At 51.2% G+C, this 57,671-nt stretch carries 41 protein-coding genes; 15 read left to right on the top strand and 26 right to left on the bottom strand.

Annotated features, from left to right (window positions below; translation table 11 throughout):
• Positions 1–81: 81 nt before the first annotated feature.
• The gene (locus tag H4684_RS15870; protein ID WP_192624511.1) at positions 82–483 is read right to left on the bottom strand and encodes a MucR family transcriptional regulator; all 402 of its coding nucleotides are present in this window, start codon (positions 481–483) and stop codon (positions 82–84) included.
• Positions 484–1,506: 1,023 nt separating this feature from the next.
• On the opposite strand from H4684_RS15870, the gene H4684_RS15865 reads away from it, so the two are divergent.
• The 7 genes from H4684_RS15865 to H4684_RS21165 all read left to right on the top strand — a co-directional run bounded on the left by H4684_RS15865 (position 1,507) and on the right by H4684_RS21165 (position 10,468).
• Positions 1,507–1,899: a plasmid mobilization protein gene (locus tag H4684_RS15865; protein WP_192624510.1), complete on the top strand. Its 393-nt coding sequence runs from the start codon at positions 1,507–1,509 to the stop codon at positions 1,897–1,899.
• Entirely contained in the window at positions 1,892–3,394 is a 1,503-nt protein-coding gene (locus H4684_RS15860) for a relaxase/mobilization nuclease domain-containing protein (RefSeq protein ID WP_192624509.1), read from the top strand. The genes H4684_RS15865 and H4684_RS15860 overlap by 8 nt, the downstream gene beginning before the upstream one ends.
• A gap of 47 nt (positions 3,395–3,441) precedes the next feature.
• On the top strand, positions 3,442–3,636 hold the full coding sequence (locus tag H4684_RS21285; protein WP_192624508.1) for a helix-turn-helix domain-containing protein: 195 nt from the start codon (positions 3,442–3,444) through the stop codon (positions 3,634–3,636).
• A gap of 179 nt (positions 3,637–3,815) precedes the next feature.
• Positions 3,816–5,123 (top strand): hypothetical protein, encoded by a 1,308-nt coding sequence (locus tag H4684_RS15850; RefSeq protein ID WP_192624507.1) that lies wholly within the window; start codon positions 3,816–3,818, stop codon positions 5,121–5,123.
• Positions 5,116–5,859: a condensin complex protein MksE gene (locus H4684_RS15845; protein WP_192624506.1), complete on the top strand. Its 744-nt coding sequence runs from the start codon at positions 5,116–5,118 to the stop codon at positions 5,857–5,859. The genes H4684_RS15850 and H4684_RS15845 overlap by 8 nt, the downstream gene beginning before the upstream one ends.
• Positions 5,856–9,479, top strand: coding sequence for an ATP-binding protein (locus H4684_RS15840; RefSeq protein ID WP_192624505.1), 3,624 nt, complete (start codon positions 5,856–5,858; stop codon positions 9,477–9,479). The genes H4684_RS15845 and H4684_RS15840 overlap by 4 nt, the downstream gene beginning before the upstream one ends.
• The gene (locus H4684_RS21165; protein WP_192624504.1) at positions 9,476–10,468 is read left to right on the top strand and encodes a Wadjet anti-phage system protein JetD domain-containing protein; all 993 of its coding nucleotides are present in this window, start codon (positions 9,476–9,478) and stop codon (positions 10,466–10,468) included. Before H4684_RS15840 ends, H4684_RS21165 begins: the two co-directional genes overlap by 4 nt.
• Before the next feature lie 67 nt (positions 10,469–10,535).
• Here H4684_RS21165 and H4684_RS15830 read toward each other — a convergent pair whose 3' ends face one another.
• Positions 10,536–11,774 (bottom strand): hypothetical protein, encoded by a 1,239-nt coding sequence (locus H4684_RS15830; protein ID WP_192624503.1) that lies wholly within the window; start codon positions 11,772–11,774, stop codon positions 10,536–10,538.
• A gap of 191 nt (positions 11,775–11,965) precedes the next feature.
• Between H4684_RS15830 and H4684_RS15825 the strand changes: the two genes are divergently transcribed.
• The gene (locus H4684_RS15825; protein ID WP_192624502.1) at positions 11,966–12,352 is read left to right on the top strand and encodes a helix-turn-helix domain-containing protein; all 387 of its coding nucleotides are present in this window, start codon (positions 11,966–11,968) and stop codon (positions 12,350–12,352) included.
• A 487-nt stretch (positions 12,353–12,839) separates the two neighbouring features.
• Here H4684_RS15825 and H4684_RS15820 read toward each other — a convergent pair whose 3' ends face one another.
• On the bottom strand, positions 12,840–13,814 hold the full coding sequence (locus H4684_RS15820) for a helix-turn-helix transcriptional regulator (RefSeq protein WP_192624501.1): 975 nt from the start codon (positions 13,812–13,814) through the stop codon (positions 12,840–12,842).
• A 222-nt stretch (positions 13,815–14,036) separates the two neighbouring features.
• Here H4684_RS15820 and H4684_RS15815 point away from each other — a divergent pair, with 222 nt between their 5' ends.
• From H4684_RS15815 to H4684_RS15805, 3 genes are read left to right on the top strand one after another with little or no spacing between them, the layout of a single operon-like run.
• Positions 14,037–16,679 (top strand): PD-(D/E)XK nuclease family protein, encoded by a 2,643-nt coding sequence (locus tag H4684_RS15815; protein WP_192624500.1) that lies wholly within the window; start codon positions 14,037–14,039, stop codon positions 16,677–16,679.
• Positions 16,676–19,825 (top strand): UvrD-helicase domain-containing protein, encoded by a 3,150-nt coding sequence (locus tag H4684_RS15810; RefSeq protein ID WP_192624499.1) that lies wholly within the window; start codon positions 16,676–16,678, stop codon positions 19,823–19,825. The genes H4684_RS15815 and H4684_RS15810 overlap by 4 nt, the downstream gene beginning before the upstream one ends.
• A 27-nt stretch (positions 19,826–19,852) precedes the next feature.
• Positions 19,853–20,089: a hypothetical protein gene (locus tag H4684_RS15805; protein WP_092194009.1), complete on the top strand. Its 237-nt coding sequence runs from the start codon at positions 19,853–19,855 to the stop codon at positions 20,087–20,089.
• Between the two features lie 148 nt (positions 20,090–20,237).
• Here the strand turns inward: H4684_RS15805 and H4684_RS15800 are convergent, their stop codons facing one another.
• The 5 genes from H4684_RS15800 to H4684_RS15780 form a co-directional block, all read right to left on the bottom strand.
• The gene (locus H4684_RS15800; RefSeq protein WP_192624498.1) at positions 20,238–20,780 is read right to left on the bottom strand and encodes a YqiA/YcfP family alpha/beta fold hydrolase; all 543 of its coding nucleotides are present in this window, start codon (positions 20,778–20,780) and stop codon (positions 20,238–20,240) included.
• 24 nt (positions 20,781–20,804) lie between these two features.
• A complete protein-coding gene (locus tag H4684_RS15795) occupies positions 20,805–21,548 on the bottom strand; it encodes an LEM-3-like GIY-YIG domain-containing protein (RefSeq protein WP_192624497.1) in 744 nt (247 codons plus the stop codon).
• A 114-nt stretch (positions 21,549–21,662) separates the two neighbouring features.
• Positions 21,663–22,793 carry an ADP-ribosylglycohydrolase family protein gene (locus tag H4684_RS15790; protein ID WP_192624496.1) on the bottom strand — a complete coding sequence of 377 codons (1,131 nt, stop codon included), beginning with the start codon at positions 22,791–22,793 and terminating at the stop codon, positions 21,663–21,665.
• A gap of 399 nt (positions 22,794–23,192) precedes the next feature.
• Complete coding sequence (locus H4684_RS15785) at positions 23,193–24,095, bottom strand: nucleotidyl transferase AbiEii/AbiGii toxin family protein (protein WP_192624495.1); 903 nt, start codon at positions 24,093–24,095, stop codon at positions 23,193–23,195.
• The gene (locus tag H4684_RS15780) at positions 24,092–24,685 is read right to left on the bottom strand and encodes a type IV toxin-antitoxin system AbiEi family antitoxin domain-containing protein (protein ID WP_192624494.1); all 594 of its coding nucleotides are present in this window, start codon (positions 24,683–24,685) and stop codon (positions 24,092–24,094) included. Before H4684_RS15780 ends, H4684_RS15785 begins: the two co-directional genes overlap by 4 nt.
• A 358-nt stretch (positions 24,686–25,043) precedes the next feature.
• Between H4684_RS15780 and H4684_RS15775 the strand changes: the two genes are divergently transcribed.
• Together H4684_RS15775 and H4684_RS15770 are read left to right on the top strand one after the other, a co-directional pair.
• Positions 25,044–27,242 (top strand): AAA family ATPase, encoded by a 2,199-nt coding sequence (locus tag H4684_RS15775; protein ID WP_192624493.1) that lies wholly within the window; start codon positions 25,044–25,046, stop codon positions 27,240–27,242.
• A 10-nt stretch (positions 27,243–27,252) separates the two neighbouring features.
• Complete coding sequence (locus H4684_RS15770; protein WP_192624492.1) at positions 27,253–28,422, top strand: PcfJ domain-containing protein; 1,170 nt, start codon at positions 27,253–27,255, stop codon at positions 28,420–28,422.
• 224 nt (positions 28,423–28,646) lie between these two features.
• Here the strand turns inward: H4684_RS15770 and H4684_RS15765 are convergent, their stop codons facing one another.
• The 12 genes from H4684_RS15765 to H4684_RS15710 all read right to left on the bottom strand — a co-directional run bounded on the left by H4684_RS15765 (position 28,647) and on the right by H4684_RS15710 (position 47,804).
• Positions 28,647–29,192: a hypothetical protein gene (locus H4684_RS15765; protein WP_192624491.1), complete on the bottom strand. Its 546-nt coding sequence runs from the start codon at positions 29,190–29,192 to the stop codon at positions 28,647–28,649.
• Positions 29,193–29,246: 54 nt separating this feature from the next.
• Positions 29,247–31,004 (bottom strand): DUF262 domain-containing protein, encoded by a 1,758-nt coding sequence (locus tag H4684_RS15760; protein ID WP_192624490.1) that lies wholly within the window; start codon positions 31,002–31,004, stop codon positions 29,247–29,249.
• 82 nt (positions 31,005–31,086) lie between these two features.
• Complete coding sequence (locus H4684_RS20690; RefSeq protein ID WP_225940487.1) at positions 31,087–31,323, bottom strand: MIT C-terminal domain-containing protein; 237 nt, start codon at positions 31,321–31,323, stop codon at positions 31,087–31,089.
• Between the two features lie 142 nt (positions 31,324–31,465).
• Entirely contained in the window at positions 31,466–33,439 is a 1,974-nt protein-coding gene (locus tag H4684_RS15750) for an ATP-binding protein (RefSeq protein WP_192624489.1), read from the bottom strand.
• A complete protein-coding gene (locus tag H4684_RS15745) occupies positions 33,436–35,280 on the bottom strand; it encodes an HsdM family class I SAM-dependent methyltransferase (protein WP_192624488.1) in 1,845 nt (614 codons plus the stop codon). The genes H4684_RS15750 and H4684_RS15745 overlap by 4 nt, the downstream gene beginning before the upstream one ends.
• A gap of 3 nt (positions 35,281–35,283) precedes the next feature.
• Positions 35,284–37,770 carry an alkaline phosphatase family protein gene (locus tag H4684_RS15740; RefSeq protein WP_192624487.1) on the bottom strand — a complete coding sequence of 829 codons (2,487 nt, stop codon included), beginning with the start codon at positions 37,768–37,770 and terminating at the stop codon, positions 35,284–35,286.
• Positions 37,767–39,281 carry a restriction endonuclease subunit S domain-containing protein gene (locus H4684_RS15735; RefSeq protein WP_192624486.1) on the bottom strand — a complete coding sequence of 505 codons (1,515 nt, stop codon included), beginning with the start codon at positions 39,279–39,281 and terminating at the stop codon, positions 37,767–37,769. The genes H4684_RS15740 and H4684_RS15735 overlap by 4 nt, the downstream gene beginning before the upstream one ends.
• A 4-nt stretch (positions 39,282–39,285) precedes the next feature.
• Positions 39,286–43,464, bottom strand: coding sequence for a hypothetical protein (locus H4684_RS15730; protein WP_192624485.1), 4,179 nt, complete (start codon positions 43,462–43,464; stop codon positions 39,286–39,288).
• Between the two features lies 1 nt (position 43,465).
• Positions 43,466–44,005, bottom strand: a complete 540-nt coding sequence (locus H4684_RS15725; RefSeq protein WP_192624484.1) for an ATP-binding protein — start codon at positions 44,003–44,005, stop codon at positions 43,466–43,468.
• Positions 43,992–44,696: a hypothetical protein gene (locus H4684_RS15720; RefSeq protein ID WP_192624483.1), complete on the bottom strand. Its 705-nt coding sequence runs from the start codon at positions 44,694–44,696 to the stop codon at positions 43,992–43,994. The genes H4684_RS15725 and H4684_RS15720 overlap by 14 nt, the downstream gene beginning before the upstream one ends.
• A gap of 142 nt (positions 44,697–44,838) precedes the next feature.
• A complete protein-coding gene (locus H4684_RS15715) occupies positions 44,839–46,458 on the bottom strand; it encodes a nuclease-related domain-containing protein (protein ID WP_192624482.1) in 1,620 nt (539 codons plus the stop codon).
• 173 nt (positions 46,459–46,631) lie between these two features.
• On the bottom strand, positions 46,632–47,804 hold the full coding sequence (locus tag H4684_RS15710; protein WP_225940489.1) for a DEAD/DEAH box helicase: 1,173 nt from the start codon (positions 47,802–47,804) through the stop codon (positions 46,632–46,634).
• Positions 47,805–47,928: 124 nt separating this feature from the next.
• On the opposite strand from H4684_RS15710, the gene H4684_RS15705 reads away from it, so the two are divergent.
• The gene (locus tag H4684_RS15705; RefSeq protein WP_092194713.1) at positions 47,929–49,245 is read left to right on the top strand and encodes an IS5 family transposase; all 1,317 of its coding nucleotides are present in this window, start codon (positions 47,929–47,931) and stop codon (positions 49,243–49,245) included.
• 30 nt (positions 49,246–49,275) lie between these two features.
• Here the strand turns inward: H4684_RS15705 and H4684_RS15700 are convergent, their stop codons facing one another.
• The 6 genes from H4684_RS15700 to H4684_RS15675 all read right to left on the bottom strand — a co-directional run bounded on the left by H4684_RS15700 (position 49,276) and on the right by H4684_RS15675 (position 57,388).
• Positions 49,276–51,096 carry an SNF2-related protein gene (locus tag H4684_RS15700; RefSeq protein ID WP_192624481.1) on the bottom strand — a complete coding sequence of 607 codons (1,821 nt, stop codon included), beginning with the start codon at positions 51,094–51,096 and terminating at the stop codon, positions 49,276–49,278.
• A gap of 1 nt (position 51,097) precedes the next feature.
• Positions 51,098–52,597 (bottom strand): EH signature domain-containing protein, encoded by a 1,500-nt coding sequence (locus H4684_RS15695; protein ID WP_192624480.1) that lies wholly within the window; start codon positions 52,595–52,597, stop codon positions 51,098–51,100.
• A 2-nt stretch (positions 52,598–52,599) separates the two neighbouring features.
• Entirely contained in the window at positions 52,600–53,328 is a 729-nt protein-coding gene (locus H4684_RS15690) for an OmpA/MotB family protein (protein WP_192624479.1), read from the bottom strand.
• A complete protein-coding gene (gene zorA / locus H4684_RS15685) occupies positions 53,325–55,664 on the bottom strand; it encodes an anti-phage ZorAB system protein ZorA (protein ID WP_192624478.1) in 2,340 nt (779 codons plus the stop codon). The genes H4684_RS15690 and zorA overlap by 4 nt, the downstream gene beginning before the upstream one ends.
• Positions 55,665–56,255: 591 nt before the next feature.
• Positions 56,256–56,513, bottom strand: a complete 258-nt coding sequence (locus H4684_RS15680) for a hypothetical protein (RefSeq protein WP_192624477.1) — start codon at positions 56,511–56,513, stop codon at positions 56,256–56,258.
• A 77-nt stretch (positions 56,514–56,590) separates the two neighbouring features.
• Positions 56,591–57,388, bottom strand: a complete 798-nt coding sequence (locus tag H4684_RS15675) for a metallophosphoesterase family protein (RefSeq protein WP_264080965.1) — start codon at positions 57,386–57,388, stop codon at positions 56,591–56,593.
• 71 nt (positions 57,389–57,459) lie between these two features.
• Between H4684_RS15675 and H4684_RS21030 the strand changes: the two genes are divergently transcribed.
• The gene (locus H4684_RS21030; protein WP_264080964.1) at positions 57,460–57,582 is read left to right on the top strand and encodes a hypothetical protein; all 123 of its coding nucleotides are present in this window, start codon (positions 57,460–57,462) and stop codon (positions 57,580–57,582) included.
• Positions 57,583–57,671 lie beyond the last annotated feature (89 nt).

Here is a 57,671-nt window from a genome sequence, read left to right as displayed (position 1 = left end):
AAGCCCGAATAGATATTCAAGAAAAGAATAATCAAGAGGCCGACCTCCATTGCAGATGTAAGGCCGGCCTGTATTTACTTGTCATTCGGCCTTGGGAGCCTTTTTACGCTTTTCCCACAACTTCATGTCCTGCATGGTTTTCCGGCGGCTCCGGGCCAGAGATTTTGCTACAAGAGAAGTACCCTTCTTGTAGCCATATTTTTCCTTGTACTGTTCGGGAGTGAGTCCGTGGGTTATCAGGTGGCGCTTTGTCAAAACTTTGAATGACTTTCCACACTCGCAGCAGATGACACTTTTCTCTCTGATGGCATTTTTGGGGTCGACAGCCGGTTCGGTTTCGACAACTGGTGCAACACCTTCAGCGACTCCACGAATGCTGCCAGCCAAGGCTTTGATCATGGATGTGATCTCGTCCTCGTTCATGTTGCGTACAGATGCTTGGGCTTTTACGATCTCGATTGCTTGCTTAAGAGAATCTTCCATGTTGTCTCCTTTAGGATATTTGGGGATTTGATTGTAGGCTATTGCACACATTGTGCCTATTATGAATTACACACACTATTGGACAATCTACACCCAAGTTACAGGAAGGTAAATATCGGCTGGATGCTGCGACTGATAAGTGAAGTTGATCTTGTTTATTGTGCTTCCCCGTAGATAGAGCGCAGGACGCTGGATGGGCTATATCCGAGTTGCCCTGCGATCTTCCGAAATGAGAAGCCTTGCTCTTGATATGCGCGAACATTTACGGTCCAAACTTTTATTCTGTCAGTCCTGCCATGATCCTATTCTCCGGCACCTGGGCTTTTCGAGTTCGTCACGCTGACAACTAGGTTGCTGACAGTTCTGCAGACAACGAAAATATAGGCTAACTCCATAATTCATTTGCTCCCGCCGGTAGTTGTGGTCGTGCACGGGGTGCCGTAACTCGTTTTCGCGATCGCTTCCTGGGCACTTGTAAGCGTTCTGTTTTGGAAGAAATTATTCTGTGAGTGGGTGACGGCAACTGGGCGAGTCAGAAAGAAAGTTCCAGATCGTGCTCTGCGGGGATTCTTATGAAGCCAGTTTTTTCTAAAGGGGCAAGATGCTCGCAAAAAAAAAGCTTTTCCGACAACTAGCTTTAATGAAGAGAGAAATTACACGACTAGGCTCCGTTTTTGGACATTTGAGTAGGCTGGATCGAAAATTTTGCTTGCATTTTTTTTCGAGCGGGCTATAGTGGGAATTTCTGTGATGTTGAACTTTTTCTTAAGAGTGAGGAAGCCTATGTAAATTTTCTCTTGTAAGAATTTATTTGTCTGTCATGATGTATATTATTCATATATATCATGTCTATATATGAATAATATCGAGTATTATATTTGATATGAGGGTTTTTATTGCCTTTTTTCGATCTATAAAATTAACAAAAGTATATTATTATTTAATTAATTTTTTATGTTTGAGCAAGCTAAAATTTTGTTGTGTTTTTGTAATTTTTTCAAGACAAAAGAGAGGAGAATAGTGATGACTGTACATGTTCCGACGCGGCGTAGAGATGAAAAGCGGACTGAAGAGATTTCCTTTAAGGTCAGCCGCGATGAAAAAGCTATGATTACAGCTGCTGCAAAATTAAAGAGTACGAACGTTGCGACTTTGATCAGAAAAGTTCTTTTTGAATATGGGGTTGAAGTGGAGGTTCCGGAGGAAGAACCCAAAGCTCCCGAACGGCCTGCTCCGCAAGTAAACCGTGAGTTGATGCTTGAAGTTGCCAAGATGAGTAACAGATTGAGCCAACTTGCCAATTGGGTGACCAAGTACAAAACAGAGGAAGATATTGTGCCCGTGGTGTTCACGCTCGTTGCATTCGACCAAACGCTTAGCGAGTTGGTTCACAGACTTGCAGCGTATAATGAGTAGAAAAACTATGCTTATAAAGTATTTGAATAAAGGCCGTGGGGATGCGCAGAAAGCAGCTGATTATCTTATGGGTGATTATGACTGGACTGGTGAGAAAAGAAAAGAGGTTTCTGTTTTGTACGGTTCGCCAAACCTTGTCGCCAAAGTTGCAAATTCGCTGACAAACACGAACGTTTACACAAGTGGCGTAGTCGCCTGGGCCGTAACTGACAAGCCGACGGAGCAACAAATACTTCAGGCAATGTGTCTGTGGCGGCTTATTGCGTTCGCAGGAATGGAAATAAACAGATTTTGCCACTGTGAAATTTTGCACCGTGACTTTGATGGAGGTGTTCACGTTCATATGCTTATCGCTCGCGTAGACTTGGAAACAGGGAAATGCTTCAACCCCGCTCCTCCTCGTTGGGAACGGACATTTGGGACTATGCAGGATTTCCTCAATCATAAGTATGGTTGGGCGGATCCTAATGATCCCATGCGGGCCAGACTTTTACAGCCAGGACCACGCGTTTATGTTAATAAGTCTCGGCAGCGAGAAGGTTTTGAATTTGAACCAGACCAGAGAGGCATAATTCACGACATAGTGATCAATGGTATTAAGGAAGGTGAAGTGACTAATCGGTCATCAATGGTCGGTTATGTCGAAAGTTTTGATTATGAAGTTGTGCGGACAGGAAAGAATTATATCAGTATTAAAAATCCAGATGGGGGTTATAATATTCGCCTCAAAGGATCTTTGTACTTAGAAAATCGAGTATTTGACAGAATAATTGAAGAAGAATGGCGTACTGATGCTGATTTAGTCCGCTATCCGGACGAAAGAGCCGCTAATGAAGCATTTGAAAGATTCGAGAGTGTTTGTGAAAAGCGTTCAAATTATAATATGAAACGATTTGCTGTAAAAAATAAAGATTATTCTAATTCAAAACAGGAAATTATTGACTCGGAGTGGATCGCAAACTGTTCCCGTAATTTTTTGTCAAAAAGATCTAAAGATTCTTATGTTGGTAGAGCTGATGCGTACCTTAATACACTATTTTATAAATATTTAGAAATTCATACAATTGTCAAAAAAATTAACAAAGAAGAAAAAAGGGTGAATCACAGGTCGCAAATTTCGAATTGCAGTAAGAACAATGATTTAAACAATTGTTGTCCAGATGGATTCTGTGGTGATGTTTTTGAAAAATATAAAGAAGATTACAAATATTTAGAATTGTATAATTGTGATTATTTGGAAGAATTTCGGGCAATAATGAGTAAAATTATATACTATATTTACGATATGAATATAAAAAATAAAATTTTATCCGATATAATATATGATTTTTATAATGTTAATAGTGAGTATTATATAAATTTTATAAATATTGACAATAAATATGTAAAAAATTTTGAAATGCCTATTTCAAATGAATATGATTTTAATTTATGCAATAATATTCAGGAACCTGAGGGCAAAAAAAATAGTTTTACGTTTTGTCCTAAAATGTAATTTATGGCATATTAAACAATTCGTTTAATCAATATGGAGTTGTAGTAATGTTCAATAATGAAGTAAAGTTGTTCTGTGAAAAAGAAGCTGCTGATTTTTTATCGATCAGTGTCAAAACTCTCCAGCAGTGGAGGTATCTGAAAAAGCCTCCTGTATATATAAAATTTGGGAGAAATGTTCGTTATAATTATCATGATTTGGTAAAATATATGGAAGCGTGTATCGTCGAACCAATACACTGAGGTTTTGAAAAAATATATCACTATTGTTGTTTGTAAATATTGCATTAATTTGAATTCATTGAGATAATTTAAAGTCTGTCATGCAGCGACAATAAAAAAATCTCAATTCTTGTAATATGGCCTCCATCAGGATGAGACGTTCTGGACCCTGAGCGGCAATCCGTATATCTCCTGTCGGCATGCAGCAGCAGGACATCATCTTTAAACTGAGTAGCCTCGCCAACCGCTTTCCGCGCGGCCTCGAGCTTTCCAAGCAGGACCTGCTTTTCGTCGGCTGGCTGTATTTTCGCGAGCTGGCCACGGAGGCGGCGAGAATTTCCGACCGTGAGCTGCGTCAGCAGCTTTCCCATGCCGCCGTTCAGCTTGGCATGGAGGATGACGTCTCCCAGCCGGCGCAGGTCATTGACCGGCTGGTGCGCTTCAGAATGGTGCGCACTTCAGTGACGGATTCGCGGGCGCAGGAGTACTGCCTGACCCGGCTTGGGCGCAGTCTTGCCCGGGACCTCTTGGAAGATGCCGACTTTGGTAGCGAGGATCTGTGCACACTCCTGAATCAGGCGCATTCTTCGCTGCGCCAGGAGATGACGCTGGGTGATCCGGCTGAACTTGCCAAGTGGCTGACCCATTTTTTTCATGGCACCATTCGAGAAAAGATCGAGTACAAGCTCCTGTCCATAGAAGAGGGGCTCCTTGATCAGGAGCAGACCGCCAAGCGCCTTGGCAGTGGGCAGGACGAACAGGCCTTCGCGGAGGCCCTGGCCGCGGTGCGTAAGGGGCGCGAGTATCTGGACGAGCTGCTTGACGCGGTCCAGGACGGCTCTGCCTACATGCCGCTCATGGCTGCGCTCTCGGAATGCCATGACCGTTTTTCCCAGCCCGAGCTACGCACCGCCATCGGACGGGCTCTGGATTTTCTGGAGGGGATGCGCCATCGCATCGAGCGCATGCTCGCAAACCTCATCCGGTTCGTCCGGCAGTGCGTCTCCTACCAGTCTTTCGTGGGTTCTCTGTCCCGCCGCGACGCTTTGGGTCGGCTGCAGCTCGACCTGCTGCGCTTGGCCCTGCGCGAGCCCCTGACCATGCCCGTGGTCGGACAAAACCGTCCGTGCGCCATTAGCCTCGAGTTTGGCGCTTCCCAGAACCAAGCCCCTGTCACCCTCGATCCGGCGGCGTTGGCGGCACTGTCCGCCTTCGTGCCCGAGCCGGTCAGGAACATCCAGGCGCCGTGGCGCGGCGAGTTTCTTGACGAGGCGCGCAGGCAATGGAGTTCCACCCCTTTCTCGCCCAGGCCCCTTGCCGCGTGGATTCGAAGCCTCCTGGCTCCGGACGAGGCCGATCCCGATGCCGAAATCCTGGCCCTGTGGTACCTCCTGAATGACATGCCGGTCTGGACGCCCTCCGTCCTGGTTCGTGCCGCCGATGCCCCGTGGGAAGCTCTCGGGCCCACTCTCATGCAACCCGTCATCCTGGACACGCCCCATGTCTGACGTCCCGATTCAAGATCTCATGCCCGACGAGGGCGACGGCAACGTTCTGTTCGCATCTCCGGCCCTGTCCCGGCGCATCATCCACAGCCTGCAGCGCGGAGAGCATATCGACCCCTTCATGGGGCCCGAGTTCCGCTTTTTGGACCGCAACCAGTCGGACTGGGAGGATTTCTTTGCTTTCCTGGGATACAGGCTGTGCCGCAGCGACCTGGGCGGGGAAAGTTTCTTCTATCTCAAGCCCGACTCGGGGATGGTCAAGGCCGAACGACTCAGCCGCGGGGCGACCTTCCTGGGCATCTTCTTGGCCTGGCATTTCGTGACCGAAGGGGTGGACGGCCAGGAGTCGGTCCCGGCCGCCGACCTGGCGGGGCGGATTCTCTCGAACTTCGATTTCAACATGCTGGTCCCGGTCTTTCTGCCCGTGCGCGGGCGCGGCCGGCAGCGGGTCGAGACGGAGCAGAACCGCGACAGGATGATCGACGCCATCCGCACCTTCCTGAACGAGCTGGCTCGCTACCGATTCGTGGAGCTCCGTCCGTCGGTGCGGGCGGAGTGGCGGGATCTTCTGGTCTACCGCCTGCCGGGCCTGCAGCGTTTTCTGGAAGTGAGCCGCAACGCCCTCCTGCATCAAGGCAGCGAGGCGACCGACCTGCTTGGCGTGGTCAAAACCCTGTGGGCCGGGTTCGAGACCGAACCGGAAAACGATGACAGCGACGACGCGGCGGAGGATGAATGAACCTGCCCTTTTTCAGCCCTGATCCGATCTGGGCCCGGGAGCTGCTCCTGGTTGGGTATCAGCTCTTCCCTTGCAGCTTGATTCCCCTGCACGGACGCCTGACAGTCTTGTCCGGCAATAACGGCGTGGGTAAGACCACGCTCCTCGACGCCATCCAGACCGTGATCCTCTGCCACCAGCAGTACATATCCATGAATGTGGCATCGGGCCAGAACGACCGCTCCATCATCGGCCAGCTGCGCCAGCGCGTGGCCTGGGCGGCCATCGGCATCGCCGGGCACGAGGAGGTCACGGCCATGGGTGTGCGTCTGGCCGTGCGTCCCAGCGGCGAGCAGCTCGAGCTTTCACCCTTTGTGCTGCGGCGCGTGCCGCTTCAAGAACGCCTGTTCCTCGACCCTGAGACCAGCGTTATCACTCCGGATTTCCAGGTCCTGTCGCGCAGGATTCTGCAGGCTAACCCCACAGCCGACTACCTGCCCTTCGAGCGAGTGGATGATTACCACTCCTTCCTGCACGAGCAGGGCATCCTGCCCATCCCGCTCATGCGGACCGGCAAGAAGAAGAGTTTTGCCGGACTGTGGCGTCAGATCACGCAACCGCGTCTGACGGACCTGCAGGCATTTCTGCAGGACATGCTCTGCCCGCCGCCATCGGGTATGAAGTTGACTTTCAGTGATGTGGAAAAGCTGATGCACGATCGTCGCGGCGTGGAGGAGCGGCTTAAGCGGCTGGTCCGGTTCCGGGAGACACGGCTCAAACTCGAGGAGCTGCGCCTTTCTCTGGATAGCGCGCGCCGGGAGAGTCTGGCCGCCGACCTGGTGGTCTCTTCGGGACGTGTCCAGACCCTGCGGCAGCAGGAGGGCAGGCTGCGGTCGGAACAGGAAAAGGCCCAGCAGGAACTCGCCGCGCAGCAGACGTCTCTGACCGGGCTGGAGGAACAGGAATCCGGGATTTCCGCCCAACGCGACCTGCTGCAGAAACAGCAGTCGTCCTTGGATGCCCAGCTGCGCAGGCACAAGGAATACGTGGCCGCAGGCAAGGATCTGGCCCTGGCAGACAAGCGTCTTCAGGCCATTCTCACCGAGCAGGCGGGCATCACGGAGAAATATCGCGTCGTCGTAGAGGAGGTCACTGCCGGCACTGCCAAGCGCACAGAGCTTTTGGTTGAACGGGAGAAGATGGCCGGGCAGGAAACCCAACTGGCCAAGGACGTGAAAGCCTGGCGGAGCTTCGAGGCCGACCTGACCAAGGCTGCTGAAATTTTGGGCCGCAAGGTCGCCTCGGCCTTCGATGTCGTCGAGGCCTGGAACGAGTGGGACGGGCCTTTTCAAGAGCTGCGTCTTCTGCCTACGTGGAAGGAGCAGTTGACAGAGCTACGCCGCCGCACAAAGCGCCATGAAGAAGCCTTGCTGCTATGGAATGGTCTGGTTGCCGCGAACGCCGTGACCGATCCTCCCAAGCGTGAGGACGTTGAGGCCAGGCTGCGCGCCACCAAGGATGACGTCATCCGCCTGAGTCTCAAGGAAGAGAAGCTTGTGGCCGAGCGCGCCCGCATTCAGGAACTGCGCGACACCTTGGCTCAGGGCCTTCCGCCCCTGCCACCCGAGGCGCAGCGTATGGTCGACCAGGGCTTGGCCGATCCCGTGGCCATGGACTTCGATCAGCTTGACGTTCAGGAGGCCGCAGCGTGGCAGACGCGTCTTGGCCCCTTTGCCCTGGCCATTCGCCCCAGGGAGGGCGCCAAGATTCTGGACAAGCTGGAAGGATCGGACAGGGTTTTCGTGGTCACCTCCGAGGCCGGGGAGGAGGACTGGGCGAGCCGCGCTCCCGCTGTCGGCGGGCGGGGCGCTCTGGCCTGGTACGAGCCGCAGGGCCCGGTCTGGCTATCCAGCCGCGCACGGGCGGAGCAGCTCATCGCCCTGGCCCGGGAACTGGATGAATGCGATGCCACCATGGCCCGCCTCAAGACCGACATGGCTTCCCAGCGGGCCCTGGAAGAGCGTTTGGCCGCGGTGCTCGGGGTTTGGGACGCTCTGTGCGACCGGGAGAGTGTGGTGCTTGAGGAGGCACTGGCCAAGCGGGTCCGTGTAGTGTCCGAAAGCCAGGCCCGGACCAAGGCCTGCCATGACTGCGTCGAGAAGCTTAAAAATCGCATTCAGGCCTTTGAGCTGGCGGAAAGCCCGGCGCAGCTCGACTCCGTGCGTGCCAGGATAGCGGAGCTTGAGCGGGACGTGAAAGCTTTGGAAGAGGGCTTGGTGCGGTTGCGCGCCAGTCAGGAAGAATTTCAGAAACGTCAGTCCGAACTTGAGCGGGAGCGGCGGGAGTCCGAGAATTCAAGGACCAAAGCCCAAGCCCAGCGCGAGAGCCTGGAAAAAGACGAGCCTCTCGATGTCCTGGAGGGCTGCGTCGATTTTACCCAGGCCGAACTCATGGCGCGGCGGGTGGCGGAGCTGACCAAGGAGCTGGCTTCCATCAAGGGGAAAATCCGCGCCGGAGCTGAGCAACTGGGCAAGTTGCGGGCCGATGTGCAGAACCGGTCTACCACCCTGAACGACATGTCCGGCAAGCTTCGCCATGCTATCCAGGAAATGGAGCAGGCCACTGTCCATTGGAGCCGGTACTATCCGGCCGAAGATCCCGCCGCCCTCCACGGAGACTGGACCGAGGCCAGGCGGGACAAGGCCCGGCAGGCCTGGGCCGAAGCCAGGGTGGCCCTGTCCGGACAACTGGAGCTTGTCTGCCGGGAATACGGCCAGGAGTTGGCCATGCCCCGGGACAGGGAACCCGATCAGCTGGTGGGCGATGTGCTGACCATGCTGCTACCTCCCGATGTGGAGCTTGATCGCGAGGAAGATAAGCTCAAGGCCTTACGCGACGAACTGGCGAAGATCGAAGGCAAGCTGCGCGGGTACGTGGAAGCGATCCGCAACAATGTGGACGCCGATATCCGCGCCCTGACCCGCAAGCTGCAGAGGATCAACGACATCCTCTCCAACCTGGGATTTGGCAAGGTGCGCAAGGTGTATCTCGAGAAAGTGCACGAGCCCGCCTATGAGGGGCTCAAACATCTGCGGGGCACTGGTCAGCTGTCGCTGTTTTCGTCTGGAACGGCGGTGGGCCTCCGTGAATTCCTGGATCAGATTCGGGAGATCATCGCTCGTCACGCCAAGGGCGCGCAGCTCGAAGACGACCAGATCACGGATTACCGCACCTATGTCCGCCTGCGCTGGGCCATCGAGGACGACGAAGGCCGCGAGCGCCGCAGCGGTTTTTCCAGTGGCGAGGGTCTGGGCATCAATTTGGCCATCTGCCTGAGCCTGCTTTTTTATGAAGGCTCGGACTCGGGCCAGCATCGCGGCAGCGGCATCCTGCTCATGGCCCTGGACGAGGCCGAGCGTCTTGACGAGCGGGCTATGAACACCGTGCGCGACCTGCTGGACAGAGTGGAGTGCCAGCTGGTGCTGGCCTTGCCCAGGATGCTCAATATCTCCGACTCGCTGACCCATATCCTCACATCGCTGCCCCAGGGCGTGACCCATGTGGGCGTCTACGTCCCGCAGGCGGCGGAAACGGTTGCCGCAGTAAGCGAAGATTCCGGACATGTTGGGGAGGTTGAGTGAAGGATCTTACTGCCCGGTGCCTTGCCTGGCGCGGTCTGCTGGAGCGGGGTAGAGCGGGCTGGAACGCCGAGTTCGCCATGCTGGAGCGTGCGGGGATCGTGCGGCGCGAGAAGAGCTCCGCCGTACTGGCCGATGCGGAAGAACTTGGCCGCTTGCTGGCTACGCCTGAGTTTTTGGACGTCATCGCCAAGCTGGACTCAGCCGAAACCTTGGCGGCGGCCATGGGACTGAGAGTTCGGATCGCCGATCGGGCGCCAGACTGCCTGCGATTGCTCATGGCCTTGGAAAAGACCGATCAGACCGTGGGCATGGTCTGGCGGCAGCAACTCAGCGCCGAACTCTTCGGGGATTCCAAGTACATCGGCTCCGTCTCCATCCTGTCCCGTATCTACGAGGACTGGCTCGCCCTTAAGCCCAGTCGGGGAGAGCTGCGTCTCAAGGCTTTTTCTGAACTCCCGCACACAGCAGGAGGCCCGGATCTTTACGACGTCACGAAATACCAGGGTCAGGCCGTCCTGATGTCCTCTCATGCTCGCCCCGAGCAGTATGATCTGTCGCATCTTCGCTTCATCATGACCTGCGAAAATCTCTCTCCGTTTCTGGAACTTGCCCTGCCTGCCGGACTGTTCATTTACACGGGTGGCTACGCCTCCAGAGGGGTGGCCGCCTGGCTCAAATCGGCTCCGGCCTCATGCCGCTGGATTCACTTCGGGGACTTCGATCCTGATGGGTTGGCTATATTCGACAGGCTGTCCGCCGTATCGGGGCGTGACGGGGAGTTCTTTCCTAATCAGGAAACATTGGAACTCCTGAAGTCCGATCTGCCTGCATGGCAGGGTGCCAGATCATTCAGGGTGGACTCGTTGCGCGGAGATCAGTTGAAGGCTCTGGCGAGGTGGGGTGCGGATCATAAACTGCAGGCTGAACAGGAGCAGGTGCTATACCAGCTCAGGAAACGCGGGGTAAACTTGGACGAAATGCTTTTCTGAAACGAAACTGCGCAGCTGCGTGCAGTTTTTATATACACGTAGCTGCGCAGTGCTGATTTTGAATTGATTAGAATCCTGCTGCGCTGTTCTTGCTGTCAGCAAAAAATTCATTCGTACTGTGGATTGTTTTTTTCACAGAATCAAGGATGCCGAATATTTCATTCAAAGCAGGGATTTCAAAAGGACTGATTCTGAAATCTCTTTCACTCTTCGGCAGCTTAACATTATCGATGTCTTTTTCCAGCACGACATCAATTTCTTCGGTCTTGAAGATTCTTTTGACATTTTCAAAGCTAACGCCGGTTCCGTCGTAGACGCCGATGACAAGAATGTATCTCACATTTTGTGAAGTTTTCTGCTTGATGTGTGCCTCATTCATTTCCCTGCGGTTCGAGATCTGGTTTAAAACCGTGTGATAATCATCGCCAATACTTGGCTTGAGCTCGACGTAATACATTTCACTGGTTTTTCTCGGGTTTGCATATCTCCATTCTGCAAGCAAGAAGTCCGGGTAATTGTGCTTTTCATTTTTGCCAGTGGAGTATCTGTGCAAAGCACGTTCGTAGAATTTCTCGACACGCGATGAGAATTTCGGGCTAATTTCTTCATGGTGTTTGATTTCAATGGTTACATCATTAAACTTTTTTTCGAAAGAAGTCTTGCAAGGGCTGATCTGCTTGAACTGTGACTCAGCCAAGTACGATCTGAATTCTTCAAAAAACGTATAGAACAATTCAAAATCCAGGATAGTGTTCCTGTAAATCTCTTCAGGATCGTTGACAATCAAGCTTACAGGATTTTTGAACACATATTCTTCCTGTTCTCTTCCATCCGTGTACTTTTTGAACGGAGAAACGGGGACTGCGAAGGTTTTTTGTCCATACAAATCCCAGTTTTTTGACATTGCATGTACTTCAGTCGCCATTTTTTTGATTTCAGAAATTCTGTTGCTCATGCGTTCACATACCGATTTGACGATAGACAACTTATCTGCAAAGTATTTGTCAACATGCTTTACATAGTATTCTTTGTCGTGATCGAAGATTTTCGGATTGACCATGTAGAACAATCTTAAGCTCACTTCTTCGGTCATATATTCAGCCTGCATTCTGTTGTGGCCTGGCGTTTTGAGGCCGGTTCCATGTTCTTTGAATGCAAGATCGCACAGTTCAGGATACTGCTCGCGGATGCTGGCCTGGCCAACCATCCAAACGCAGTACGACTTGTCGGCCAAAAGGACTTCGATGGGTTGTCCTTCGTACCTTCCAAACGGGACCAGGTTGTTGTCTTTTTTGTTCTTGTTCATCAGAAATCTCCTGTTTGTTTTTGGTTAAAAAAGTTGACTTATGAGATGGGTATATATAGCTCTAGGCTAGTTTTGTCAATATATATTTAAAAATAAGTGCGTTTAATCGAAATATTTATCATATTATCGTTAAATTATTTAGATTTTTCCTAAATTGATTTAGGAAAAAGATGAAAAATTTGGAGGACTAGATGAGTCGTGCGGGAATGGATTTGGAGTTCGAAGACGTTTTCAGGCGGATATCCGAGCAGACGGATCTCAAAACTTCGACGAACCTTGCAGAGTTTTTGGGGATATCGAGTGCTTCAGTGTCGAAGCAAAAAACCGGGAACACGTTTCCGGCAGCGTGGGCTATTTTGATTGCAAAACAATATAATCTGGATCTAAACTATATTGTTTTCGGGGAAAAATATGCGGATAAGATGAGGAAGGATGAAGAGGATATGAATATTTTAATTAAAAATTACATAGATAAAAAATATGATTTTGAATTAAAAGATGGTGGCTATTTTTTGAAAGCCCTTTCTGGAGAAATTGAGTTTATGATTGGTAGGTTTTTGGATCATGCTAAAAAGTAATACTTGTTTTTTGAAGCATATCCTCATGGCAGAAGTGGAGCCTCGAACAGCTTTTGAGTTCGATGTCGAGAGGGTGCCCGGTTTATTTCTAGCCACGACATTGATGATTCTTTTTATGATGGAATATGTCGAGTTATTCAGTCGCTTCCGCTAAGAATTTTCTAGCTGATTCCGACGCCTTTGAGACCGGAATCAGTGGTCAATTTGAGCCGCAATGAAGACTAAAAACAACATTTGATGCCTTTTTTTAAATTTTGTCCGACATACCTTAGTCACGATGCTTGTCCGACACGCCAATCTTGGGGAAGTCATCCTTGTAACATTCCAAATCCCCATATAGCCAGTCCTGCCAAAATCCTATGGTATTTCTGCATACGAACGTCCAAGAATAGCCACGGACTGGGAACGATAAAACTCGAGCATTTTTGGCCCCTCCAAAAGTTGGGTCACACGTAGCGCGATTGACCTGATATAAATGCTGCCCCTGTCATTGTTTCTTATACCGCTGCGCCATCTTCCTGATGGTCTTGATGGCCTCGTCCCTGAGCCACTGCGGCTCGATGATCTCGAAATTCCCTCCCCAGCGCAGGGCCCACCACAAGACCTCTTCCGGTTCCGCCACATCGACCTCAAATAAGAGGCTCCCGTCACTGTTTTCGGTGAGCTTTTGCGATGCGTGGCGGGACTCTTCGCGAATGAACGGTGCAATTTCCGCTGCGAACCAGACTTTGACGTGCTCGGGTTCCTGGTCCGAGGCGTAGATCCCGAAGACGTTGGTCCGCCTGCGGGCGAAGTCGTATTCGCGCAGATTCGAGAATGTCAGCCCAAGGTCGCGCACGCTGCGGATCCGGCACACCTTGAAACAGCGGATCTCCTTGCGCTCAATGCAGTAGCCGTCCAGGTACAGGAACCCATCGACCACGAACACCTGATAGGGCTCGACCTCGTAATCCTCGGCTGGCTGGCCCGGTTTGCAGTAGCTGATGCGGATGCGCCGGCGGTTGATGGTGGCGTTGAGCAGGTCGGGGACGATCCGCTCCTGCCGTGGATGCCCTTTATGGGCGAGATCCTGTTCGAGCAGTGCCTTGCAGACGTCGCAGAAGGATTTTTCTTGTCCGGCCATGAGTTTCGCCGCAGCTGCCCGGGCGTGCTTGGCCAGGAAGGACTCCTGCAATTCCCCTAACTGGCTCAACGCTAGGATGATGGCCAGGCGTTCGTCGAGGCTCAGGTCCGGAATTGGCAGGAACGCATCCTTTGTGAGGTCCTGCCGTTTTTTTGCCTTGTCATATTCGAAGCTGACCCCCAGCTTCTTCATGAATTCCCGATCACGGTTGTAAGTCGACTTGCCAATGCCCAGCTCCTTTTGAAGTGCCTTGGAGGACATTTCCGGTTTCGTCTTGACGAGTTGGTAGAGGAGCAGGATGCGCTGCAGTTGCTGGAGCTTCTGGGAATCTTTGTCCATGCTGATCTCGAATGGTTGGGGTTTGCCCTGAAAATGAGGGCTTTGAGCATCAATTTTATAATCGTCCCGAACGTACGGGACCATCTCCGCGATCAAGGGTAGCCTGCCCGGTGATCTTGCGCTAAGAAACAGCACGTTTGCAGATCGTATAGGAAACATGCTGAAATTCTTCGACTATGTTTGGTAGTAGCCGTAATCTAGATTCCTTTTGAGGGCAACATAATGCGCATTCGTTTTGGCCAGGACCTGGATGGAGAACACGGGACGCTCAGAGTCGACGAGCTTGATGCCAAGACCACCGGCCCTCTTGGACTGCTCGGCATTCTGGAAATGCAGCTTGGCTTGCCCCATAGGGAGGTTCCGGCCATCGAACGCGTCATGGCGTATCGGGAATGCCTCAAACGATGCGACCATCCCGATCGTTTTTATCATAAGACATTCGCGGTGGATGATCTGGAAACGGCAAGGACCCTTTTGGACTGGCGGGACCAATGGCACCTTCACGGATGGAGCGGCGTGTTTTCCAAAGAGGCCCCTGCGCGCCTGTCAGATATGCAGGACGTGGAGACCGAGGCCTCCGGACGCGTGCCCATGTCTGAAGGTCAGCGCTTGGCCCGCGTCGCTGCAAGGATGCGCAAGCGCAAACCTCGAATTTCCGTCCTGGAACTCTGCGAGCCGTTGGAATGGCATCCCTGGGCCTGGCAAGAGGTTCTGCGGCAATTGCCGCTCAGCATGCAGTCGCCTAGGCCTTCGGCATCGCCTGATTGCCTTCTCGGCAAGCTTCAAGCCGCCTTTGCCGCACAGGCGAGCGGTGATCTCCCCCCCAAGCTCCATTGGGTGGATGACGGCAGCCTTGCCATCGTAAGAGGCGAAACCCCTGTATCTGCTGGATACTGGCTGAGCACGCTTCTAAGCCGGTCGCCCAGGGAAACGCTTCTGGTTGTCCCCCAGCCAGATGCCCTCGCCGATACATTGCCGGTGTATGACCTGCCCCGTCCGAACTTTCAGGAACTCAGCGCCTTTCGTCCTGCGCTTCAGTTTTTGCCCCTTGTCCTTTCCCAGTTATGGACGCCAGTGGATATCCACGGCCTGATCAAGTTCATGGCCCATCCCTTGTGTTCCATTCCGCGTGAAATCAGTACAAAGCTCGCGGAAACCGTGGCCGCGTATCCAGGCATTGGGGGAGAGCCTTGGCAGGAAACCGTGAGCAAGCTCCAATCCCGTTGGAAAGAAAAAGGCCTCGAATGGGAGCGTGCGGACGAAAAGATCCGCTTTTGGTTGGAGCATGAGCGTTATCCTTTGGGCGAGACGGCTCCCATTACGTACGTCGCTGAACGCGTTGCAGCGGTCGCCGATCATTTCCGCGTCCGCCTGGGTGATCCGGACCCTGTGCGGCGAGCTGTTTTCCAGGGCGGGCACGCACAAGCTGTCGCATGCCAAACCGCTTTGCTGGCCCTGATCGAACAGGGAGAGACCGGGATCGGGATAAGCAAGCTCCAAGTGCTGGTGAACCAATGCACCTCCAAGGGCGCTGGGAATCCTTTCAGGTTTGCCGAGGCCGGCTCGTGCCGAAAGATCTCAAGTCCAGGGGCGGCGGTGGATCCCGCCGAGCGGGTGGTGTGGTGGCAACTGCAAGCCCCATCACTGCCAAAACCCTACCCTTGGTCGTCTGTCGAGCTTGCCTCGCTTCTTGCCGCAGGCGTGCGCATGCCCGGAGTGACCGAAGAACTGCGCAAAGAGGCATTGAACTGGCAAAAACCGATTCTGGCGGCGCAAGGCCAGGCCGTCCTGGTGCTGCCGCCGGCCGGTCAGGAAGTGCATCCTCTGTGGCTCATGATCGAGTCTCTCTTTGAAGACGATCACAAGCCGCAGGTTGCAGATCTGGAAACGATACTTGAACGCCCAGGCCCTGGTTGCCGTCAAATAGAGGCAAAACCGCTTCCCGCTCTGAAGCGCTGGTGGCGGATGCCGCAAGGCGCCACACTTAGCCCGCGAGACAAGGAGTCCTTCTCCAGCCTCGAAGCGTTTCTTTTCAATCCGTATCAATGGGTTTTGCGCTATCACGCCAAGCTGGAGCCCGGGAGGATCGTCGTAGCGGGGGACTCGTTTCTGCTCTTTGGCAATCTCTCCCATTCGCTGGTGGAGCGGTTCTTCAGGTGGCCCGAAGCACTCAGGTTCGATGACGAGGCGCTTCGGGCGTGGTTTGCACCGGCTTTTGACCGTCTTGTCGAAACCGAGGGCGCGCTGCTCCTCATGCCGGGCCGCAAGACGGAGTTGCAGAATTTTCGCGCGGAACTGCTCCGGGCCATGCTCGCCTTGCAGGCGCAGTTGCGAGCGGCAGGCGTCGTCAAGGTCGAGCCGGAAGTGGAACTTGCAGGCGTATTTGTCGGCGGGCATTTGACGGGTTATGCCGACCTGCTCGTGACTCGCGCGGATGGGCGGCGGGCCATCATCGACATGAAATGGGCCGGCGGGAAGAAGTATCCGGACAAGCTGGCCAAGAATCGGCATCTGCAGCTGACTCTCTATGGCGAACTGGTCAGGCAGCAGTATGGGGTTTGGCCGGACCTGAGCTACTTCATCATCAGCCAGGCCAAGCTCATCGCTCCGGATCAAGGCTTTTTCCCTAACGCGCAGCGCATCATGAGGGATGACGACGTCAAGGACGAGGGCGCCCTGGAGCTCTGGAGCCGCTTTCTGGTGACCTGGAATTGGCGGCGGGAGTTCCTTGATCAGGGCCTCATCGAGGTGGCGGTGGATGATTCGGAGGTGGCGGTTGCCCCCGCCGATGGCATGGCACTGGAAATCCTCAATCAGAATTACAACGAGTATCTGGCTCTGGCGGGATGGGAGGAAGAACTGTGAGCACGCTTCAATTTATCAGCGCCGGGGCAGGCAGCGGCAAGACATATACCCTGACCAAGATTCTTGGGGATGAATTGCAGAAGGGCAGTGTCCAGCCTGGCGGGGTCATCGCCACGACGTTCACGGTCAAGGCCGCGACGGAGCTCCGGGAGCGCGTGCGGCAGCATCTCCTGGGGAATGGTCTTTTTGATCTGGCCAACGCCATGGGCCAGGCTCGCATCGGGACCGTCAACGGGGTGTGCGGAGAGCTGCTGGAGCGGTTCGCCTTTGAAAACGGCCTTGCCCCGACGTTGCAGGTTGTCGATGAGAATCAGGCCAAGGTGTTGATGCAGAAGACCGTTGATGATGTTTTGTCCGGTGAAACCGTCGACGAGATGATTGGACTTTCGTGGCGGCTTGGCATCGAGGATTGGAGAGCCGACCTGCGCAAACTGGTCATGGAAGTTCGGGCGAACCGGATCGACCCATCCACGCTGCCCGCCATGGCGATTCGTAATGCCGAGTCGCTGCTTGATAAATTCGCAAAGCCCTATGCCGAGGACTTGTCGGCCCAGCTCATGGCTGCCATCGAGACTGCTCTTGAGGATTTGAAACCTTTTCTTGCCATGGAAAAGGTCACAAATAAGACTAAAAAATATTACCAGGATGTGCTCAATTTCCGACGTGCGCTGCGTAGTTCCAGGGCTCCCTGGTCCGAGTGGATCAAGTTTTCAAAGAACGATCCTGGGAAAAAAGCGATGACCCCGGCGATCGAAGATGCCGCAAATTTTGCGGGCATGTGTACGGCACATCCGATGCTACATGCTGACATTCGCAGTTATCTGAAGACTCTTTTCGAAACCTGTGCAGCCATAATCCAGAACTACCAGGCCAGGAAAAAAGAACTTGGCGTCGTGGATTTCACTGACCAGGAAGCCCTTTTTCTGGAGATGCTGGATAATCCTGATGTTGTGGCGGTTTTGTCTGACGAACTCGATCTGCTTCTGGTGGACGAATTCCAGGACACAAGCCCCATGCAATTGGCGCTTTTTCTCAAACTCTCCACGTTCGCGAAGCAGTGTTATTTCGTCGGTGACATCAAACAGGCCATTTACGGATTTCGAGGCAGTTCGCCGGAGCTCATGCAGCGGTTGCTTGCGGCCTTCCCGGAGATCGGTGGCGATGTGCGGATTCTCGATAAATCGTGGCGCTCAAGGCCGCCTTTGGTGCACCTGGTCAACGCAGTGTTCAAACATGCCTTTGAGGAATCCTTAAAGGAATCCGAGGTTGTTCTCACGCCTCAACGCAAAGAGGTGACTAAAAGCCCCGCGTTTGCAAACTGGGTCCTGGAAGGCGCCAATGTGGGTGAACGTTTTGAGGCCTTGGCTGGCGGCGTGCGGGCACTTGTCGATTCGGCAATGAGCGTGCCTGACAGCGGCTCCGCTGTTCGCCCTGTCCGTTACGGGGATATCGCCATCCTGACCCGCACCAATGACGGCGTTGACGCGGTGGCCAGTAGTCTGCGCGGTGCAGGCATTCCCGTGGCGACGGCCAGCGCCGGGCTCCTGAAGACGCCCGAGGCGGCATTGGCGCTGGCCTGTCTGCGCCGCGTCAGCGACAAGGGCGATACGCTTGCGACCGCCGAAATTATCTCTCTTTCCGAATGTGCGGAACCCGAAGAATGGCTGACGAATCGTCTGCACTATATTCAGCAGAAGCAGGAATCCAAGGCCTGGCTTGAAGAGGGCCCGGAAGCGCACCATCTTCTGGTTCGGATCGCGGCGCTTAGAGATCGACTTGAGGTACTTACCCCGCACGAAATGCTGCGTTTGCTGATCACGGAGTGCGACCTGCCGGCTTTGGTCATGCAATGGTGCGGCAACGCAGAGATGGCCCGGCTTCGTCTTGCCAACCTTGAGGCGCTGATCAATCTTGCCGAACAGTATCAGCTCACTTGCCGCTCATTGCGCGAGACAGTCACCATAGCCGGTTTTCTTGCCTGGCTGGATGAGGTGAAGGAGGCTGAAACCGATGCATTGGCTACTCCTGCGCTGGATGCGGTGACGGTCATGACCTGCCACAAAGCCAAGGGGTTGGAGTGGCCCGTGGTCATCTTGGCCGAACTTGAAAAAAACATCCGCAGCGGCGTGTGGTCGATCTCCACGTTTTCCGAAGGCGATTTTCGGGCCGACAATCCTCTTGCCGGGCGCAGCATCCATTACTGGCCCTGGCCATTCGGCAAGCAATCCACCGGCATTGACGTTCTGGAAACGATCGAGGCCTCGGAGGAAAACAAGAAGAGCCTGGCCGCAGCCATGGAGGAAGGCAAGCGCCTGCTCTATGTCGCAATGACCCGTCCCAGGGACATGCTGGTTCTGGCGCACAATCCCAAGGCCCGCTCAACAACTCCATGGCTCCGGACCCTTGGCGCGGACTGGATGACTCCCGGTGAGAAGCCGGAAACTCCGCTTGTTCTGCCAGATGGGACGAGCATTCCGTCCGAAGCGCGTCTTTTGGTCGCAGAGGAACCTGCGGAGCAAGAGGATGGCCAAAAAACGCTTTTCTGGTTCCAGCCTGCCAACGGTCGCAGCGAGTATCCGCCCCTTTTTGTCTCGCCTTCAGGCGTTGAAGGCCGTGAAACAACAATAGTCTGCCAGGAGAACATAGGGACCCCCATGCACGTTAAGCCCAGCCAACTTGATTGGAACGTGGCTGGAGACGCTTTGCACGCCTGTCTGGCCGCGAGTTTTACGGATGTCTCTGCCCCGCTGGAGCAAGAGGAGATTCAAGTTATTCTGGCCGGCTTCGGAGTTGGCGATGCGCTATCCGCCAGCGAGGTCAAAGCACAGACTGCCGCGTTACACGATTGGGTTAGATCGCGCTGGCCGCAGGGGATAGTACGTGCTGAGGTGCCTGTCTCGTGCGGCAATGGTGACGGGCAGATTTTACAGGGATGGATTGATCTTCTCGTTGAAACACCTGATGGATACGTCATCATTGACCACAAGTCCTCTATGGGGTCGGCAGGTCGGTTGCAGGAGATCGCCGAAGCATACTCAGGGCAACTGGATGCCTATGCCAGCGCTGTTAAGGTTGCTACGGGCAAAGGGGTAGCGGAGAAGTGGTTATTTTTGCCTGTTATTGGGATGACTGTTTGTATTGAGTGATGAATTTTTAATTTTTTGGAGTAATAAATGAAGTTTCCTGAATACTTAGATTTGTTTTCTCGTGGCGGAAGTGTTGAGGTTGAGGTAAAATTTAAAAGTAAAAAAAATATTTCTAAAGTTCGAATGAACCCGTGTGAGATATCCAAAATTTTATCTGAAGATGGTGAGTTCTTGAATAAAATGGAGTTTGATGGATATTGTTTAGAGATTTATAAATATGAGATTGATCCAATCAATAAAAAATTAATGATAAAGGCACAGTGATATTTTTGCGCTACAAGTTAGTTAGTGCTGTATTTTTCATGTCGTAATCAGTTAGATATAATGATAAAATGCCTAAATTTAGTTTTACAAGATTTTGAGTTGCCAAACATTCCTGTCTGTCAAATCAAAATCTATATTGGATGATCTTTCAATCGCCTTGGTCAAAGTTTTTTACGTTGCGAATTTTTTTCAATGCGGTCGCGACTTCCCTGACAATCGGGGTCTTGTCCTTGAACCTGTGTCCGCCTGTCTCGAAAGCCCTGATCGTCGCCGTACTTTGGAAGCGTTTGATCACTTCCTGCGGGTTGATGAGGTCGTCGTCGAGGTTGACGACGACGGTGATCGGGATGGTTTTCGGCGGCATTGGAACTTCGATCGCGGGATAGTTGTAAAAATACGGGTTGAGCAGGACGCAGGACAGGCCAAGGCTGGCTGGCAGGGTGTAGATCATGCGATAGGCCCAGTAGCCGCCCAGGGAAATGCCGACGATGAGCGCTCCTGGGTGAGGGGAGATGTACTCCTTCAAGTAGGCTTCAATTTCTCCGTGCGTGCGCTCCATGGGTTTGTAATCCGGGATGAGCACGTTGTACTCGTTGGAGAAATGTTCCCGGATTGCCTTGCCGCTGCCAGAGCCTTCCGGCGTGGACTGTTTGCCGTGTAGAAAAATGATGGTTTGTCTTTCATTATTCATATTAAGTTCCTTGATATATTTTGATTAGAAATTATATTTTATTGGATTTGATGCCCCTTTTTGTCTAAATTTTTCAGGTATTCTTTTACGCATATATAGTTGCTTTATGGAATCTTCAGCTTCTTTTCCAACGAACCCAAAACGTCCTTCTATGTCGACATTGAATTCTGGAAAATTAATTTTCTTTGCCTCCCTCCATTGCTCGATAACAAAAATTCCACAAATTACTCCTTGCTTGACTGCTAAAACATAATCAGCTTGTGCTGCTTTTTTAATATTTAATCTCCATGCAAATCGAACTGCGTCGTATATTTCGCTATTTATAATAGATTTATTAATTGTAATCATGAGAACATTATGTGCAATGTCGGCTTCCTCTGCTGCGTATTTGTTGATAATTTCTATGGAATTCATCGGCCCATAGTCATTGCTACTATGTCCACCTTGGATATTGGTTACGCCAGGGTAAGCGTCGATTAGGGCCGCCTCGACTTCTATTGACGTTTTTTCGTCCATGCCGTGTCTATGTATAACATGAATGACATGAAGGCCTGAATTTCGAATTTCTCTGATAGTTGATAATTTGTCACTTAAATCGTCTGATTCTTCTTTTTTAATTGCGCATTTCATGTGATTAAAAACTCTATTTCCCTTTCCTTTACCAATATAAAACGTTTCTCCATTTCTTGGATCGATTAGTCTATATACATAATATTTGATTTCATCAATCACCTCTGTTGGGAATTCGTCAATGTCGTATTGGTTCATTTTAGCTCCATATTTGTGATAAAATGTAAATCTTTCATATGAAAGGATAAGTTTGATTTGATAATGTGATATGTTGATGAAATCAAGACACACAATACATCTAATAGGGCGCGTTCAGAGAAAATTGTCACATGTCCAGGATTGTTTTCTCGCCTCTTCGATTAGTGAAAACACCTTTCCATCATCGCTTGCTGCCATCCGTCCGGTCAGACCAGCAACCCACCTTGCCGGAATCCCTCGCTTGCCGTGCAGCGCACCGACAGCGGCCCCGACGATGGACGCAATGGTGTCATTGTCCATCGTGTCGTTGACGGCCCGGACGATTGCTTCTTCCGGGTCATGGGCGTGGCGCATGAGGATGTAGAGGACGCTGGGCACGGTCTCCAGCAGATAGGCTCCGGAGTGCCAGATTTCGCAGGCCTCCATGACGCTCAGGTTTTCGCCGTATGCCCAGGCGAGCTTTTCGCTGACAAATTGATGCAACGGGCCATCGAATGAGTACTTCATGCATCCGCTTCTCGGGGAGTATCCGATGTTGCCTTGCAGATCGGTGGCCAGGGCTGCGTATCTTTTGGGCCACCAGGCAGGGTCGGGCGGCGTCTTCATGTCCAGCAGTTCCCAGAGCATGGCCGTGAAGGCCAGGCAGGAGGATGTGGACGCATGGTCATTGTGGGTCATCATGGCCGAGAGGGCAGTGTCCGTCCAGATGTCCGTGCCGCCGTGGCGCAGGTGCGGGATGAGTATGGGCGCGATTCGCATGAGCGCACCGTTGCCGGCTGAATGCGGCCCGCTTTCGTACCAGGGGCGGCCGGATTTGAATGCATCCAGAAAGCCCTTCACGGTTCGGCCGATACCGTAAATCCTGCCACTGTCCGCGAATTTCCGGGCCAGATGCTCCGGTATGAATTCCCCCTTGTCATCGATTAGTTGCTCCAGAGTCCAGAACGTCAACTGCGTGTCGTCGCTGGGATATCCCATTGCGTTGCCGGTCCGATCCCGGACCAGATAGTCGCGAATTTCACCGTGGAGTTGATGTCTGACCAGAGGAAGCTTTGATTCCGAGGTGTTCCCGAGAGAGTCGCCGATGGCAGCGCCCAGGAGCATGCCTTCTACGCGGTCAAAGTCGAAATCCGGCCCTTTGGGGGCAAGCTCATGGTCGAAGATTGTGCCGCGCTCCAGCCGTATGGCCTTGGTTTCAAATAGTTGGCGGAGTATGGCGGCGTTGAGCTGCCGTCTTTCGTTCATTCGTGATCTCCGGGACTTTCGGTTGCTGGATTCCTGGGTAGCGCAGGCATGGGTCGGATGGCTACAGCGCATAGCCGGGTGGTCAATATGGTCAGGGCTGGCTGGCGAAATCTCATTTGATTCAACCCAACACGCATGGGCGTCCATGGCGATGGAGTGGAGGATCTCTTCATAGGGGATAGGGGACTGTGCGTTCTGGTTCATCGTGCTCCTCGCTTGTTGCGACGAAGGTTTGGATGTGGTCGACGCATTCCTTGTGCAGTTTGCGACTCGACGCGGCAATCATGGCGGGCTGGATGGTCCCGCGATGCTGGGAGCATCCCGGCAAAGACATGGTGAGGGATGGTGAAAAGAAAAATGGACTTGTCTAGGGACGCGAAGGGGTGAAATGAGTGGGCTTCAGGACCATGGACCCGAGGCAGTCCATGTTTCGGGGGTTTCTGATTGTTCTGAGATCGAAGTAGCGATCGGCATTAGGAATATTGCAAGCGCTCTCGTGACTTCTTGAAACAAAACAGGGACATGCTCCTGCTCAAGTCTCTTGCGAAAGGCCATCCACTGGGTCTGTTTGACTTCGGCAAAGTCTCGGCTGAACGCTTCAATATCTCCAGGCAAGACAGTGTCCCGTTGTTTGAACGTCAACCTGATGGCCTCGGCCAGATTTTTCCCGATAAAGTCGAATTGTCTCGACAGTAGCCATATGTCGTAAAAGTCCTTCATTCGGCTATTCAGGGCGCCCAGAGACACCATGGCTTCAAATTTTTCGGCAATGGCGCTTTCTCGGCTGTAGCAAAGAAGTCGCGGGGCCGGGAAATCCAGCATTGTGGGCATTTCCGCCATCTCGGGGCCGGGATGGACGATATCGCCGAAGCCGATGTCAATTTGCATGTTGATGCGCGCCGTGCCCAGGCTCCCGAGAAATCGCACTCTGATTCCCTCATACTCGGCATCCTCGGTGATGCGCTCGGTCCGGAGCGAATCCGTGTCGAATGAAAGTCCGTCCATGCCCACATCCATCATCATGATATCCCGGACTTGACGGAGAATGAGCGCGTCCTCGCGGTTTGTCCTGCCAAGCATGTCGATATCCATGGTCGGCCTGAATTGGGGGGATCGCCAGACCCTGAGCATTAACGCCCCTTTGAGGACAAAGCGGTCCGCATGGGCAGAGCGGGAGAGGCGGTACAGAAAGCGCTCCATGGCATAGTACTGCAGGAGCTCATTGAAAGGCCTGTCGTCGTGGTGGGCACGGTTCAAGAGACGTTGTCTGACGGATGCCGAGATGTTCTTGCCGGATGTCACAGGGTTGCCTCCAGGTACGGCCGCATCACGTTCTGAACCCGACAGATTTTCGCATAGTCGAGCAGGGCTGCGAGCTTGAAGGGTTTCCGGGTTTTGTAGAGTTTCAGCGCCTCCAGCACCACGTCCATGCCGATCTTGTTTCGAAATTTGAAGCAGTCGGCGATGGTTTTTTCAGGGGAGTAGATGTTGACTGGCACTCCGTCGATCCGCTGCTCTTCGACGCCAGCCGTGTACGACGCACCAGAAAACCGGTGCACGAACAGCGGAGGATGGTTCAGCTCCGGCCGTCTTGCCTGAAGTGGAATGGCCACGGAGACTCCGTGCGGAATCTGTGTGGTCATCTCGTGGAAGGCGAGAGCGGAAATCAGGCAGATGACCGCGTTCGGGACGCGCAGTGCGACAGTCACCAGATCAGGGTTCCCGATGGGGGGCAGTTCCACGAGGCGGTACACCCCGCGGCTGAGCTGCTCGATCACGCCCCTGTCCCTGAGAGAGTAGAGCATGTAGCGGGAGATGCCGTGCGCGATGGCTTCGCTCATGCGCAGTTGGCCGCCGTTGGCTCGGAATATGTCTTCAGGGGTCTGCTTCATGGATTCTTTCAGACAAATTGTCGCTATTTGTTAATAAGTGTGGACAATATGTCTTGTCACGATTGGAAAATCAAGACCTTTCCGCGCATATGCGAAGTCATGCGTCTTCTCTGGGAGTAAATCTCGCAAATCGGCAAACTTGCAGCATCTTTTTGCGTGCAACACTTTGATATTTCTAATATTTTAGAATGTCTTCCCGGCGGGAAGTGAAAAAACGTGGGATCTTCCCAGCCTCGCGGGACGATCATCGTGTTCTCGATAGCCTGTGATCATGCGGGCTTGGTAATACTGATCTCAAGCGACCTGCTCCGGCAGGCCCAGGATTTCAGACCCAACCGCAGACCATTGGAGAGACGATATGAGAAGACGGCACAGAAAAAGAAGCGCTTCAGGTTCCATCGATTTTACGCCCGAGAGTCGCTATGCGCGGATCAGGACTGCGGGATGGCTCGTGCGTCTTTTTGACAAGCGGATCGTTCTGAATTCTGAACTGTTCGATTGTGCGGCGTGGTGCCTTGGAGGGCTTGATTTCTGCCTGCGGGGCCTCATCGAGGATGCCGAGAAGTATGTTCTTGTATCTAAGAGCGAAGACGATTTGCAGGTTATCAAAGAACTTAAGCGCGTCTCCCTCTACAATCTGACTAACGCATTAGAGGAGTTTTTGCAGGAACATCCTCGCCACCATAAATCCGTCAGAGCCCTGCTTCAGGATGAGTGCAGCCACGTGCACTCCACAAGAATGAAGCGTCCGCGCTCTTTCGCCATGGCTGCCAAGCGGTTGGAGGAGTTGTTCGGGCTTGACCGGGAGAGTGTTGAGCTGTGTGAATTCCTGTTTATAAACCGCGCCTTTAGTCCTGTGGAAAGCTATTTCGAAGACAACCTGCATGCCATGCGGTTTGGCGGCATTGATTTTCTGGCGCACATGCTCGGCATTCCGGGTTCCCGATGTCGGAATATTCTGCGGGAACTGGCCTACCTGGGTATTGCGGAGGTCGATCGACAGTTTGCTGTTCTGGCAGAACCAATCCGGGACCTTTGGACCGAGACCGATTCAAAACGCATGTCCGAGTCTTTTTGCCGTCCGCTGCAAGGGGATGTGCTGCCGCTCGATAATTTCAGCATTCCCGCCGAGCAGGTGGCTCATGTTCAGGCTCTGCTCCGCCAGTCAGGGGATCATCCCGTGCACGTCCTTTTGTACGGCCCTCCAGGCACCGGCAAAACCACCTTCGCCCGAAGTCTGGCTGCGGCTGAAGGTATTCCGGCCTGGTCTGTGAGCCCGCCCCAGGGCGCGGATAACGACCGCCGCGCCCAACTCACCGCCGGAGCACGCATCACCTCCCAGCACGACAAGGCGTTCCTGCTCGTGGATGAGGCGGAGCGCATCCTCGATTGCGACATGTTCTCTCGGGAAAAAAACGTGGATAAGGCCTGGCTCAATACCTTTCTGGAAAAGCCCGGCCAGCGGGTGGTGTGGATCACGAACCACGTGCATCACTTGGAAGGGGCGGTGCGGCGGCGCTTTCATTTCAGTATTCATTTCGAGCCGCTAGGGAGAAAGGAGCGGAGCGCCATGTGGCGGCAGATTCTGGAGCGGCGCGGCGTGCTGAATCGCGTGAATGACGCTGAGCTGGCAGACCTGTCCCGCACCTACGATGTTCCGGCTTCGGTCATGGAAATGTCTGTGACCCAGGCTGCGGCGCTGAGCGGGAGAAAACGGAGCGCCTTTGTCCCGGCGCTCAGGCGCGTGGTGGATTCTTATCAGACGATGCTGCGTGATGGAGGCAAGCAGCGCAAGAAGATCGCGGTTGCGCCGCACTACGACCCAAAAGGAGTCAGCCTGGAAGGCTCCGTTGATACCCTGGTGAACAAACTGACTCGGGTGGATCGCATGTTGCGAAGCGGCGGCGAGCTGAACGCAGGCGCGGCTACGATGCTCTTTTATGGCCCTCCCGGTACCGGCAAGACCGCCCTCGCCCGGTATCTGGCGGAGAGGCTGGACCGGGAGTGCAAGGTTGTTCGCGCCAGCGACCTGCTCGGGCCGTATGTCGGCATGACGGAAGCGAAGATCGCAGAAGCCTTTCGGGATGCGGAGCGCGACGATGCAGTCCTTGTCATCGACGAAGCCGACAGCTTCCTCTTTCCAAGGGAAAAAGCAGCGCATTCCTGGGAGACCACCCAAGTCAACGAGTTCCTGACCGCCCTTGAAGAATGCCGGGGTTTCTGCATCTGCACCAGCAACCGCCGGGAGAACATGGATCAAGCAGCCATGCGTCGGTTCAGTCACAAGATCGCATTCACATACTCCAAGCTGGAGCAGGTGCAGGCACTTTATGACGCACTTCTTGCCCCGCTGGTGTCAGAGCCGATGTCAAAAGAGCTGGAAACGGAACTCCTGGCTATGCGCCGCCTGACTCCGGGGGATTTTCATGCGGTTCGTTCACGAATGCTTTTTGATGGCGGAAAGGGCGTGAAACATCATGTGTTGCTTGAGGGGTTACGCCAAGAGCAGGAATTGAAGCTTGATATCGACCGGCGGGGAATGGGGTTTTTGAAATAGGGGGTGCGCCATGATCATTGATCCCGAGTATTGCGAATTTGATCCAGTCTCGCAGCGACTGACCGTTAGCTTGGGTCTGGCTCCTGAGGGAGGATTCCAGGTCCGGTTGCGTTCCTGGAGCGAGTGTGGGGGAGTGGAAATCAAGGAAGGGGGCCGCTGGACAAGAAACGACGACGCATTCGACTTCCCCATTGTTTCCGCCGATGTCTGCGACCTTGAACCAACGCACCCTGTGCGCGCATACCACGATGCTTTGCCCGCAGACGTGACCAAGGTGCTGCGCCAGTTTAGTTCGCAGCAATGCAGACTTCTACATGTGGTCGGTCAGTTTCCCGAAAGCGCGGAGATGGCTGGCTCCGCGCCAATCCTCTTTTGGCTGGCTTCAAACATGCTCGGCCCGGCTCCGTCCAAGGCCGATGTCAGGAGACTTTATACCCGTCGCCGCGTTTCGATCCTGGAATCGTTTTGCGCGGCTTCAAGCAGATCGCATCTGAAGTTTTTGTCGAAAATTTGTGAGTTCAGTTACTTGCGAAAAGATCTTGAGTTGTTGCGCCGCATTCTTAACGATGGGGAGTTTTTGAAAAAAGTGCGTCATTACCGGCAGATCAACTGGCCCGTGCTGAAGGTGTTTTACACGCAACGGTACGTGATGGATCTTGGATGCGCCAAGGATTGCCTGGCGGCTGACAGCTGCCGGGATGCGTTTCGTTATTTGTACAAGGTCTGTCGTGATATTCGCGATATCCGCATGATGTGCAAAATGCTTGAATGTGAAAATCCAGAGAGCAAGCTTTTCGCCATGAAAAGCGCATTTCAGATCCGAGATCTGCACGATAAAATCGCCAGGGATTTAAGCAAAAAGGAAAAAGAGACCATCATTGCCCACTATGGCGAAAACTTTCCGCCGTCGCCACTTAAAGAGACAAAGGATATCGAGTATATAAGCAACGTTGGTGACTTGCTTGAAGAAGGTCTGGTGATGAGGCATTGCGTTGGAGAATTTGTCTACCAGGCATTGCGAGGGGATGTTTTTATTTATCGCGTCTACGCGCCAGAGAGGGCGACTATGGCGGTGCAGAGGTCTGTTGATGGGGCGTTTCGGATTGAGCAGGTTAAGTTGTGTAGGAATGGGAAGGCTTCTGAAGAGACATGGGAAGTTTTGAGGGATCGGTTACTTTAATTTTTTTAAAATTTGATGCGATATCTATTTTTTGATAAATATTTTATGATATATGGTCTAGTATATTGTAATTCTAGTCAAAAGTCATCTCGTCACTTCGGTTAAGTTTTTTTTTGCGATATCAGTTTTTTATTTTTAAATTATACTGTCTGTGTTGATATTAAATTGAAATATTAATATGTAAAATTTTATTTAAATTTCTTTTTTTTGTAATAAAGATAGTTTTACTTGTATATTATAAAAGTATCTGTAGAGGAAATTTTGTATGGCTTTATTTTGTGTTTTTGAAAATCATCCCAAATTCTGCATTTCTTTATAGAAATTATTTTATTTTCATTGTGCGAGTCGTAAGTAAATAAAGACTTTTCAGTTGTTTTTTTAATTACTGTCCAGTGTGAACAATAATCTCCGTCATTAAATTTAGAATATTCATATCCAATGATTGCGGCAGATTGATTCTCATTTACCTCGTCAGCGAGTATTTTGTGAAAATCAGAAATGGATTTTGCTGAATTGTTCCAAAATGGCCTGTATATTTTAAGATCAAGCTGTAAAATTTTTATTGTATTTGTTAATATGTCATTAAGTTGATTTCTGCTGATCCCTTCAAATAAAATAATTTCAGCATTGCCATATTTTTTACAAAAGAAATTAAATAGTGTGTAAAATATTTCGTCAGTTTTTGTTCTTTTGCTTAATAATGATAATGCATTTCCTATAGAATAAAGTCCGCATGCCCCGTCAAAATGTCCCTGTTTAGCAGGTTTCATATTTTTCTCCGAGTGTCTTGCATATAAAATCATTTTGATATTATGTTAACGTGACTATTTTAATATATTCCAAAGTTTTTCTTTGAGTAAATTTTTTCTTGCATTGGCAAAAATAGCAAAATCTTTGAGTTCCAGACTTGTGTCTGCTGGGATTAGATAGTGATTTTGTAGTGTGTATTTGTCTCGTGTCTTTGTTTCTAATTCAAACCAAGTTGACAATGATTTGTCTTGCTTTGACATGTTTTCATTTGAGTCCAGTAGTTGAAGATTTATAATGCTGTTGTTCCATTCTTTTGATAAAAAAATACATTTATCGTCAGGTGATAAATTCAGTATTTTCGCATTATTTTGAGTAAAAGAAGATGCTGAGTGTAGATGATCTTTATGAAAGTCATTATTTCTGTAGTCAAGATTAGGGTATAGAAGGGCTAATATTGAAAATGCATAACGATCATCCTTTTGTGTTTTGATGATTTCTTCAATAAATTCATCGCCTATGCTGATGTCTCGTTTTACTTGTGAATTAATTTCGTTGGCAGGAAAGTGTGAAATTTGTGAGTATATTTTTGTGACCCCGTTGATGTCATTGGTAAACGCTTTTCTGATTTGGGCTAATGTTCCGTCAGATTGACCGCCAAAAATTCTTTTTATAGTCATGACATGTAGCCATTTTTTTATAATTTCTCGATCTTCTTTGAAATTAGTGCTGGTGCAAAAATTGTATGATATGTTTTTGTGGTATATATAGTAGATTATAGGTATCGTTGCATTTTTTGATGTTAGAGTGAAATCTGTGTATCCAAATCCTTTGATTAAATCAAATGCTGCTGATATTGCATCTCTTATTTTATCCCAATAATTTTCAAAATTATGAGCATTGTTGCTAGAAAAATTAGTTACTTTAAATCTGATATCTTTGCTGAATAAATAAAGATATGTTTTAAATATTAAGTCTTTTGAAATTGAAAATCCTTTTTCTTGTATTCTATCTACTAGATTGTGTATCTCTTTTCTAGCGTCTTTTGTATTCCAATTTGCTATTGCTATTGACATGATTAGGTCGGAAAAATTCAGTGGTAATCCACCGCTGTTTATTCTTATAAAAATATTAAGTGCTTTGTGAAGGTCTTGGTCTTTTTCCAAAAAAAAGTTTATGATGCGATCAGAAAATATAACTTCTTGAAGACGCGCCAGAATGTCTGCTGCTGTGTCGCTAATATTGTTTTCACGTACGTATCTATTGAAAGATGAAATGTTTTGAAGGTCAAGTATCTTTCCTACGCGAAACCATGTTTCATTATAGATGTCGATTTTGTTAGTATCACTTTCTTTTAAGAAAGAGAACTCGTAGACTCGTCCATCTTCTTCAGCTTGGTCGTCGAGTTTTTTTGTAATATTTAAATATAAGTGCCTTGTAGGAATGCTCCATTCGTCATTGTTCCAGTGCTTATGCTTTTCTCTGTACGCATAGCTCCCTTTTAGTCCGATATATAGTGACGTAAGCCTTTGTTGCCCATCCAAAACAGCAATAAAATTTCCCGTACCAGTTGTATCAATGTCAATATTGTGTGTGTTAAATCGTTCACGAAAAGATTTTAAAAAGTGATAAAATTTGTATTCAGATACAGATTTTCCTTCAACATTCCAAAAAAGAAAAGAGCTCACTGGGTAGCTACGCATCAGGGAGTCAAAAAGCCATTCAATTTTGTATGAAGGCCATACGAATTCTCTTTGAATGGCGGGTAGTACATATTTAGCAGTAGATATATTTTCTATGGCTTCAGATATTGTGATTGGTGTTTGGAATGACATAGTTTTCCTTAAATTTAGATGCAGTAATTGACAGTGTGTTAATTTGTGTGAAGCAATCTATCATTAATAAAGTTATTACTTGTTAGTTTAGCCGATAAATATCGACCTTCGTCTCCAAACACTTTCTCAAACTCAAATCAGTGGCACCAAGCTCATACCACCCCCCGGGCTTTTGGTAGAAATCTAGGCCCCGACCAATTTTAATTACCCATCCGTTAGACTTCTTGGCTGCTTGTTCAGCAATTACAAGGGCATTAATGAGTTTTTCTTCCCGGAATTCATTTCCGTTACAAAGAGCTTGATTCTCACTATATGGCATGAACGCGCCTCCTATTGACCCACAGCCGTTTTGGCGCTGCCCGCCATGCTGGTTGATGCAAGACAGCACTGGTAGCTATACCCGAGCAAAGATGCTGCCGCTGAATATTGTGATCTGTCTTGCATGTCAGCCTCCATTTTTTCTACAGCTTGAAGCTCTTCGAGAGAACTTTGCCTTCGATAGAAAATTTCAGTTCGCCATCTTCCTCAATGAAAGCCACAGATTTGCCAGCGTATCTCCGGTAAAGCTGGAACGTTCGTCCCTTGTAGTTAACGCTGCCATCATCCTGCACAAGTACGCTATCGCCCAGTGGCTGTGCAGAAGCAGGACTCGTCACCATCCGTGTATCGTTTAACGACGGGCCTTGGTTCGCGCTCTTCTTTTCAGAGAGCAACGTCATCAGGGCGCTGGGTTCTTGGCCGTTGCTACCCTTGGGTAGGGGAGCCGCTTCGGCATACTCGGTAAGCTGCCTTTGGGCTTCCTGAAGGCGGCGATTGAATCCATCCGGGTCACGCAGGATGGATATCCAAAGTCGTGCTTTCTCGGAAGTGATGTCGTGATCGAGAATCTTTTCGAGCAGGTTGCAGGCTTGCCCGATAGCGTCCTTGGCATCATTCCAAAGCGATTGGATTTCTTCCTGACCGTCGGACTTGATGGTCTCCTCGAAATCCTCGAAGGCAATGTCTGTGTTCAGTGAGCCTTCATAGGGGGTCAACCCCTTGGCTTTATAGCGGCGAAGTTGCTCTGGGCTCAGCGTGCAATGATAGGTCAGGAGCCAGCGTTCCTTAATGAAATGGACGTCGCCTTCCTTGTTCAGGAGCATGAACTCGCCGGTCTTGGGGCGAGCTATTTTCTTGGCAAGATCGGAAGGTGAAAATTCCGCGTCGGTCAAACCCTCACGAACCTTGTCCCGATCTCTTTTTGTCTGCAGTTTGCCAACGATCCAGGTGGCGCAGTTCGAAAGGCCTTTATAGTCAATGTCCCCGGGGTTTTGCGTCGCGAGGATGCAACCGACACCAAAGGCACGTCCTTGCTTGACCAGAATATTCAATGCGGGTTTGCAGGTGGATGTATAGGGGTAGGTGGGATAGAAAGCGGTCTTTCCACCGCCACCGCCGATCTCATCCAGGAAGAACAACAGGCGCGGTCTGTTTCCACCGGGAGCGCTACCTAGCTTACGCATCCAGGCGTTGATTGCAAAGGCAACTTGGGCAACAACGAAGCTCTGATCCTCAAAGTCGGTGATGTGAGCTAGGCTGATAACGCTGATTTGGGTCTTGCCGTCGACACGGTTGGCTCCCACCAGCTTCTCGATGCTCATCTCTTCGCCCCGAACCCAGTTGGCGGCCGCGCCGACGAGCTGTCCGTTTACCGCCTGTGCAAGCTTTTGACGCCGGTTCTCGGGAATATGGTCATCGATTCCCAGCACACCAATGGTGGCAAAGGGCGGTTCCAGAATCATGGAGACCAATTCCCCAAGACCTGCCTCGCCAGTCAGATCAACGCCCGTGCGCCAGGCGTGCTCGATGAGAGCGGTAACAAAATCCGTTTCCCGGTCCCGCTGTCCCGAGGGAATCACCCGGCGCACCAGCGCTTCCGCCATGCTGGTCACCATGACCGAAGCCGTATCCGGGTCCTCGTCAAATAGCTTATTGATGTCCGGCGGCGGGGAAGAAATGAGCGGAATGGATACCCGGCGGCCGAGTTCGCTGCGGGGGGTGAAAATTTCAACGGCTACCTGGTTGGAAAACTCCCGCACGTTGGTTTCGGCAAGCCCCCAATCCCATAACCGTTTCCGGAAGGTGTTGGCTTCAGCCAAGGCGGCGCGACCAAGCGTAGATTTGTCTTCAACCTCGACCCATGGCGCAACGGCCGGGGCTGCCAGTTCTCCGAAAGCAAGCGCCAAGGAAGACAAGTCGCCCTTGAGATCCACGATAATCGAGGGGACCCCTTTGAGGGCTGCTTCCTCAATGATGGCTTTGCCCATTACCGTTTTACCGGAGCCTGAGCCCCCACAAATAAAGGTGTGAGTGATCAGGTCACTCAGCTTATGGCGGTACAGCTCTCCCGGCATCCCATTGGGATCGAGATGTTTTCCGATATAAAGCTCGCTCACGCGTTATCCTCCTCCGGGAGTTCAAGCGTTCCTGTTTGCCATTCACGGAATTTTTCAAGGATGAACGGGAGGTCGTTTTCCTTGAGCGGGTCGCCATTGGCCCGGCGGCCGACGTAATCAGCCCGTGCCATGAAGATATCGCCCTGAACATCTCCCGGACGCTTCTTCTGCAGATACACCACATTGGTCGGAATGGAGGTTCCGGTTGATGCAAAGGTTTCGCTTGGCAGAGAAATCACAGTTTTGATGATGGCATGCTCACGCATATGATCCCGAACGGGTTTCGCGGTGGCGTTAGACAACACACCGTCGGGAAGAACAATGAGCAGCTTGCCGCCCGGCTTCAACACCCGAAGATAGTGCTCAATGAAGAGGACCTCGCTGTCCTGACTGTTTTTCGGTCGCTTCTCCGGTGGACGGCCCTTGGACTTGAAGACCTTGACCTCATGCCCGAATTGATAATCCAGCAGAATACCCTCGGTCTTGACGGACTTGCCGAATGGCGGATTGGTCAGCACGAGGTCGATGCTGTCTGGTCCTATGCGGCGCTTCTTCTTGCCGTCGCCGAAGTCGACCTCGTATTCAATTGACGGTTTCAAGCCACCGTATTCCTCGTTGTAGAGGTAGTTCTGGTGAAGCCACTGAGCGTTCTGCGCGTTGACGGCGTGAACGATCATGTTCAGTTTTCCAAGGCGAGCCGCCTTCTCTTCAATCTCGCACGCGAAGAAGGTTTCCTGGCCGAGGCGCTTTAGGAGCTGATCTTTCTTGCGTGGCTCCACGCCGCCCCCGAGTGCGTGCTTGTACACGTCCTCGTAAGTAGCGATCAGAAAACCACCTGACCCTGCACAGGCATCCAGAAAGCGTTCCCCCTTTCCGATGTCCAAGGCTGGGCCGTCTGGATTGTCGCGAGCAAGATCCAGCATGAAAGCGACGATTTCTCGTGGCGTAAAGAATTGACCGAGGTCTTTACCCTTGAAGGTATCGGACAGCATGATTTCGAAGGCACGGCCAAGCACATCGCCCTGGGTGTCTTTCAGGTTGATCCCTTCAAGACGTGCAATGACCCGCTCAACGGTTGCCGCCTTGCTGAGTACTCGCTCGTTCTCGTCAGTAAAGACTTCGGGGTGGTGTCCCTTCAGGTCATCGAACAGGTTATTGATGAAGTTCTGGGCGGCCTTGTCGCCCATGTGTTTGTTTTGCTCGCAATACGATTTCAGCTTGGCAGTGGTAAAACTACCGCTGGGTTTTGCGTCTTCATTGAGTTTTATAAACAGGAGGCGCGTGAACTCGTCGAAGATCCAGTCATTGCGCTTGTTCTCGATGTCCCAAATGTCCTGCCAGCAGCCTTTCATGAGCTGCACGAAGCGGGAGAGGCTGTTTTCCGTATGGAGTGTTTTCTGCGCCCACTGCTGCAGACTTTTTATGATCTCAGGAGTGTATTCTCGAACGGTATCTTCTGCTTCACGAATATCGGGCCAAGCTGACATTTCATCATGAATCTCGTTTCCTTTTTCTATGTAGAAAAGGCGGAGGTGCCCGGCAACCTCTATCACGCAATATGCTGCAGGGGTACAGTCGACTTGTTCATTTTTTTGACCTAATGGCATGAGAATGCTGAGAGCTTTGTACCGGTTGGCCTCGGATTCACTCAGCGTTGCTGAGCCTTCATGCTTGAAGGCGGCATAGCAATTGCCGACGCTGGTTGACACCAGAAACGCTGCTTTCTCGTCCAGCCCTTGAACCGTTGTGGCAACGCCAGAACCATCACCATCATTGATCTGGTGGGCTTTGAATTTCAGGTCAGAGATTAAAAATTCTTTAAATTGATCAAGAGTTGCCATCTGTTATTTCGCTCCTCGTGTTATGTACACCGCAACCGGGATGACTGTTTCTTCCGGGGTCAATCCACCATGGTCGTTGCCCTGAACCTTGTAGGGGTTGCCTGCCGATGTCTGCTTGGCTCCAGGCCAGCCATAGCTGTCGTGCCCCAAGGGCAGCTCAACGGCATTTAGGCTTGCTGGAAGGCCGTAGTCGGCAACCGGCTCGATCCGTTTTACATCCGTAGGGCCAACGGTGGTGCGGTTGGAGGCCTTGTATTCCAGGCAGCGGTTATGGATGAAGACATCCCGTCCGGGTCCGCTGTCCGATTTCAAATCGTCAATGACGTATTGAGTGTTGTACCAGGTGAAGCCGTGGTCGGCCGTGATGACAACGGCCGTCTTGTCCTGGGCGGCGATCCTTCGCAGGTGGGGCAGCGCCACCTCCTTCACATAGGCCAGCATGATCTCCTGGAGACTCGACATGCCCTTCTGCAGAAGTCGATCCTGGAGGTTGAACACCACCGCCTTGAGGCGTCCGGGGGCATCCACCAGGTCGCGCATTTTCCTGTTGAGGGTGTCGGCGTTGGCGTCCTTCTCGTTGTAGCAGAGGTAGTTCTTGTCCCGATCCCACCAGGAGGAAGACGAAAGCCCCAGGTTGTCCAGGCAACGCTCGAGCAGATGGGGTTCACTTTTCCAATTCGGCCAGCTCCGGAACTCCGCCGGAGGCGCTCCGGCAAAAATGGCCTGTCGGCAATATTCGGTAATGCTGGGTAGATAAGTGCAGGCGCGGAACTCAGGCCCCAGCGACTGGTAAGGGCGAAACAGCTCACGCCCCGGCATCATCAGGAAGCGGTCACGCAGCAAAGTCCAGTTGGCCACGCTCATCCCGTCAAAGACCAGCAGATAAACCTGCTTGATCTCGGAATCCTGCAGCAGTGGTTTGACCGCAGATTCCATGACATCGCTATTCAGCCAAGGTCTGCAGGTGCCTGCTGCGAACTTGCGTTCGTTCAACCACTTCGGCAGTCCACGGCTCGGCTGCACATAGAAATCCGCCCAGGCGATGCGAATAGAGTCGCATGCCTTTTTCGCCCGCTGGGTGATACGAAAGACATTGACCTTTTCCGGCAACTGGCTAGACCGCCGTTCCGCCTCCAGCGCCATCGTGGAGAGCGGTAGATACACCGAATCCACCAGCGTCATCCAAGCCTTCCAATCCAGGCTGGCGAGATTCTTAACCGCCGCCTCGGCCTTGTCCGTAAGTCGGTGAATCGTGACCATCGCTTCCAGCAGCGATACGTGGTCCTCGTACTGCTCGCGAGCCTGATGTCGGCGCAGGGCTTCCAGGAGTTCTTCCCATTCCGGGGCATCCGGTGTTTCCAACGCATCGGTCAGCTTGCAGGGAGCCTTTTCAAGCGGAAGCGTGTCGGCCCGCTCGCCGTTGACAACCACATCGAGCAACGCGTGCAGGGTGACTGCCAGACCCTGGGCAAGGATGCCACCATCGGCTTCCAGCACCTGGATAAGCTGATTCAGCAGGCGCTCCGAGCCTTTGCCGCCCACACCCTTGACCACTGTCGCAAGGGACTCGGTGAGGGCACTGGGGTGCTTCGGAAAGACTTCGTGCTGCAGGTAGTGCAGCGCCTGTTTGCAGGGCGTATCGTCTTTGAGGGTGATGCGGCGGCCCCAGTCGGCAAGACCATGCAGGCTTTGCCCGTCCTTGAGCACGTCAACAAACAGGTCGCCCAGTTCGCTGCCATCGAGGAAGGTACGCATCCGTTCCGGCGTAAGCATCTTCCAGCCGTCCAGAATGGAGGCGAGCAGGCAGATCGGCAGCACCGGCGGTGGATCACTTTCCAACACGGCGGCCTCGACCAAGGCGAAACGAGGCCCATCGAGCCAGGTGTGAACCACGTCCAGGAATTCCCGCTCCAGCGCCCGGCGTTCATCCGCATCGACCGAGCCCAGCACCTCGCGTACCCGTGCCAGCGCATTCTCGTACCAGAGCTTGTCGAGAATGCGATCCGGCTCCCAGCCTGCAGACAACACGCTGGGATCGTTCAGCAGCGAGGCGAGCACCACGCGTTCCAGACTGTAAGCGCCGAGCTGTGGCAGGTACGGGGCCAGGTTCCAGAATGCGGGGATGGGAAGCCGGTCAAGCAAGGCCCGGGGATTCTGCACGCCAAGCGCCTTGGCTATGTCGCAACCCGTTACCGTGCGGGGCGACACGCTGGAGCGGGCCTGCAAGTCCGGCAGATGATCCGGCTGAAGCTGTTGACGCGAGATGATGATACGAGCGGGTGGATTCGGTTGCCGACGCTCGGGTTCGGTATGACGACGCAATCCAAACTCATTGGCGCAGACATGCACGGGAATGGCTTGGCCATCGACCAGCAGTTCGGTGGGCGCTTCGGCAAAATAGCCGCGCACGTCATTGACCAGCAGATAGGGCAACCTCTGCTTTTCACGGCCGCGCCACATGCCAGCCAGAGCTTGTTCCATGGCGGTCATTGCAGCGCCTCCTCAATCTTCCCCATGGCGTTTCCTATGCCCATAGCCCTAGCAGAAATAGCCGAAAACTTGTCATCATCGAGCAAATCGAAGATGTTTGATTTCGCTTCAGATAGTAGTTGCTCGATCTGTTCGGATATCTGTTCCAACTGAATGGTTAGCTGCCTCCCTTCATTTAAAACCCTGTTTATCTCAATCAAGGTTGTTTCGCGAGCATCTGAATTCGTAACCGGGACGGCTAGTTGCATAAAATCAGTGTCGCTGATCGTTGGCATTGCGGGACTTGTTAGTAATGCCCTGATTTGCCGAAGAACGAAGGGAGCTTTTAGCAATGAGCAGACATAATGAATATCAACCCCGTCTCTCGGACGTAGCACCAAAAATCCAGTCGTCGCGATCCAGCCTTCCTGCTCACGCGTAACAGGAAATACCACCATATTTTCTGTGCCAGTAGATGCACCTGCAATCCCAACCAGGATGTCGCCAGCATGAATTAAACGTCTGGCGCGTGAGGGCAATTCCTCCGCTAACATTTTCTGTGGTTCGATGATTCTCGCCGTAATTCCATCAATGTCGCCAATCGCGAGATAGCGGACTTCTTCGCCTAAATGATCGTCAGGATTGAACCGTTCCTCTGACTCATCAACCAAATCGGACAGATGGCCCGTGTCTGAACTTGCTCGTATCTGGTCGACAAGCTTTGTGTAGTCAGGATGATTCGCTGTCACGTCGAGGCGATCTGCATCGAGATGATTTCGCAGAAAAACGATATTGTTTCTCTTTGACACAAAACTCTTAACACTTATCTCGGAAGCAAAAATAGAATCGATATTTTGGCTTGTTCTTTCTGATAGGGAATGAAGAGCATTATTTCTAAAAGTGAAGAATCTTAGCTTGCATTGCTCAACGGATTTGTAACGACTTACTATCTTTTCTTGATCGTTCTTTTGCAGCTCAGGGAGGACAAAAGATTTAATATGCCCAATTGATATGTTGTACTGGTTAGCAGTCCCACAACTACGCTTATTTATTTCATTGCGCCCGTGCTTTGATGACAAATACAGCACCAAAAATGCTGGATATATCTTTCCTTCATCTACCCTTAGTCTAATCAAATATGAGGCGTATGATGCTTCTATTTTCCCTTCATACAGCGCACATTTTCCAACTAACTCTTTGCTGTTAGTTCGATTAATTACTATGTCATTTGGCTGTAACATATTTTCCCCTATCACTTGCCGATCAACATAAACTAAATCGTCGAGTTTGAGGCGAGCATCGAAAATATTATTCATCCTCAGAACAGCAACATCATCTTCCTGAATAGAATCATGGCACTTTTCTGAAGTACCGTAACTTACATCCTCCAGGTATTTTTCTAACCTTTTAAGCATGAGGTTGGGTGGAAAAGTATTCCGATATTCCGGGTTGCTATAGTCAAAATCTAGACGAGAGTCCTCAACCGCTGGTTTCGTAAGAAAAACACTTGGTACATTTGAAATTACAAACATTTTCTTATTCCACCTTCCAAGGCTTGTCAGAAGCTTTCGTTCGATAAGGGGCCAATTCCTCCCGCACAGCGTCGGCGAATTTTCTGTTAAAATCCTCTTCGCCCGTTTTATAGAATCCAAGCAGCTTCGGCTTCAATTTATCCAGCAATTCATCAACATTCACCTTCACGGCTTCCGCCTCAGCCAGGGCCTCCGTCAGGTGCTCGCGCATGGTGGCGTCTTGCAGCGCATCGAGAGCGCTTTGCTCTGCGGGATCGCTGAGCAACCCCAGCAAAGGATTTGCGGCGGGCGTGTCGCTGACGTAATCCCGGAGCTCGGCTTCGCAGCCCCGCACATGATCCAGGTATTCCTTGGTGCCGCGATCAACCAACCCCAGGAAATGGTCCGGCTTGAGTTCCAGACGCTTGCCGGGTTTATAGCCACAGACGGCACACACCCAGCCGTGGGACAGGTCGCTCTTCACGTCATCCAGGCTTTGTTCGCAAACCTGCTGCACGCCGACCTGGGTCAACAGGTCGGTCAGTTGAGCTTCGATAAAGGCCGGGCTAAAATGGGCGCTGAGCCCTTCCACCTGTGAGAGGTCCTTCAGCACCTGATAGCTTGGGCTGCCGAGCACGGCATCACGGAGGGCTTTCAGATCATTGTGCAGGCCCGCGTGTTCACTCAGGTACTGGTTGAGATAGAGCTCGTGCAGATCCTTCCATTCGGCGGTAATACGGCTCATTTCCCCGGACGCGCCTGCGGATTTGACGTAGGACTCGATGCTGTCGAGCAGCTCTTGACATGGCTTTTCAATGGTGGAAGGGACGCCCAGCGCTTTGAGCTCACGAAGTTTGCCGGTAAGACTCGCCAGTTCGGAAATGCGATCCAGGAAATCGCGGGCTTCCCGCACGCGGTGAGCGAATTCTTCAACACAGGTGTAACGATTGGCCGCCTCGATATCGTCGTCCTCGGCAAGCCCCAGCATGTCGCGCAGGGCACCACGCACCGAGGCATAACAGGCAGCCCGGCTTTCTCTACCATCCTCGGGCAGCGCAAAGATGTCGGCCCATTCGGAAATGGGGTCGGGAACCGAGGCTCCGGGCCAAGTTTGCATTGCCTGTTCGGCCTGGCGGAACTCGTGCCGGGCACTGGTTTCCGTCTCTTTCAAGAGGTCAAGGAGGCGCTCGGCGGCTGCCGGGCTGTAACCGGTGCCTTCTTTCCAGAGGCCAAGGGCGTGAAGCGACTCGGTCAGGTCGTGCCACAGGGTTTCATCCGGACGCGTCCCGGGACGGAGTTCATCCAGCTCCTGGAGCCAGTCAACCGGGCTGCCAATGGTGCGATCATCCTGAGAGACCGTCTTGCCGTGAATGGTGAAGCCGCTGATCTCCCCGGTGCTGATGAGCAGCGTGATCAGGATATCCACCCAGGTGTCGGTCAATCCCAGATCCGTGGTTTTCAGCCGTTTGCGGGTTTCCGCGATGCTGGTTGCAGGCGGGTTTGCCTTGCGGATATTGTCCCGAATCCGCTCCTTCGCCTTTTTGAAGGCTTCCACGCTGCTGGCCGCCAGCGTTACCGAGACCTCTCCGGGCACGCTGGTGTTAAGTAGGCCAAGCGGTGCAAGGTGCTTTTCAAGATCGGCCTTGGCAGTCCCATCCCCATCGGTCACTCGGCCTTTCCATATGGCTTCGAGGATGCGTTTCCGCATCTGGTTGCTCAAATCCGCGCTAAAGGAATAGGCCTCCCGGAAATCCGGATGGAAGTGGAAAACCTTGGCTAAAGCCTTGGTCGCGACCTTTTCCAGGAGCCGCTCCAGAGAGCGTTCACTCTGCGGAATGTTCTGGTAGAGGGAGAGCAGTTCTGCGGGTTCACAGAGGATTTCCCAGGCTTGGTCCTTGGTGTTCCACTGGCGGATTTCGCCGTTCACAAAGGACTCGAGCAAAATCTCCGTGGACTTGCGGGCAGGCTGGGCCGATTTGGTTCCGGCGGGAAGGTCAATCCATTCGCCCAGCAGCTCCAGCTTGCGCCGGACGGATTGCGAAGCACCGCCCGCGTTAACCTGGGACTGGTAGTCGCCAAAGAGCTTGACCAAAGCCATGCTACGCTTGAGCTCATCGATATCCTGGGCTGGCAATGTGGCCGGTAGCCATACGAGGGTCCGTCCGTTGCCATGACGGACTGCATCCATCTCGACATCGAGCGGCGAGGCTGACGGGTAGAGCACAGCCAAGTGTAACGCCTTGGTGGCGGGCACGTCTTTAACAAAACCGATGACAGCATTATAGTTGGTCAGCGCCGTGACAGGCTCAAGCCGATAGTCTAGGGAGCGGCGAGTTCGCTGCCATTCCACATCCACCTGGGTCGAGAAGCCGTGTTGTGGCGGAATAGTGCCGCCCAGCGGACTGCCCGGGAAGCGGAGGAACAGTTCAAGATGGGAGCGGTAGGCGCTCTCAAGCTGAATATCCGGTGCGAAGCCATTCTTGACCCGCTCGACTTCAACCAACAGCTCTTCGCGTTCGCCCCCGTCACCTTCAACAGAGAGGAAAAAGCTCAGATTCTCCCCGCTGCCTTTCTGACGAAGGGGCGGAAATGTTTGGGCAATCTTTTCCAGGATTCGGGCCGTTTCCTGATCGCTTCCAGCGGGGTCACTTTCCTTGCCGGGCCATCGCAGCAAAAGCGCGTCATTCAGCTTGGAAACGGTGAGTTCTTCCTTGACCATGGAGAGGACGATCAAGGCTTTGATCAGACGCTCGCTCGCTACCTTGGCGGCAGCCTGATCGGCGTCCGACCAGCGTTTGTAGGGCACGCGGGATAGGACTTCGTCCCTGGCCGTGCTGCAGAATCGCTCGAACATCCCGTAATACTTGGCCATCTCGGGATCATCTTGGATGATCTTGTTGCGCAGATCCTCGTAGTCGAACACGTCGTCGAGCACCGCGATTCGTTTCCAGTCGCTGGTATCCTGCAGGCGTCTTTCAATGAACTCCTGGACAAATCCCAGTGCGCCACGGGATCTGCCGCCCCGATTGGTGATCGCGGTGAGGCAGTACAGCCCGAAGGGATGCATAGGATAAACGTCGGCAAAGTGTTTTGCCTCGTCGGTGATGGGTTCGCGTTCGCGGAAGTAACGCTTCAGAAAGTCGGCAAAAGCCCCCCGGAAATGAGGCTGGATTTCAGCCTTGAAGGCATCGGCGAGCTTGTGAACGCATTTGGAGTTTTCACGGAATAGCCGGTGGTTGTAAATGCGATGAAATTGCGTAACCGGGATGTTAATGGATTGGAAGCGGCCGGATTGCCCGGAAAGCTTGCCCATCAACTCTGTATCGTAATTGCGCCCGGCTTGGCGAGCGATGGCCTGAATTTCTTCCTGAACCGCGCCGAAAATCCAGAACGGTTGATCCCCGGCCAGTCCTGCCTCGGCCAGTTGTCCAAGGAATGCAGTGCCCCGGTTGAAGTGTTCGTCGCTCTGAATTAGGTGAAGATACAACTCGTCAATAAAGACTTGGACGCCCTCGTATCCGCGCTCTCTGGCAATCTCGACTAGCTTCTTGACCTTCTCCGTGACCGTAGTGCGGTCCTGGACAAGTTGAATGTTCAGAGCGGCAACAGCCTGCTCAATGATGGTCTTCTGGTATTCCTTGTCATAGGTGCGAAGCTGAACGACGGAGAGACTCCGGTTGTCACGAATCCAGTTCTCCACATCGCTGCGGGTGCCGCTGGCGGTGTGATTGAAAAAGGTATCCAGATAGGCGTCGGTGTTGGACAGAGTCGCCGTTACTGGCGGCGAGAGGTGGCGCAAGTGGTCAGTAACAGAGTTCCAGAAAGCCTGCTCGAGGGTCTCGTCAGGCACTTCAATGGCGGTAAAGTTGATCGTGAGGAATTTTCGTGGTGCGAGCGCATCCATGCCCCATTCGGGCTTGGTATCGAGGAACTGTTTGCGCAGCGTCGGTTCGGTCAGAATGGCGGATAGCCATGCCATGAAGATGGTCTTACCTGAACCGTATAGACCGGTGATGAAGAAGCCGCGACCTTGCTTACGGTGAATTCGGTCCAGGATAATTCGGGCCGACTCCTCAACCTCGGGCAGCATGACGAAGCTTTCGAAAATCCGCGTCCGGCTGGCGGAATCGTGAGTCGACTCGTTGAAGTTTTCCACCCAGCTACTGACGGGCGTGAAATCAAACATATCCTTCATGAGTGGCATATCAGGCCTCCAGTTCCACAATTGGTTGATCTCCGCGAGTCAGGGTGTACTGCCCGCAGCGGCAAAGCTGACCAGCCATTTGTCCTGTCAGCACCAGTAAAATTCTTCTTTTTCCCACGGCATCGTTGTACCAAGTGGTCATGGGGTCCATGCCGAGCGCGAAAACCAGTTCCAAGTGATCGAGGGTGGTCAGTCCCGCTGGTAATAGCTGTTCGGCTACATGGTCGTGAACCGCCTTCCGAAGTCTGTTCCCGTAGCGTTTAAGATCCGCCGTGATGGTCGTAGCATTGAATTCAAACACTTCGGCAAACATGGGATCTTTGGCCAGCAGGTCGAGAATGATGTCATTCACGCTCACATATCGGGCCTGCCCGAAATCGCCCAGCGATGCCATGTGTTCCGCAAGCCATGTTTTTCCGGAACCTTGACCGCCTATCAGGCAGCAAAGAGTCCGCCCGCCAACGTGGCTTTCGCCGACCAATCCTATAAGCTCATTGAGCGCCTTGGCCTGAACTGGAGTCGTTTTGTTATCTCCAGGCATCGACATACTCCTCCAGCGATTGATGAATCAGTTGAACTTGATCCGTGCTTCCGTGCCGGTGATATTCACAATGTCCCTTGGTTGCGAGTTTGTTGACCCCGGCAATCAGCAAAGCGCGGTTGCACATGAAGATGGGAGCTATGGTCCCTTCGTTGATGACCGTGGCTGTCGAGGGTGCCCGCCAACCGTTTTTTGATGCGTCGTGATAGAGCGCGTAGCCCAAAACGGCCTCGGTCGGGCAGGACGTGGTCACCGAGTAATTGGATTTCGAAAGCTTCAGGCGTCCTGCCTTAACGAGGATCGACCGCACTCGATCTCGAGTTGACTGAGGCATGCGCTCGTACTTACGTTCCAGGAGCTGGTCGAGGTGATAGCGAGAGAAAACGGCCTCGCCGGTATTCAGAAAGCTGTCTGTAACCAAAAGTGAAAGGGTTTCAAAAAGAATAGGGGTTGTTATGCATAGCTGGAAAAAAACCAGATCCTGAACCGCTTCATCATTGCTGCGAATCTTTCGAAACATCTTCAGGAACGAAGTGTTTTTGATCGAGTTGTTCTCGATTTCCAGGAAGCGATATTTCTTGTGTTGCCACAGTTTTTCCTTGTTAGACTCGGACTTCTGAGGCCAACGTTGGATACATGAGCCACGCACAGCTTGCGCATCATTGCTCTCCAATGCGGCGTCGAGCAGCATGAGAGTCTCTTCCAGAAGGAATCCGTATCCGATTGTTGAAAAATTTTTATTCATTGGGAAAAGTGCCTGCGATTGTATTGATACTTTAATAGTGAAATAAATCTTATTATATATTTTTAATTTGAATAGAATTTTGACTGACTTACATTTTCATGTACCCACCAGCATTCTTGACGGCCGCTCTGACCCACGCTTTCGTTTCAGGAAGGGGGCTTTGGACTCCCTTCTGAACGAACATGCTCGACGTCGCTCGAATGGACGTGACGTTGCCCGCTTTGGTCTGAGAACTCAAGGTAATAAGGGCTTTCTTCGCTTCTGATGCTGGGCCGAATAAGTCTTCATACCCCTGCCAGACCTGGCCGGTGACAATGACGTAGCCCAAGTCGACTCGTGGGAGTGTCGTGGTCAACTTTTCGTATGCGCGGACGCAGGCCCGCAAGGCGAGGGTCTTGGCCTTGTTGTCGAAGAAAAGCAGTATCACATTCTGTCCTTGATCTTCCTCAAAGACGAAAGTGATCGCCCTTGCCGAATTGTCCGACGATACCGCGTGCGTCAGTGGAAATGCTACGGCTTGAATTGGATGCTGCTCATTTGGGATAGGCTTTTCAGGGGTCTGCATGGTTTGCGTTTGCGGTGGATTGAAAATGCTGGTCACGGTGGCCTGCATGGTTTTGTAGGCACCGATCAAGAGGAGGGCGGCCAGTGCGCAAGCTGCTAATTTGAGCGCCAGGATATTCCAAAAAAAATTGGGTGTTGTCGGTTTACCTTTTGCCATGGCAACGGCTGCAAGCAGAGTGAAGGGGAATCGCTTCGGCAGAAATGGCAGCAAGGCGATTACTATTGGGGGGAGATCCTTGGTGCTTGTGGTTTGGGTAGTCGGGGGCGTGTCAGGCGTATCCGATTGAGCGCGGGCGTAGATGACGCCGCATTTTGGGCATTCGCCCGCGCTAAAGTGCAGATCATCGTTTTGTGTGCGCTCATGAAAGCATTTCGGACAGACAATGCCGCCGGTCTTGGATTGAGGGACCCTTGGGCTGGGTTGTGCAGCCGGGTTGGACAACGCTGCGGCCAGCAGGGGAATGATTTGATCTCTTGCCTGGGTCGGAAGACTCCCGCGCTGCGAGAGGATATACGGCCGTAAGAAGCGGATATTCAGCACCTCAACGCCTCTCACCAGCCCACGAATTTGCACAAATCCTCGAGAGAAGCAAAGAATAGGCATGATCGTCTGTCCGCCAAGTCTCTCCGCGCCCAGATGATCCCGGAGCGAGTAGGTCTGGCTCCAGCATTGATTCAAAAAATTCTTGAAGAATTTGCGCCCGTTTCTCAGCAGAACGTCGTTTTCCTGGGTGATGTTTCCCTTCTGGCTTTTGGTCTCCACCAGGAAGATGCCGTTGGGGCCGAGGACAACATGGTCGATGTTGAAACCGGGGAATTCGAGGTCATGGAAGACGTAGTAATCGTCTGGGAGTTCTTGCAAGGCTTCGGCGACGGCTTGTTCGGCCTTGGCACCTGTGTCGGCGTGGGAGATGCGCTTTTTGAGTTTGAGCCCGGCCTCTTCAAGCGATTTGATGGAGACGACATAGAAGAAAGCGACCCCGACACCCCAGAAAAAATGGCCACGGGTCAGCAGATAATACCCGACAGGTATCAGCAGCAGTAGCGAAAGCATGGGCAGGGCGATGCGTGAAAGCAAGTCCTGATACCGCGTGTCGCCCATGGAAAAAGCACTTTTTCCCGCTGATCCAAAGACCTGAGCCATTTCCTCCTCATCCTCCTGGTACATGAGCGCCTGAAATAAACTGCACATTTTGTTGCAGCCACTTTGATAAGCCTCAGCTGGGCGAAAGTGTCAAGAATTTTAGGATGTAAGACATCGCTTCTGTTTGTTATAAAAAATGTAACGGATTTAAGTTTGTCAGACGATTCTGGAATCTACTCAAAAATTCTCGTCATTTCCATTTCAGTTACAGCTTGTGGCGTTACAACAGCATCGCTCACCGCAATTTTATTCATAAGCAGTTTGTTCAAAAGCACGTCAAATGAAATATGCTCTGGATGATGAAGAGCTGGGATGTATATATTGACATCACGGGTTGCTCCAATTCGGTAAACTCTATCTGTAGCCTGTGCTTCTTTTGCCGGATTCCAATGCCTTTCCAGATGAATCACATTGTTAGCTCCTACTACTGTCAATCCGACGCCGGCGGCGACAGGGGACATGATGATCACATTAAAGCCTTCCTTGGCTTCGAATTTTTCAATGAGGCCTTTTCTCGTTTCAGCTCCGCTGGATGAAGAGACTGCTTTTGTGTCGCCGTTGATTATCCCTGCATCAATTCCAAATTGCTTTTGAATCCATATTTTCAGCATGGATTGGAGTTTTTTGGTTATCGCAAAGATGATGACCTTTTCATTCCTGTTTTTTATCGCTTGAATCGTATTGAACACGCAGGTTATTTTTGCGGACTCATGGGGATTTTGCACCGGATTCCCGTCACCGTTCATGAGCGCCGGGTGCAGCGATATTGCCCGAAGCTGTGCAAGAGCTGTCAGGGCTTTGCTACCCGCTTGTCCTGATTCCTTTAGCACATAAAAGTCCTTTAGGATGTTGTCGTAGGAGCTTAACTGTTTTCCCTGCATGGTCGAGGAGAGCAGGGGGTCAAATTGCCAGCCGTCTTTGTTTTCGATCATGACGCCTGTGAAAATTCGTTTTACAGGTAATCCGTCCAATTCTTCCGACTTCAGGCGCCGGAGCATGAACGGCCCAACATCATCGCGTAGTTTTTTGCCGATCTCCAAACGCACTTGGTCTTGTTCATCCTCAGATGCCTGGTTTATGGGAGTAATGTACGAGTCTCGGAATGTGGCCCAAGTGCCGAGCAGTCCGGGTTGGGCAGTATCCATGAGGCACCAGAAGTCTGTGAGACTGTTTTCGACAGGCGTGCCTGTGGCCAAAAGTTTGAAATCGGCTTTGAGCGCCTTGGCGGCCCGAGTTTGTAGAGTGTTCGGGTTTTTGATGTTCTGAGCTTCGTCAAAAGCCACAATACCCCAATCAATGCGAGATAAGGAAAATTGATAGTCGCGCAAAGTCTGGTAAGTAGTCAGCCCTGAAAATATGACAATATGCTGAAATTAATTGAAATTTAATCGGAGATAATGTATTTCAAATAACCAGTGATGCAGTGAAAATGCATTTTTTCTGGTCGAAATCACTCCGAGGTTACCAACGATGCAGCCCAAAAAATCGGACCGTCAGCGCAGCTTCCTCTGCCCAGACCTGATCGATCAACTCGATCCTCGACACCACCTTCTGGGATTGGCCAAGGCCATCCCATGGCAGGTTTTTGAGGACAGCTTTCGTCCGCTTTATGCCGCATCCGGTCGCCCAGCCAAACCCGTCCGTTTGATGGTTGGGCTTCTCATCCTCAAACAGCTTGAAAACCTGAGCGATGAGCGCGTCGTCGATATCTGGGTCCAGAATCCGTATTTCCAGGCCTTCTGCGGCCAGCAACGCTTCACCTGGAAGCTGCCGTGTGATCCGTCCGAGTTGACCTATTTTCGACGTCGGATCGGGGAAGACGGTGTGCGCAAAATTTTTGAAGTCTCCGTGAACCTCCATGGCGACAAGGCCAAGGAAGAGGAAGTTGTCGTGGACTCCACCGTCCAGGAAAAGAACATCACCTTTCCCACGGACACCAAGCTGCTGACCAAGATCGTGACGCGGTGCCACATCATGGCCAAACTGGAAGACGTCAAACTCCGGCGCAGCTACCAGCGCGAGGTCAAGAAGCTGCTGCGGATCATTCGTTTCAAGTCAAAAGGCCGCAAACAGGGGGAGGCCCAACGGGCGGTCCGGCGTTTGCGCACGATTGCCGGTGTCCTGATCCGCGATATGAGACGGAAGCTTTCCCCGGAAGCGCTTGAGATTCACCGGCAGTCTCTTGACCTCTACGACCGTGTTCAGCGCCAGCAGCGTTCCGACACGGGCAAAATTTACAGCCTCCATGAGCCAGATGTTTCCTGCATCAGCAAAGGCAAGGCCCACAAAAAATATGAGTTCGGCGCCAAGGCATCCGTGACCGTGACCAAGATCAGCGGCATCATCGTTGGCGCACTGTCCTTCCCGGACAACCCCTTCGACGGTCATACTCTCCCCGCAGTGCTGAGCCAGGTCGAGAGTATCGTCGGCAAAAGGCCGACCATGGCGATCTGCGACCGTGGCTACCGAGGCAAGCGCAGGATCGGAGAAACTCGCATCGAAATTCCAGAATCAGGCAAGGGTCCCAAGACTGAGCATGAGAAGCGCCAAGCTCGGGCACGCTTTCGCCGCAGAGCCGCCATCGAGCCAATCATCGGCCATCTCAAGAACGATCACAGGATGCTTCGAAACTACCTCAAAGGCCGGATTGGCGATTCCGTGAACCTGTTCATGGCCTGTGCAGCCTTCAACTTCCGGAAGTTCATCCGGATACTGTATTTTTTGTGCCTCAAATTGCTTGGGCACGTTTTTCGACCAGATGTTCGGTCGGTACAGGCTTGTGCTTGACGGACCGTTTTTAGAGTTTTTCAGGATCGACTAAGTACACAGGACGAGCCTTCCAGGCATATCCAGGCGGTGAAGCCCGAAATCCTTTCCCGCTTTCAAAGCAAACCGTATGGCATCCTCGCTGAGCACTTCACATTGATCAAAGGATTGCAGGGTTTCTCGCTTCGCCCCATCCACTTTGAATTTGCCTAAGTCCCTGGCACCCAAAAGAACAACCTGGTCTCTGAATGGACTGACATGGAAGGATTTCTCGACCTCGGCTTCCCAGGTTTCAATCAGGGAGAGGGGCGCGACGATGAGAGTCGGCTTGACTGTCTTGCCGGTTTCTTTCTGCCACTGTCCGTACTGGGCAATAGTCATCAGGGTCATGAATGTTTTGCCCAAGCCCATGTCATCGGCAAGCAGCGCTCCCTGGATACGGTCATTGCCTTGGGGGTGTTGCGATGCTTTCGCAAGGCCTAAGGCCCAGCGGACGCCATGTTCTTGATAAGAAAACGGTGTGCGAGGCGAAACGGAGAGATCCAATTCTTCTGAATGCCACGAATTTTGAGCCATAGACAGAACATCGCAAGCAGTAAGTTGTTCGACTTCAATGGTGGCACGTTCTGTCTCTGCCTCAGGCTCGCCGGGAACAACTGTCTCCACATCCTCAGGGCAGGCGAAACCTTCATCGAAAATTTCTTGCAGGACACGTTCAATCTCAGGTGCATCGGAAATGTCGATATTCCGGCCATCAAAGAAGATTATATCCGCACCCTGGCCTTGCGCGGTTTCGAGGGATTTGCGGAATTGTTCAAGGTCTTCGTTGGACTTGATGATGCCTTTGAGGATTTCAGGTGGAGCAACGAGATTATTCAGATTGAACCAGTCCACACCCTTCGAGTCGGTTGCACCAATGGGAATATGAACAAACTTAACCGCACCTCGAACGCGCAAAGAAAATCCGGTATCGAGATCGACAAGGGATGCATCAAGGAATGCTTGAGGTGACTTCAGGAATTCCTGGACCTGATGTTTTGGGATGGTGTGGTGTTCGATAATCTCACGAACGCCGCGTAGCCGCTGTTCATCGAGTACGACAATGGATTTGCCTATTCGAAGGGATGCGACATTCGACGCATCGCGAATTTGTCCCAGTCTTGACGCAATCTCTTGTGCAGAATGCCCGGTATTGAAGGTAGGCGCGAGTCTCAATGAGCCATCTTCGGCAACCTCGGCAGCAACTTGCACCGCGTTGGCTTTATCGATGGGGAAGTCGTTAAAATGGGCCAAGTCAATTTTTGCTCCATGCTCTTTGGCATGTTGCAGAATTTGAATGGTGGCCAGATTTACGTGCTCGGTGCGCTGGTCAGCCAGGAGGGCGGTGTGTTCTTGGACGGCCATAAAAGCGGACCATGTCGGTTCGTCGAGGAGGTAGGACTCTTCTGGAGTGATCTGAAGCATCCCACCTTTAAGCTTGAAATTTGGAATTTCCCTTCCGTCAGGTCGGGTAGGGATTATTTTGAGTGAGAATGAACTACTGAATGTTTCTCCAGAGATGGAAATCGAAAACTTTCCTTCAAAGCGTTTGTCGAGCTTGAAAAGTGCTCTAAATTCTTCACCCAATCGTATTGCGTGTTCAGTGGAAATGCTAAAACCGTTGGGCAAAGAAGAGGCTTGCCCTTGTTCAAGGAGCATTTGCAAGTGAATGAACTGGTAGAGGAGATAGTCATCTCCATCAGCTTTCTGTAGATTTTTAAAATCATCTTTTGATACAAAAAAATTCAGTCCAGAAGAGTCTGCATTTATTTGAAAAGACTTTTTACTTTTTGCATTTTTTAAAATCAAACTGATTGTTTCAAAAAATTTCATATCATGCACCATGCATTTTTTTATATAATCGATATTCGCTGTTTGTAAAAATTTCTTCTAAGTCTAAATTTTCACCAGCTGACCTTAAAAAAGAAATTGCCTTGTGCTGCCAATTAAAATTTGATGGTGAATGAATTATGCTTGTATATTTAAAATTGTTTGAAAATTTGTTAGAGCATTCAGAAACAATGGCTGTTGAAAGGTCAGAAACAGTAAATTCTCTTTTTGTATAATTAAGAATTTTAATATCCTCTGGGATTTTTGTAAAAATCCAAAGTTTGAAAGAATGGCTGCCTTCGATCATATGGCAGTTTCCAACGTGAAGATAAATCATAGATCTATTGGTATCTAAGACTCTTGCGTATGAGGGAAGCTCTTTGTATCCATAAATAGATTTAAAAAACTTATCTGCGTTGCTGCCGATAAAAAGCCTTGAATGCTTAACGAGGCCTTGCTTGATAAGGCCTTCGAGGAATTTCTTGCGTGAAGGAAACATGCGCTGAAGATCTGTGTTGCCACTGGAGACGCCGTGTTCTTCAAGCGCTTGCAAGAAGAGTTTGAGATCTACCTTTGAAAGCCATCCGCAGACTTTTGAAATTTGTTTTTGTGTGAGAAATGCCCACCATTTCTGGTATTTTGGACTAGATTTCGGAACGCGCGGATCTCCCGCGATTGAGAGAAGAACATTTTGCCAAGAGTCTGAAATATCTTCTTCTGGAGAACGATCGATAATGATGCTGAGAACTTTATGTCCAATAAGCAGATTGTCTTTGTAGGAAGCTTCGAAAACGTCGCGTTTGATGACTTCATCGAGTACGCTATGATGTGTGCCGACAGGTATTTTTCCAAGCGTATCGATATAGTACAGCATGCGGCAAATAGTCTGAAATCTTCCTGACTCGTAACCCTGCAAGCCTGGCTTGTTAAAAACATCATTCAATGTGTTGCCTGGCGAAATGGCCTCGACGAGTCGCGCCGGACCATCTTTCTTGAATATGACAGGGCCGTACTCATGTAGATTTTGAAACTCTGATGAACAATTGGGATTTGTGACCTTCTTCTCTAATCGGTCATTAAGAAACTTCCCAAAGAGTTTTAGGATTTCTTCTGAACCAAGTCTGTCAAAATATTCAAACCAAAGGCGTATCAAAGAGAGTAGGGCAAGATTGCTCAGTCTGCCCAGAGGCCTTTCCAGGGCACGAAGTAGATTTTGTGAGATCGGTACTTTTTTACGGAAAGAGCTGTTGTTAAGGAGGAGGTAAGTCACTGCTCGGACATGCACAGGTTTAATTATTTCTTTGTACAGTGTTTCAATGCTCTCCGAGTTGGCGATTCTGAGAAATTTTTTGACTGAGATGTCAAATAGTTCAGAGGTCGTTCCTGCTTTTTTGGATATATCAGAAAGACGTGATGAGCACTTTGAGAATTCTAAAAAGTGACTCTCTGTCCATTCCATGCATCGAAGTGCAAGCATGCTGATTTTCAAGCGTCCAAATGCCATGGCTAATCCAATATAGACAAGATATCGTCGAGTTTGGGATGGATTACAGTGAATCTGAGGTCTATTCGTCTGTTTCGCCGGTAGTCGTCTTCAGTCTCCTGAATTTCATTAACGGGTCGTGTTTCTCCGTACCCGCTGACAGAAAATAAAGGTGAACCTTGATGATTTTTGAGTTGATCAAGGCGCAATTCATTCCCTAAATTTTCATTCCAGTAATTCCAGACTGATATCGCTCGGAAGGTGGATAGCCCCCAGTTGCCAAGATTTCTTGGAGAAGGCCGTTTGTCTGTGTGGCCTTCAATAAATATCGTATCAAACAGGTCCAGTCTGTTTTCTTTTGTGATTGCTGTGTAAAGAACTCGTCCTATTTCGAGGACTGCAACTTGGTAATTTTCTTGTGGTGGTACCCGGTATTCATTGGATTCAAAAGCCAACTGATCGTCGGGTATTCGTAGCACGGTGTCATTGTCGCTCACTTCAACCATAATGCCTTTGCGCCGTAGCTCTTCTTTGATTTCAGCGAGAACTTCCTGCCGGACTTTTTCAGCCTTGGTGCGTTCCAGGATTTTTTCGTCGACCAGGGCCTTACGTTGGGAAAGCTCCAGGACAAGCACCAGTGAGGCCAAGACGAATATGATCAACAGGCCTGACATGATGTCTGAAAAAGACAACCAATAGGGATTCTCTTCGTCAATGTCTGATTGAAATTTTCGCGATCTGCCCAAGCTCATGCTTTACCTACCTTGCCCTCAATTTCATCAACAACACTCGCTAAAGCCTTGACCGCGTCGGTCATGGTCTTGGTGTATTCCGATGTCCGAGCGTTCCATTCGTTGAGACGGGTGTTGATCTGGGCTTGCGTCTGCTGGCCAAAAGCCTGCATGAGCTGTTCTACATTTTTTGAGAAGTCGGTATATTTGTCCTGTACGTCTTCAGTGATTGCGCTTTGATGTGTGCGTAGCTCGCCGACAAAATCACCAAAAAGTTTCAAAGTTCTTTTTTCAATATGCTCAAGGTAAGTGTCGAGAGACGTCGCATGTTGAGCAGATGTCTTCAGAAGTTCGGACGCAAAGAGTTCGAGATCGCTTTTGAGTTTGTCAAAACCTTCCCGGCTGGCGCTAACAGTCGCGCCCATGGTTTTTGCAGTATCGGAGATTTGTCTTTCGATATGGTCGATGGTTGCAAGGGATTTTTGAAGGTTGGTGGAGCATTCCTTGGCCAGCAAAGTCGAGTCTTTGATTACACCAGCTGTTTCTCTGGCGCTATTATCGAGGAGCGCCGCGCCGTTCTCAATCTTGCCAGCGGCGTTGTTTATATTAAGCCCAAGAGTGCCGAGGCTGACAGACGCGGTATTCAGGTTGTCTGCAGCGCCCAGAACATTTTTGCTCAAATGTTCGTGAGAAGCAGCCAGCGCGTGAATTTTGTCTGACACGGTTGAAAAGCTGGATGAAAGTCCCTTGAGCTTCTCCAATAGGCTTTCTTGGCTTTGACGCATCTCCATGACTGAATTCGAAAATTCTGTTTGGCGGCTGCTGTCTCGCTGGGCTTGTACTTCGGAAATATCGGAGACAACCTGCTTAAATCCAGAAATGTTGGCATCCATTACCGATGAAATATGAGATAACTGGCGTTCCATAGCCTGGAATCGCTGGTCGTCAATCTCCTGTGATTTCTCCGAGACTGTTTGCAACATGGATTCAATGGTGTGAACGACTTGGTTGAAACGTGCCTCTGAATTCAGTTGTTGCTCCGAATTTTTATCTATAATTTGAGCCAGCAGTGATTTCATTTCTTCGACAGAATTTGAACTGGCCTGGGATACCGCTGAGATTTGCTGTTTGAATTCATCATTAAGCGCTTTGCTGCGTTCATCAAAAGCAGACTGACTGTCTTGCATGGCTTGAGTGATATTGCTGATGGCTTGCTGTGAAGATTCCTGAGCAGCTCTGCCATGCGCTTCAAGGGCTTGCATGATAACGTTCATCTGTGCGCCCATGCCTTCAACTGCTGATTGCACTTTGTCTGCTGCGCTTTCCATCGCCTCTTGCTGTACTGCTCCAGCCTTATCAACACCACCTAGGAACTGTGAGACCAGCGTTTCGACCATTTGCCCGCTACTTGTTTGAGCACTTTGAGAAATTGAATCAACGGCAGGCTTGAGGATTTCATACATCCCTTTTTCCAGCCCTTCTCGCATGTTGTCTGAAATTGCAGCCATGCTTTGCTGAACCGCAGCCAAATTTTCATTCATCCCAATGCGAATGGATTCTGATGCCTGCATCAAGGATTGCTGCAAACGGTCGCCAATTTGTTCGGCAAGAGTTTGCATGGTTCGACTGGTTATATTGCTTGAATCGGAAATGCGGATGAGTGTTTGTTCAGTGGTGATGCGCGGATAAAGAAAGTCGATAAGATCTTGGAGTACGGCAATTTTTTTTCGAACGATCCTTTCGAGTGATTTTTCGTAAAAATTAAAAATAAGGCTCAGTAAAACGCCCCACACCGAAGTGACAAACGCTGTAGACGCGCCGCTCATCATGCTAAATATGCCACTTTTAAGTACATTGACATCAGACTCTGATGTAAGTTCCAGACTGGCTAATCCAAGTTGCAGGCCAGCAAAAGTACCAAGTACTCCTAAAGCCGTAAGAAAGGCAGGAACTGCAGCTAGTAAACGGTTGCCTGTTAGGCTACGGGCTAAGGTTCTTTCATTAAAAAAATGATCAGCATCCAATGTATTTGAGAGTTTTGTTCCATCTGAAGAATAGACGAGGGATTCGTCAAACTCCTGCCATAAGTTGCCATTGCCATGTTTCTTGGCTTTCTCGAGAATTTCTTCGCGTTTTGCAGCAAGCTCTTCCTTTTTTATTCCATCTACTAAATTCGTATAAAAAATTATTTTTGAGCGCGCTTCTAAAAATCTTTTTAAAGCGTAAAGCGCTCCAATCGCAGATATGATTGCCATTACAATAACAAAGTTAGCAGTTATTGCATGAGAATTAGTCGATAATCCAGCCAATTTGAAATTCGGAATGAGTGTGTAGAGGTCAAATTCAACAGCAGTCATTTCTTTTATCCTTATCTATAAATATAAATTAACTATATGATTATTTTTTGTTATTGGATTTGACTAATTCAGGCCTGGATTTTTGAGAATGCATACATACAAGATCAGCTTGACTTTGTTACAATCAAAAAAATGGGATAGTCCCACCCTGTTGGGAAGACCTTGTCACCAGACAGCAAAAAAAATTGATTGAAAAATACCTTGAAGAAGGTAAGCCCTACAGATTTGTATGTGTCAAGAAAGAATGGATGTCATACATCGGCGTATTTTTGGAATTTAAGAAGATGATTTTTATAGATGTCATACATGGTTACTTATGCTAATAATGATACCAGTTATTAATTTGATATTGAGTGTGTTTACTTTAACAATACACGAGAAAATGAGTGAGATTTGTAAGCATATATTGTTGCGCAAAAAAACTTCAAAGATACATCATTGAGTGATCTTTTAATCAAGAGTGTAAATAATATAGTAATCAGTTAGGCATTAAGGTGTGAGCAATGAGCTCAAATCCAGGCTATAAAAGTGATTTGAAGCGTTATATGAAAAAAACGAGAGAAGGAATATAAGCGAAAGTTGTATCTCTCTTTAATCAGAAACCGCGTTCATGGCATCCAGATCTGCAACCGCATCCTTGGTGGCGTGATAACCCTTTGCCATCAGATACTTGCGCAAGATCAGGTGCTCACCTGTAGTCACCTTGAGCTCAGGGTGAAGGCGGATACGGTCGTCTTCGATGTCCCAAGGATACTTTCGCAGTATCCGCCTGAGCGTAGCCATTTCCTCGGGATCAATCGGATTCTTTGGAGGCCTCACCTTGGAAAAGTCATAGACCATTGTGCGCATGGGTGTTCTCCTGTTATCTACGCTTGGGTTTCTTCATGAACGTTTCAAGAAGCAGGCGCCAGCTTCCTGCAAGGCATTCAGGTCGGGCGCCGTAAGACCGTTGCACCCTTCCATGCCGACGAACTCGCCTTGGTACTTTTTTTTTTCGGGTCGTATCCCATTGCAAGCACATTGCCGCCAGGAAAGGCCGAAAGCCAGAAGAGCCCATCCCTTGGCTGCAGCCATTCAATCATCATGCCCGACATCCCCACTCCGGCAACTCGGACGCCTCCATCAATCATGGCGTCATAGCGCTCGTGGTGATGGCCGTGAACGTGAATCCTGGCTTTGAGGGCGCGGGCCACATCACCCAGAATCCGATAGCCAAGTCGATGGGACTCCGGGGCTTCGTGACTCACGAGGACATCGATGCGGGTCTTGCTGGCAAGGCGGGCCATCAGCGCAAGGTCTTCAGGGAAGATGGTCGTGTGATCATGCGGGGCGAGCTTCTTGTCCTTGCGGATTAGCGCCAGGCTCTGGCGCGTATCCTGGGGGCGGACCATGGGCAGGTCATTCAAGGTCGTTTGCTGGTCAACGCCCAGGATATTGGACCGGAAGGCGCCGCCGAGTCCGGCGATTCGCAGGCCATCAATCTCCACCACGCGGCAATGCAGGTTTCTGTCAGCCATGGCGGCGTGGTGCATCAGGTATTCGGGATCGTCGCTGTCATGGTTGCCAAATATCCACCATGTCTTTTCCGCGATCTCCGGGCCGAGGATGGACGCCAGATCGTCGAGCGGTTCCTGGTCTCCCAAAAGGATGACTGCCGTGGCTGATGCTGCGGCTTCCAGCATGGGTTCGAAATCTCCGTGAGCGTCCCCGACGAAAAGGATCATGACTGGTCTCCCAGGCCGTGGCATATCCGGAAAAATCCTTCGGCTGTCCTCGCCATTCCGATCCCTTCCACGTGAATCCCCCCATCCAGGGTGGCGCTGTAGCGCTCATGGTGGTGGCCGTGGATCAGCATCCTGACGCCCATGGCGCGGGCGATGTCGCCGATAAGCTGGAAACCGAGCGGATGGCTTGTTGATCAGCACCCCTATGAAGCCAAAACGTCGGCACCCTAATGGAGCCAGTTCATCGGCACCCTTAATGGAGCCACTTGGTGTGCACCCCTAA

The sequence above is a fragment of the Desulfomicrobium macestii genome (assembly GCF_014873765.1).
Taxonomy (GTDB): Bacteria; Desulfobacterota; Desulfovibrionia; order Desulfovibrionales; family Desulfomicrobiaceae; genus Desulfomicrobium; species Desulfomicrobium macestii.
Note: the sequence above shows the minus strand (reverse complement) of the source record. Positions and strands in the feature narration are given on the sequence as shown.

What these genes read in the sequence shown, in the direction of transcription:
- H4684_RS15720 (WP_192624483.1), bottom strand. Translation starts at nt 44,696, where the DNA reads ATGCTGCTCGACGCCGCATTGGAGAGCAATGATGCGCAAGCTGTGCGT.
- H4684_RS15825 (WP_192624502.1), top strand. Translation starts at nt 11,966, where the DNA reads ATGAGTCGTGCGGGAATGGATTTGGAGTTCGAAGACGTTTTCAGGCGG.
- H4684_RS15715 (WP_192624482.1), bottom strand. Translation starts at nt 46,458, where the DNA reads ATGGCTCAGGTCTTTGGATCAGCGGGAAAAAGTGCTTTTTCCATGGGC.
- H4684_RS15790 (WP_192624496.1), bottom strand. Translation starts at nt 22,793, where the DNA reads ATGAACGAAAGACGGCAGCTCAACGCCGCCATACTCCGCCAACTATTT.
- H4684_RS15730 (WP_192624485.1), bottom strand. Translation starts at nt 43,464, where the DNA reads ATGCCACTCATGAAGGATATGTTTGATTTCACGCCCGTCAGTAGCTGG.
- H4684_RS15850 (WP_192624507.1), top strand. Translation starts at nt 3,816, where the DNA reads ATGCAGCAGCAGGACATCATCTTTAAACTGAGTAGCCTCGCCAACCGC.
- H4684_RS15830 (WP_192624503.1), bottom strand. Translation starts at nt 11,774, where the DNA reads ATGAACAAGAACAAAAAAGACAACAACCTGGTCCCGTTTGGAAGGTAC.
- H4684_RS15820 (WP_192624501.1), bottom strand. Translation starts at nt 13,814, where the DNA reads ATGGACAAAGATTCCCAGAAGCTCCAGCAACTGCAGCGCATCCTGCTC.
- H4684_RS15840 (WP_192624505.1), top strand. Translation starts at nt 5,856, where the DNA reads ATGAACCTGCCCTTTTTCAGCCCTGATCCGATCTGGGCCCGGGAGCTG.
- H4684_RS15735 (WP_192624486.1), bottom strand. Translation starts at nt 39,281, where the DNA reads ATGTTTGTAATTTCAAATGTACCAAGTGTTTTTCTTACGAAACCAGCG.
- H4684_RS15795 (WP_192624497.1), bottom strand. Translation starts at nt 21,548, where the DNA reads ATGAACCAATACGACATTGACGAATTCCCAACAGAGGTGATTGATGAA.
- H4684_RS15680 (WP_192624477.1), bottom strand. Translation starts at nt 56,513, where the DNA reads ATGCGCACAATGGTCTATGACTTTTCCAAGGTGAGGCCTCCAAAGAAT.
- H4684_RS15780 (WP_192624494.1), bottom strand. Translation starts at nt 24,685, where the DNA reads ATGAAGCAGACCCCTGAAGACATATTCCGAGCCAACGGCGGCCAACTG.
- H4684_RS15775 (WP_192624493.1), top strand. Translation starts at nt 25,044, where the DNA reads ATGAGAAGACGGCACAGAAAAAGAAGCGCTTCAGGTTCCATCGATTTT.
- H4684_RS15870 (WP_192624511.1), bottom strand. Translation starts at nt 483, where the DNA reads ATGGAAGATTCTCTTAAGCAAGCAATCGAGATCGTAAAAGCCCAAGCA.
- H4684_RS15700 (WP_192624481.1), bottom strand. Translation starts at nt 51,096, where the DNA reads ATGAAATTTTTTGAAACAATCAGTTTGATTTTAAAAAATGCAAAAAGT.
- H4684_RS15690 (WP_192624479.1), bottom strand. Translation starts at nt 53,328, where the DNA reads ATGAGCTTGGGCAGATCGCGAAAATTTCAATCAGACATTGACGAAGAG.
- H4684_RS15740 (WP_192624487.1), bottom strand. Translation starts at nt 37,770, where the DNA reads ATGACCGCCATGGAACAAGCTCTGGCTGGCATGTGGCGCGGCCGTGAA.
- H4684_RS15695 (WP_192624480.1), bottom strand. Translation starts at nt 52,597, where the DNA reads ATGGCATTTGGACGCTTGAAAATCAGCATGCTTGCACTTCGATGCATG.
- H4684_RS15675 (WP_264080965.1), bottom strand. Translation starts at nt 57,388, where the DNA reads ATGATCCTTTTCGTCGGGGACGCTCACGGAGATTTCGAACCCATGCTG.
- H4684_RS15800 (WP_192624498.1), bottom strand. Translation starts at nt 20,780, where the DNA reads ATGAATAATGAAAGACAAACCATCATTTTTCTACACGGCAAACAGTCC.
- H4684_RS21285 (WP_192624508.1), top strand. Translation starts at nt 3,442, where the DNA reads ATGTTCAATAATGAAGTAAAGTTGTTCTGTGAAAAAGAAGCTGCTGAT.
- H4684_RS15705 (WP_092194713.1), top strand. Translation starts at nt 47,929, where the DNA reads ATGCAGCCCAAAAAATCGGACCGTCAGCGCAGCTTCCTCTGCCCAGAC.
- H4684_RS15725 (WP_192624484.1), bottom strand. Translation starts at nt 44,005, where the DNA reads ATGCCTGGAGATAACAAAACGACTCCAGTTCAGGCCAAGGCGCTCAAT.
- H4684_RS15745 (WP_192624488.1), bottom strand. Translation starts at nt 35,280, where the DNA reads ATGGCAACTCTTGATCAATTTAAAGAATTTTTAATCTCTGACCTGAAA.
- H4684_RS15770 (WP_192624492.1), top strand. Translation starts at nt 27,253, where the DNA reads ATGATCATTGATCCCGAGTATTGCGAATTTGATCCAGTCTCGCAGCGA.
- H4684_RS15815 (WP_192624500.1), top strand. Translation starts at nt 14,037, where the DNA reads ATGCGCATTCGTTTTGGCCAGGACCTGGATGGAGAACACGGGACGCTC.
- H4684_RS15865 (WP_192624510.1), top strand. Translation starts at nt 1,507, where the DNA reads ATGACTGTACATGTTCCGACGCGGCGTAGAGATGAAAAGCGGACTGAA.
- H4684_RS15860 (WP_192624509.1), top strand. Translation starts at nt 1,892, where the DNA reads ATGAGTAGAAAAACTATGCTTATAAAGTATTTGAATAAAGGCCGTGGG.
- H4684_RS15845 (WP_192624506.1), top strand. Translation starts at nt 5,116, where the DNA reads ATGTCTGACGTCCCGATTCAAGATCTCATGCCCGACGAGGGCGACGGC.
- H4684_RS15765 (WP_192624491.1), bottom strand. Translation starts at nt 29,192, where the DNA reads ATGAAACCTGCTAAACAGGGACATTTTGACGGGGCATGCGGACTTTAT.
- H4684_RS15760 (WP_192624490.1), bottom strand. Translation starts at nt 31,004, where the DNA reads ATGTCATTCCAAACACCAATCACAATATCTGAAGCCATAGAAAATATA.
- zorA (WP_192624478.1), bottom strand. Translation starts at nt 55,664, where the DNA reads ATGACTGCTGTTGAATTTGACCTCTACACACTCATTCCGAATTTCAAA.
- H4684_RS20690 (WP_225940487.1), bottom strand. Translation starts at nt 31,323, where the DNA reads ATGCCATATAGTGAGAATCAAGCTCTTTGTAACGGAAATGAATTCCGG.
- H4684_RS15805 (WP_092194009.1), top strand. Translation starts at nt 19,853, where the DNA reads ATGAAGTTTCCTGAATACTTAGATTTGTTTTCTCGTGGCGGAAGTGTT.